The sequence below is a fragment of the Pseudomonas syringae genome (genome assembly GCF_002157375.1).
In the GTDB taxonomy this organism is placed as follows: Bacteria; Pseudomonadota; Gammaproteobacteria; order Pseudomonadales; family Pseudomonadaceae; genus Aquipseudomonas; species Aquipseudomonas syringae_T.
Genome location: NZ_MTSA01000025.1, coordinates 1 through 51,922, shown reverse-complemented (window position 1 = coordinate 51,922; position 51,922 = coordinate 1). Strand labels below are relative to the sequence as shown.

Sequence of the window (51,922 nt, the reverse complement as noted above, 5' to 3'; positions counted from 1 at the left end):
AACGAATGTGAGTGGCAGGCCGGGCCTCTTCGCGGACAAGTCCGCTCCCACGCACTCATCTACCTCCACAAGTCCGCTCCCGTGGGAGTGGACTTGTCCACGAAGGCTGATTATCAAACAACGAATGTGAGTGGCAGGCCGGGCCTCTTCGCGGACAAGTCCGCTCCCACGCACCCATCAACCTCAACTCATCCGCTGCCGTGGGAGTGGACTTGTCCACGAAGACTGATTATCAAACAACGAATGTGGGCGGCAGGCCGGGCCTCTTCGCGGACAAGTCCGCTCCCACGCACTCATCAACCTCCACTCATCTGCTGCCGTGGGAGTGGACTTATCCACGAAGGCTGATTATCAAACAACGAATGTGGGTGGCAGGCCGGGCCTCTTCGCGGACAAGTCCGCTCCCACGCACTCATCTACCTCCACTCATCCGTTCCCAAGCCCCCATAAACCTCCACTCATCCGCTGCCGTATTACATGCTGTAAATCATTCCTCCGTTGATCCCGATATCAAGCGCTAACGTTCAACGTTGAAATGACTTTGAGGGCAAGGGAATGCATGTTTACTCTGCGTCACGACGTTTGCGTACGGGCCGATATTCCGAAATAGGCCAGGTGTACATGGTGACTTCAGTGACGCGAGGACGCGAACCTGTATTCGCCGATTTTCATCTCGGGCGCTTGCTGGTGCGAGAGCTGAGACGATGCGAAGAGCAGGAACAGGTCAAGTCGCTTGCCTGGGTCGTAATGCCTGACCACGTTCACTGGCTTTTTGAGCTCAAAAAGAATGATCTACCCAAGTTGATGCAACAACTTAAAGCACGCAGTTCGATCGCCATCGGAAAAATCAGAGCGCAGCCCCACACCCTATGGCAGTCCGGGTATCACGACCAGGCTGTGCGCAATGAGCAGGACATGGTCGGTCTGGCTCGCTACATCGTCGCAAATCCGCTGCGTGCAGGGCTGGTGAGCAAGATAGGGGATTATCCCTTGTGGGATGCGGTCTGGATTTGAACCCACATCCACACGTTACGCCGTTTCAATGGCGCAACAGTTTGCGCAGTGGCACGCCATCTTTCATGACCGGGGATTTGATGACGATGTAGCTGAAGTACTTGGAGATGCCGATGTTCTTGTCCAGCAGTTCTTCGATCACTTCCTGGTAATGCTGAATGCTGCGGGTCATGAAGCGCACCAGGTAGTCGTAGCCGCCACTGATTAGATGGCATTCCAGCACTTCGTCCACATGGCGAATATTGGCTTCGAATTTGGCGAAGTCTTCACGCTTGTGGTCGCTCAGGGAGATTTCCGTGAACACGGTGACCGATTCAGTGATTTTTGCGAGATTCAGGTGCGCCTTGTAGCTGGAGATGTAACCCGCCGACTCAAGACGTTTGACACGTTGCAGGCAAGGGCTCGCGGAAAGCCCGACGGCGTCGGCCAGGCTGACGTTGGTCATGCGCCCGTCTTTCTGGAGTTCTACCAGGATATTGATATCAATCCGATCCAGTTTGACCAAGCCTTCCATTACCTACCTCATGCATTGCCATTCACGTTGCCTACCTTCTAGCAAAATCAGCGCCGTAAAGACAGCTGATGCTGAGCAACGAGATCCGCCATGCTGTTGATGCAGAGGTCAGCCGTGCATGGCTGATTGTGCTGTTCACGACCACGACGGATCAGGCACAGGCCGCCGGTCGCCAGCGCGGAGGCCGGAGGGCGGGACACGCGCAGGGTTTCTCCGGGAGCAAGATCCATGTCGGCGAGCCAGCGTGGATCGTCCAGTGGGTGCGTGGTCAACGACAGCAGGCTGTCAGGCTCAAGCCCCAACCGCTCGCACAAAATGCCGCGATCCTGCAAGTCGCGGTCGGCGTAGACCAGCAATCGGTAGAACTTGCGCAGGTAGAGCATCGCGCCCGGTGCGTCCTCGAACAGCGTCCAGTTCGGCACCGAGCGGGCGAAGGTCATGCCCTCTTCCCAACTGGCCTTGATGCCAAGGCGCTCGGCCAGCTGACGATGCGCAAAACACAGCAGACCGCTGAAACCCAGCTCGCCAAAGCGTGGATACAGCGTATCGATGACCTCGTTGAACTCGGTCATCATCCGGTCTTTGTCCGGTGTACCCACGCCGTTATCCAGCAAGGGCTGCAACGCCGACCAGATACCTGAATCACGATCCACCAGTACTTCATCGCAGTCGATCAACAGTGCGCGGTAATCAATAAGCCCCATGGCTGGCAACGTCTCCATTCAGTGATCCCAGCACCCGCAACCGCGGCGTCTGACGACAACCGCGATCACGCCTGTGCTTAGCTGGATTTCAATACTCGTGCCAAGGCGGCATCGAGAATGGTCAGCGCTTCATCGATCTGCTGCTCAGTGGTCACCAGAGGTGCCAGGAAGCGCAACACGTTGCGATAAACGCCACACTTGATCACCAACAGACCGCCGATGCGCGCCTGATCGATGACCTTCTGATTGAGGTCGGCGTCCGGGCTGCGCGCGGCGTCGTTCTTGACCATTTCCATGGCCAGCATGAAGCCGGTGCCGCGCACATCGCCGATGCAGCTGTAACGATGCTTGAGCTTGAGCAAACCTGCGCGCAAGTGCTCGCCCAATTGTTCGCCACGCGCCAGCAGGTTGTCCTGCTCATAGGTATCGATCACCGCCAGCGCAGCGGCGCAGGACAGCGCATTGCCGCCGTAAGTGCCCCCCAGGCCGCCCGGAAGCGGTGCGTCCATGATCTCGGCACGCCCGACCACGCCCGACAACGGCATCCCGCCCGCGAGGCTTTTGGCAACGGTGACCAGGTCAGGCTGGATGCCGGAGTGTTCGAAACCGAACCACTTGCCGGTACGACCGAAACCGGTCTGGATCTCATCGAGAATCAGCACGATGCCATGTTGTTCGGTCAGAGCACGCAAGGCTTTGAGGAATTCGACCGGCGCGGTCAGGAAGCCACCGTCGCCCTGCACAGGCTCGATCAGGATGGCTGCCACACGATCCGGTGCAACCTGAGTCGCCAGCAGCTCATGCAGCGCCGCCAGCGCCACCTCGGTGGTCACGCCGCGGTACTCGTTCGGGTAAGGCGTGTGGAACACTTCAGGCGCCATCGGGCCGAAGTTCTGCTTGTACGGCTGGCTCATGCCGGTCAGCGTCGTGCCCAGCAGCGTACGGCCGTGAAAGCCGCCGCGAAACGAGATGATCGCCGGGCGATTGGTGTGGGCGCGGGCGATTTTCACCGCGTTTTCCACCGCTTCGGCACCGGAGGTGAAGAACACCGCTTTGTGATCGATACCACTCTGACCGGCGATGATCAGGCTCAGGCGTTTGGCCAGGTCGACGTAGGGCTGATAGGACGCCACCTGAAAACAGGCGTGGGTGACCTTGGTCAGTTGGGCCTGGATCGCCTTGACCACGTTCGGATGGTTGTGACCAATGTTCAAGACGCCAATGCCGCCCACGAAATCCAGGTAGCGCTTGCCATCGACGTCCCACAATTCGGAACCCAGAGCGCGGTCGATGACCAACGGGTGGGCCGTGACAATGCCACGCGGCACAAACTGATCGCGCTGACGAAGCAGATGAGGGGTATCGTCGACTTTGCTGTTCATGGTTTTACCTATCATGGGCCAGGCAGCCGGCGGGGTGGCTGCGATGGTGTTCAGGTTAAGCGTTCAGCGAAATGATCTACGCCGAACTTCGCCCCTCAGAAGTCCATATCGACTGTTTTTCCCCTCACAAACGGCAGATTCCTTCATGCCCCGCGAGCACCACGCAATCTGCCGGGCAACGCTGCTTTTCAGGCGCTGCAACGCTCTGTAAACGGGCGTTTCGACAGATCCTGCTCCCGATTTGCGGCATGATGGGGCTCCACTTTCATGCTCAGGAAATGCCCATGCCCGCCCTGCTCTACAAAGCCGATCCCGCACGCGCCGAACGCTGGCGCGTCCTGTTTGCCGAGCACGCACCTGACATCGAATGGCGGGTATGGCCGGACATCGGCGACCCGGCCGACATCCACTACCTGGGCGCCTGGCTGGCACCTGACGATCTGCAGGAGTTGCTGCCGAACCTGAAAGTGCTGTTTGCCCTGTCAGCCGGTGTGGATCAACTGGACCTGAGCCGCATTCCAAAATCCCTGCCGGTGGTTCGCCTGCTGGACCCGGGCATCAGCCACGGGATGTGCGAGTACGCGACCTTTGCGGTGCTGAGCCTGCATAGGGAGATGTTGCGTTATCGACAGCAGCAGGTTGAAGGGCTCTGGAAAGCCCAGCCATTGATACCGGCGCACAAGCGTCGGGTCGGCGTGATGGGCCTGGGCTTGCAAGCGCAGCATATTCTGTCGAGTCTCAAACCGTTCGGTTTCGAGCTGTCAGGCTGGGCACGCAGCGCGCATCAGGTCGAAGGCGTGATGTGCTACGCGGGTGAAGAGCAGCTCGGTGAGTTTCTCGCCCAGTGCGACATTCTGCTGTGTGTATTGCCGCTGACCGGGCAGACCGAAGGCATCCTCAACCGTCAGCTGTTTGATCGATTGCCCAAAGGGGCTGCGTTGATCAACATGGGCCGTGGCGGACATCTGGTGGAGGCCGACCTGCTTGAAGCGCTGGACAGCGGCCAACTGAGCGCTGCCGTGCTGGATGTGCTGAAGCAGGAGCCAGCACCGGCCGACCATCCGTTCTGGAAACATCCGAAAATCCTGCTGACGCCGCACGTCGCGGCCATGACCCAACCGGAAAGCGCCTTCCCCGGGCTGCTCGACAATATCCGCCGCTTTGAGCGCGGTGAAGCGATGCAAGGCCAGGTGGATCGCGGGCAGGGTTATTAGCTGATTATCGTGCCGACGCGGAGCACTCATCGTTATACACACGTCCGCTTTTGATTCTGGCCGGAGGCCGTGGGAGCGAACGTGTTCGCGAAAGGGTTAGTGTGACCGCCGAAAATGCATCGACTGACACACCGTCTTCGCGAACAAGTTCGCTCCCACGCCCTTCGGGCAGAAGCCTTGAAGCCCTTTATTCCGGGCGCTCCAAGGCTTGTATAACGATGAGCCTGGAGCATGGGCACGAGAGTGAGCGAACACGTTTGCCCTCACGCCCTTCGGGCAGAAGCCTTGAAGCCCTTTATTTCGGGCGCTCCAGGGCTTGTGTATGACGATGTGCCTGGAGCATGGGCACGAGAGTCAGTTGTACTGCGCTGCTACAACCCACCCACATGAAACGCTTTCACTTCCAGGTATTCATCCAGGCCGTAGCTGGAGCCTTCGCGGCCCAGGCCGGATTGTTTGATGCCGCCGAACGGGGCGACTTCCATTGAGATGATGCCGGTGTTGAGGCCGACCATGCCAAACTCCAGCGCCTCGCCGAAACGCCATGAACGGCGCAGGTCCTGGGTGAAGTAATAAGCACCCAGACCGTAGGGTGTGGCGTTGGCCAGTGCGAGGGCCTCGGCTTCGTCGGTGAAGCGCATGAGCGGAGCGACCGGGCCGAACGTTTCTTCGTTGGCCAGCAGCATGCCCGCATGGGTATCGCCCAACACTGTCGGCTGGACAAACTGGCTGTCGCCTGTCGGACGCTCGCCATGCAGCAGCGTCGCGCCCTGGCTCAGCGCATCATCAATGTGCCGGGCCACTTTGCTGACGGCTGCCGGGTTGATCAGCGGGCCAATCGTCACGCCCTCTTCCAGACCGTTGCCGACCTTGAGTTTGGCGACTTCTTCCACCAGACGTGCAGCGAAACGATCATAAATGCCGTTCTGCACCAGAATCCGGTTGGCGCACACGCACGTCTGCCCGGCGTTGCGGAACTTGCTGAGCATGATGCCCGCCACCGCCTGCTCCAGATCGGCATCATCGAAGACGATAAACGGCGCGTTGCCGCCCAGTTCCAGGCTCAGGCGCTTGATGTGTTCGGCGCTCTGGCGCATCAGCAGACGGCCGACCGCGGTGGAACCGGTGAAGGAAATCTTGCGCACCACCGGGTTGCCGGTCAGCTCTTCGCCAATGCCAGCGGGCATGCCGGTGACCACGTTGAAGACGCCAGCCGGAATGCCCACACGCTCGGCCAGCACGGCCAGGGCCAAGGCCGACAACGGCGTGAGGTCCGAAGGTTTGACGATGATCGGGCAGCCCGCGGCCAGAGCCGGCGCGCATTTGCGGGTGATCATCGCGTTGGGGAAGTTCCACGGCGTGATTGCCGCGCAGACACCGACGGGCTGCTTGAGCGTCATCAAGCGACGATCCGCGCTGGGTGTCGGAATGGTTTCGCCGTAGGCACGACGCGCTTCTTCAGCGAACCATTTGACGAAGCTGGCGCCGTAGCGGATCTCGCCACGCGCCTCGTTCAGTGGCTTGCCCTGCTCGAGTGTCATGATCAATGCCAGGTCTTCGACGTTGTCGAGCATCGCCTGATGCCAACGCTCCAGCAGCGCCGCACGCTCGGCGGCAGGACGCGCACGCCACGCCGGCCAGGCGCGGTCGGCGGCTTCGACGGCACGACGGGTTTCTGGACCTTGCAGGGCCGGCACACGGGCGAGCGTTTCGCCGGTTGCCGGGTCGGTGATGGTCAACGCCGCACCGTCGTCGGCGCTGATCCACTGGCCATCCACATAGGCGCGTTCTACCAGCAGGCTGGGGTCTTTCAACTGATTCTTGAGCATGGTCGAGTCCTGTTTCGGGATACCTGCCAGTCTAGGCAGACGCCGCAGTCCAGGATGCTGAAAGCAGGATAACGGCAGCGTCCGATGCTGAAATTGACGCCCGGACGGCAGCCTCTACTGCTTCAGCGAGCCCAGCAGGCTTTGCAAAAACCGCTCGCCCGCGTCCATCTGGCTCTCGTCGATAAACTCGTCCGGCTTGTGCGCCTGCTCGATAGAACCTGGCCCGCAAACCACCACCGGCACGTTGAGCCGTCCGGCGAACAGCCCGCCTTCAGTGCCATAGGACACCTTGACGTGCTGCGTGCCGGGTTCGGCGAAGGCATGCAGCATGCGCACCGCTTCCACACTGGGGTGGGTCTCCAGCGCCGGGTACTCGTTCATGACTTCGATCTCGATGGCGGCCACGCCTGACAGCTGACGCGCCTCGCGGACCAGCACTTCGGCGCGCTCGCGCAATTGCTCCAGTAACCGTTCGGGATTGTCCCCGGGCAGGTTCCGGTATTCGAATTCCATCGTGCAAAGATTAGGCACAATGTTCAGCGCCTTGCCGCCATCGATACGTCCGATGTGTACCGTGCTGTAAGGGATGTCATAGCCCTCGTCGCGCGCGCCCTGCTGCTCGATCTGTTTCTGACTCTTGCGCAGTTCGGCAATGAAATCACTCGCCAGATGAATCGCATTGACCGCCCGGGGCGCCAGTGAAGAATGCGCTTCCTGCCCCCGGCAGAAGGTGCGGTACGAAGCTTTGCCTTTGTGCCCGACCGCGAACTGCATCAGGGTCGGCTCGCCCACCACGCACAGAAACGGACGCACTGGCGCCAGATGCAACACATCCAGCAGCCGTCGCACACCGACGCAGCCGATTTCTTCATCGTGGGATAAAGCCAGTTGCAGCGGACGGATCAGCGTCATGTCCGCCGCATCGAGCATGGCGTCGATGGCCAGGGCGATAAACCCTTTCATGTCGCAGGTGCCGCGCCCGTAGATACACCCGTCGCGCAGCGTCGCCTGAAACGGTGGCAGGGTCCACGCCTGGCCAGCAGCCGGCACCACATCGGTGTGTCCGGAAAGCAGCACGCCCGGCACGTCACGCGGGCCGGTGCTGGCGAACAGGTTGGCCTTCTTGCCGGTCTCGTCCTTGACGATCAACGACTCGATGCCCTTGCTGGCCAGCAGCTCACGGACGTATTCGATCAGCGCCATGTTCGGCTCCGACGACACGGTGTCGAAGGCAATCAACCGCTTGAGGATTTCCAGTACACGGGGGCTCATGAGGCTTTACTCGCTGGTGCTGTGACGAGGTCGAAACGGCGAATGTCGAACGGGCTGATCGAGGTGCTGGTGGTGCCGGTGCTGATCAGTTCGGCCATCACGTCGCCCACGCCCGGGCCGAGCTGAAAACCGTGACCGCAGAAACCGAACGCGTAAAAAAGACCATCGACCTTGCCGCTGCGGCCTATCACCGGCAGTGAATCCGGTGTGTAGCCTTCGATCCCGCTCCACACGCGGATGATGTTCAGATTACCGACGCCGGGCAGCAGGCGACGCATCTGCTGCACCTGATTGATGATGCTGCGCGGCTCGACATAGGCGCGGCGATTGACCATGTCCGGCTTGCTGCGAAAGCCACCCCCGATGATGATGTTGCCGCGCGCGATCTGCCGGAAATAGATCACTTCGTGAGGGATTTTGGTGAACACGCCGATCACCGTCGGCAGCGCGTAAGGCACCGGCTCGGTGACGGCCATCTGCGGGCCATTGGTCTCCAGCGGGACCGGTTCGCCGAATTGCGCAGAGAGCTTCTGGCCCCACGCGCCGGCAGTAATCAGCAGTTGGTCCGCGGTGAAAATGTGGCCTTGCGTGGTGGTGACTTCAAACACGCCACCGACTTTTTCAACGTGAGCCACCTCAGTGCGTTCTTCGATCCGCGCCCCGGCACGAATGGCAGCACGCGCAAAGGCTGGCGCCGCCAGACGCGGGTTCGCGTGACCGTCGTGCGGGGCATAGGAGCCGCCTTTCACGTCCGGGCCGAGAAACGGAAAGCGTTCGTGCAGTTCTTTGCCACGGTAGACTTTCAGGTCCAGTTCCCGCGCTTCCGGGGCCGCTGCATAGGCCTCCAGCTCGGGAATTTCGTCTTCACGATAGCAGACGCGCATGTGACCGCTGGGCAGGAATTCCAGGTCTTCACCGATCAGTTGCGGCAGCTTCTGCCACAACGCTCTGGAACGATTGGCGAGTTCCAGTTGCCCCAAGTGACGACCCTGACGCCGCACGTTGCCGAAGTTCACGCCACTGGCGTACTGGCCGATCACGTCGCGCTCCAGCAGCGTCACCGACTTGCCGTGCTGACGCAGAAAAAACGCCGACGCAGCGCCCATGAAACCACCACCGATAATCAGCACATCGACTTTAGGCTGTCTCATGACGTCACCTCGTCCACCAACATCGACAACGGTTTGACGGGCGCCTGACCCCGCTGACGACCGACCTGCTCGACCGGCACACCGGCTTCGGCTGCAATCACTTCGGCACCGGCCTGCGAGCAATAACGGCCCTGACAACGGCCCATGCCGACCCGACTGAACGCCTTGGCGCGGTTGACTTCACACGCGCCTTTTTCACGCACGACGCCACGCAGTTCGCCCGCGCTGATCATTTCACAGCGGCAGACAATCGCTTCGTCCGGCAGCGCAGCGGCCTGAGCGGCAGGCCACGGGAAGGCTTCGGCGAGCCCGACGCGAAAGCGGTCCATGACGACGAGATTCTTGCGCACGGCTTCGCGCCGCGTGTTATCCACAGGCCGGCCAAGGTCGTCCAGCAGCGCCATCGCCGCCAGCCGCCCCGCTTGCTCGGCGGCGTCGGCACCGCGAATCTTCGCGCCGTCGCCAGCGGCGTAAACACCTTTGACCGACGTGCGACCTTCTTCGTCGACCGCCAGCACCCACTGCCCGGACGCTTCATCGAAGCGCAGACCGCATCCGGCCAGATCGGCCAGTTGAGTTTCCGGACGCAGGTGATACCCCAGCGCCAGTGCATCGCAATCGACGGTCAGCGCATTGCCGTTGGCGAGTGTTACCCGAACGCCGGTCACGCCATCCTGTTCGCTGCCTAGAATTTCTTCGGGCTGCACGCCCAGATGCACCGGCACCTTGGCGCTGTACAACTGCGCCAGCAGCTTCATGCCGTTTAACAGCAGCCCAGGACGCGCCAGCAATTTGGGCATCGCGCCGAGGCGCTTGCTGAAGGGCGAGGTGTCGAGCACGGCAGCCACATCGGCACCGGCTTTGACGTACTGGCTGGCGACCAGATAGAGCAACGGGCCGCTGCCCATGAAGACCACGCGGCTGCCAATGGAAACCGACTGTGCCTTGAGCGCAATCTGCGAGCCGCCCAGGCTGTAGGTGCCTGCCAGCTGCCAGCCTTTGATCGGCATCAATCGGTCGGTAGCACCGGCGCACAGCATCAGCGCGTCGTATTCGACCACCGTGTGTACGCCCTGGCTGGCACAGCACAGCTCGCCTTGCGTCAGGTTCCAGGCCAGGGTGTCAGGACGATAGTCGATCTGCGTGCGCAGACGGTCGAAGCTTTCGTGCAGGTCGCGCGCCTTGGTCGCTTCGGTGCCGTACAGCGCCGAGTAATCACGCTTGAAGCCTTCCGGCTGGCGACGATAGATCTGCCCGCCGTCGCGCCGGTTCTCGTCGATCAGGATCGGTTTGATGCCCGCCGCCAGCAGGGTTTCCGCACAACGGGTGCCCGCCGGGCCAGCGCCGATGATGACGACTCTCGGGCTGGCAGGGTTCTGAACATCTAACCGTGAAGAAGTGGCCATTTCGCCTCCGGCTGGGTGGTGACGATGTCGAGTCCGTCGCGGACTTCGTTGGAGCAGGCGCGCAGCCGCTCGCCGCTGCGGGTCCAGACCCAGCAATCCTGACAGGCGCCCATCAGGCAGAAGCCGGCACGCCGTCCGGGGTCGAACTCGGACTGGCGCAGCGCGGCTTTGCGGGTCAGCAGCGCAACCATCAGGGTGTCGCCCTGCAAGGCTTCGATGGGCGCACCGTCGACCACCAGGCTCACGACCGGACGATCACGCTCGCCCAGCCTCACAAAACGGCCACTCATGCGTAGGCTCCTGCGGTCATAGGGTTCAGGTCTGCTTGCACGGCCTCAAGCTCGTCGCTGTTGCGATGGCAAAGGATTTCACTGCCGCCTGCAATCAGGCGACGATCCGGCGCAGTCTTGTTGCACACCCCTTCAACACGGGACGGGCAGCGATTGAGAAAGGTACACAGCTCCGGCGTGTTGGCCGGCGCGCTGATGGGCGGCAGCTTGCCGGTAGTCACGCCACAGCTCTCCAGCCAGCCTTGACGCAGCTCCGGCACCGAATGCACCAGCAGGTCGGTGTAAGGGTGGAACGGCACGCGACTGAACGCCTCACGGCTGCCCTCTTCGACCTTGTGGCCGCTGTACATCACCACGATGTCGTCGCACAGGGCGCGCACCGTGGAAATGTCGTGGCTGATAAACAGGTAAGACACACCCAGCTTGCGACGCAATTCACCGAGCAGTTCAAGGATGCAGGCACCGACCACGGTATCCAGCGCCGAGGTCACTTCATCACAGAGAATCAGGTCTGGCTTGGCCGCCAGGGCGCGGGCCAGGTTGACGCGTTGTTTCTGCCCGCCCGACAGTTCATTGGGACGCCGCTCGGCCAGTTCGCGAGGCAGACGCACCAGGTCCATCAGTTCGTCGATACGCTCGCGAAGCGCCTTGCCCTTGAGGCCGAAATACATTTTCAGCGGTCGGGCGAGAATCGCACTGACGCTGTGCATCGGGTTGAGCGCAGTGTCGGCATTCTGGAACACCATCTGAATGCGCCGGAACTGCTCTTCGGTGCGACCGGTCAGCGAGCCGGACAATTCGGCACCGTCGAACGTCAGGCTGCCGTGGGCCGGGTCCAGCAGACCGGCAACCACACGGGCCAGGGTCGACTTGCCCGAACCGGATTCGCCAATCACGCCCACGGCCTGGCCACGGCGGATGGTCAGGTCGATGTCTTCCAGCACGCGAATCATCGGCATGCCTTGCAGGTTCTTTTTGCCGTAGCCCGCGGTCAGGCCCTTGATGGTCAACAGCGTGGTGTCTTTGACCACCTCGCTGGCCGGGGTCAGTATCCTGTCCGGGCGCGCCGCCGCCAGCAGGCTGCGGCTATAGGCCTCTTCGGGACCGCTGAGCAGCGCGGCGGTGCTGCTGGTTTCGACAATCTGCCCACCGTTGAGCACGACAATCTGGTCGGCCATCTGCGCCACGACAGCCAGGTCGTGAGAAACATAGACCGCCGTCGCGCCACGCTCGCGGACCACCCGCTTGAACGCGCGCAGCACATCGATCTGCGTCGTGACGTCCAGCGCGGTGGTCGGTTCGTCGAGGATCACCAGCAACGGATCGCTGATCAGCGCCATCGCCGCCATGACCCGCTGCAATTGGCCGCCCGACACCTGGTGCGGGTAACGCCGACCGATGGTTTCAGGGTTGGGCAACGCCAGGTCGCGGAACAGTTCAACAGCCTTGGCTTCCAGCGCTGCACGCGTGCCAAGACCATGAATCAGCGCACCTTCGATCACCTGATCAATCAGTTTTTTCGCCGGGTTGAACGCCGCTGCCGCGCTTTGTGCGATATACGAAACACGGTTGCCGCGCAGGCCCTGCAACTGGCTTTCCGGCAGGCTGAGCATGTCGTGCTCGCCCACCTGAACCACGCCGCCGGCCAGTTTGCAGCCGCGCCGGGCATAACCCAGCAGCGCCAGCGCGATGGTGGTCTTGCCGGAGCCGGACTCGCCGATCAACGCCAGCACCTCGCCCTTTTCCAGCGAGAAGCTGACGCCTTTGACGATCTCCAGTTCGCCGTGATCGCCATCGGCGACCACACGCAGGTCCTGCACTCGAATCAACTGGCTCATCTCAATGCCCTCCCGAGCGGCGACCGCGCCGTGAGGCCAACCGGTCGATGAACAGGTTGACGCCGATGGTCAGCGTGCCGATCGCCAGCGCAGGGATCACGATGGCCGGGGCGCCCTGACTGAGGCCACCGATGTTCTCGCGCACCAATGAACCCAGGTCCGCATCGGGCGGTTGCACGCCCAGCCCGAGGAAGCTCATGCCGCTGAGCAGCAACACGATGAAACCGAACCGCAGGCCCAAGTCCGTCATGACCGGGTTGAGCATGTTCGGCAGGATCTCCCGACAGGCGATATACACGCGACCTTCACCCCGCGTACGCGCCACTTGCACGTATTCCAGCGCCTCGATATTCACCGCCATGCTGCGCGCGATACGGAAGGCGCCCGGCGTGTAACTGAGCACTGCCGTGCAGATCAGCAGCACTTCGGACGAGCCGAACGCCGACACCATGATCAGCGCCAGCATCTTGCTCGGGATCGAAATGAACGCGTCCATCAGACGGCTGATAATTTCGTCCAGCCATTTGGGCGCGACCACCGACAGCAGCGCACACAGCGTACCAATGCCGCTGGCCAGTACGGCAGAGATCAACGCCAGACCCACAGTGAAGCGCGCGCCGACCAACACTCGGCTGAGCATGTCGCGGCCCAAGTAGTCCGTGCCGAACGGGTACGCCGCGCTCATGTTTTCAAACATGTTGTCGGACACCACTTCACCCACGGGATGCGGCGCAAGCCAGGGGCCGAACAGCGCGACCATCAGCCAGATGAAGCACACCGTCGCGCCCAGCAGGCCCAGCCACGAGGTCGGGCGGGCTACTTTTTTGCGTGGCACCGGTTCCGGCGCAACAGGCATCGATTTCTCAATGAATTCAGTCATTGGGTTCTCAGCCTCGGGTTGGAAAGAATTGCACACAGGTCGGCCATCAGCACCAGACCCAGGTAAGCGGAACAGAACAGCATGGTGCAGCCTTGAACCAGCGCCATGTCGCGGTTGGTCACGGCGTCGACCATCAGGCTGGCAATGCCGGGGTAGTTGAAGATGGTTTCAACGATAACCACCCCGCCCAGCAGGTAAGACAGGCTCAGCGCCACCGCATTGACGATTGGCCCGATGGCATTCGGCAGGGCGTGACGCAAGACGATACGAACCGGCCCGACGCCCTTGAGGCGGGCCATTTCCACGTACGGGCTGTCCAGTTGATCGATGACCGCAGCGCGGGTCATGCGCGCCATCTGCGCCACGATCACGCAGCACAGGGTCATCACCGGCAACGCGTAAGTGCGCATGAACTGCCAGGGCGAGCTGACATCACCGCCATAGGACAAGGCCGACAGCCAGCCCAGGTTGACGGCAAAAATCAGCACGGCCAGCGTGGCCACCAGAAACTCGGGCACCGCCACCAGCGTCAGCGTAATGAAATTCAGCGCGCCATCGAGGCGGCTGCCGCGGTACATCGCGGCACCGATGCCCAGTGCCAGCGCGACCGGCACCGACACCAGCGCGGTGGTGGCCGACAGCATCAGGGTCTTCGGAAAGCGTCCGGCAATCAGGTCGGAAACCGGCATCGCGTTGGACACCGATTCACCGAAGTTGCCACCGAGCAGGTCGGTCAGCCAATGCAGATAACGCACCACGCCGGGTTGATCCAGGCCCAGTTTTGTACGCAATGCCGCGACCTGTTCAGGCGTCGCGAATTGCCCAAGAGCCTGTTGCGCCGCGTCCCCAGGCAGCACCGCCGTAATGGCGAAGACCACGATGGAAACGATCAACAACGTCACAATCGCCGCGCCGAAGCGCTGCACGATCAACCAGAGTGTGTTGCTATTCATCTGCATCCTCCCGCTCGATCCAGCGTTGCATTTACGCGTCCAGCCACACCTGCTCGCTGAACATGTAGCCCATGAAGCCGCCCAGCGGATTGCTGGAGTAGCCCTGGATACGCTTGTCCACGCCATCGATGTTGCTGATGAATACCGGAATGCCGATGCCGCAGTTCTGGCTGACCAGTGCCTGCATGTCGCCATACATTTTGCTGCGCTTGGCGTCGTCGGTTTCGCCACGGGCCAGCAGCAGCAACTGGTCGAACTGGTCATTCTTCCAGCCGGACTCGTTCCACGGTGCGGTGGACTGGAAGAACTGCGAGAAGATCACGTCGGCGTTCGGTCGCGGGTTGATGTTGCCGAAGCTCAGCGGGTGCTTCATCCAGTGGTTGGACCAGTAGCCATCGCTTGGCAGACGGTTGACGTTGAGGGTCAGACCGGCCTGTTTAGCGGACTGTTGCAGCAGCACGGCGATGTCCACCGAACCGGTCGCAGCCGGCGATGCCGCCACGGCCATAGTGATCTTTTCCATGCCGGCTTTCTTGAGCAGGAATTTGGCTTTTTCAGGATCGTAGGCACGCTGCGGCAGATCCGCGTTGAAGTAGCGCGAGCCGGGTGAGATCGGATGGTCATTGCCCACCCGGGCGTAGCCGCGGAACACCGCTGATTTGACCTGTTCACGGTCCAGCAGGTATTTCATGGCCTCGGTGAATTCCGGGCTCTTGCCGGGCATCTGGTCCTGACGAATGATCAGGTCGGTGTAGTTGCCGGACGGCGCGTCCACAACCCGGTGCGTGGCGCTCGCCGCGATACGCGACGTCGAACGCGGGTTGACCTCGTTGATCATGTGAACATCGCCGGACAGCAGCGCGTTGACCCGCGATGGCTCATCGGCAATGGCGATGAATTCGATCTCGTCGAGGTACGGCAGGCCCGGTTTCCAGTAATTGGGGTTACGCGCACTGACCGAACGCACGCCAGGGTTGAACTCCTTGACGGTGAACGGGCCGGTGCCGATGCCTTTGCTGAAGTCGGTGGTGCCTTCGGGCACGATCAGCAAATGCGAGACCGCGAGGATCGACGGCAGCTCGGCGTTCGGCGAGCTGAGGGTGATCTGCACTTCCAGCGGGCCAGTGGCTTTGATCTCGGAAAACTGCGCCATCAGTGGCAGCACTTTCGAGCCGGTGGCCGGGTCCTTGTGACGGGACAGGGAGAACACCACGTCGCCCGCGCTCAGCGCCTTGCCGTTGTGGAAAGTCACACCCTGACGCAGGGTCACGGTCCAGACCGTCGCGTTGTCGCTTTCGATCTTCTCGGCCAGTTCCATGTGCGGAACCAGATGGCTGTCGAAGCGGGTCAGACCGTTGTAGAACATGAAATGGCGAACGTAGTCGGTGGACAGCGCACCCTTGGCCGGGTCCAGCGTATCAGCCGTCGAGCTGGACATGCCGGCCACACGGATACGACCGCCTGGCTTGCCTTTTACCGGAGCGTCCGCGTCATCGGCAAACACCTTGCCCGCGGCGCTGAACAGGCTGCTGGAGCCTGCCGCAACCACACCTGCAACACCCAGCATGCGCAATGCATCGCGACGCGACAGACCGCGATTGAGCCCTTCGAAAACCCGCAGGCTGTCTTCACCTGTGATCAACGTGGAGTCGTTTTTCTTGTCAGTCATATCAGTTCTACCTGTCGAAAAGGGGAAATTCCGAGTTGCTCACGGTTGGCCGGAGCGTCCTTCATGCACACACGACGACGGTCAAACAAAAACTCAGTGGCGGCTGTCCTGATAGCGGTAATAAGCGCCGACCAGAGGCAGAAACCAGGGCTTGCCGAAATGGCCAGGAATGGCTGGCCAGCTCAGGTCTTTCCAGGGGTTGGCCTGCGCCTTGCCTTCCATGACCTCGGCCATCACCTGCCCCATGTGAACCGACATCTGCACGCCGTGACCGCTGTAGCCCATCGAGTAGAAGACGCCGTCGTGTTCGCCTGCACGCGGCAAACGGTCGGAGGTCATGTCCACCAGACCACCCCAGCAGTAATCGACTTTAATGTGGGCCAGTTGCGGAAACATCTGCACCATCGCCGCCTGCAGCACCTTGCCGCTTTTGGCATCGGAACTGCTGTTGGACATTGCAAAGCGCGCCCGCCCGCCAAACAGCAAACGGTTATCCGGGGTAAGACGGAAATAGTTGCCGATCAAGCGGCTGGTGACGTAGGAACGCTGGTGGGGGAACAACTGGTTGATCAGCGCCTGCGGCAGCACTTCGGTGACGATCACGAAGCTACCGACCGGGACGATGCGACGGCGATACCAGCCCAACCCGCCGTGCTGGCAGGCTCCGGTGGCGAGCAGCACCTGCCCGGCCTGAATAGAGCCTTTCGAGGTGTTGACCACGAAGCCACCTCGATTGGCCTTCCAGTCCTTGACCTTGGCGTCCTGATACATCCGCGCGCCATGACGCACGGCAGCGTCAGCCAGCCCCAGGCCAAACCGACCGACGTGCATCTGCACGCCGTTGCGCTGCAACAGGCCGCCGTGGAATTCGGCTGAATCGATCTCGGCGCGCACGTCCTGAGCCGACAGCAGCTCCACATCGGGATCGACTTCACGACGAATCAGCTCGCAGGTGCGCGCCAGCCCTTCGTAATGCCCTGGCTTGGCGGCCAGTTTGAGCTTGCCGTTACGCTTGATGTCGCAGGCAATGTTTTCCTGCTCGACCACCGTGACGACGCTCTGCACCGCGCTTTCGTAAGCCTTGTAATACTCACGCGCCTGATCGGCGCCCAGGGTCGCGCTCAACGACGCGTAGTCCTGGGCCACGCCGGTGTTGCACTGCCCGCCGTTGCGGCCAGACGCCTCACCGATCACCCGACCGGATTCCAGAACCACCACGCTGGCACCTTTCAAGGCCAATGCACGCGCTGCCGAGAGACCGGTAAAACCGCCACCGACCACCACCACGTCAGCCTGCCCCTCCACTGCGCCGTCCCGGGCACCGGTAAAGTCTGGAGCTGTGTCGAGCCAGTAGGACTCACTGCGCATTCTGTTCCCCTTGTCACTCATGGAAGAGCACCTTGAAAAATGCCGGTGTCGCCCGGTTTGCCCGCCTTAGAGGCCGACCAGCCCGGCCAGTCCGCCGATGTCCGGGATCTGGTGGTATTCGTAGAAACTGTTCGCCGGCTGTTCGTGACCGCGTGCCACGAAGGCCTTGTTCTTGATTTTCATGTCGTGCGCGGAGAACAGGTCGTAACGGAAGCTGGAAGACACATGCAAGATGTCTTCCGGGCCGCAACCCAGGTTGTCGAGCATGAATTCGAAAGCGGCCAGGCGCGGCTTGTAGACCTTGGCCTGATCAGCGGTGAAGACCTTGTGGAAAGGAGCGCCGAGCTTTTCGACGTTGGACATGATCTGGCTGTCGCTGGCGTTGGAAAAGATCACCAACGGGATCTTGTCGGCGATTTTCGACAGGCCGGCCGGTACATCTGCATGCGGACCCCAGGTCGGCACAGCGTCGTAATACAGCTGGCCTTCTTCGCGGTATTCAACGTTCCAGCGCTTGCACGTACGGGACAGTGCCACTTTCAGGATTTCGTCATAAGGCATCCAGTCACCCATGACCTGGTCCAGACGATACGCCGAGAAGTCCCGGACGAACTGGTCCATTTGTTCAGCCGGAACGCGGTCGGCGAAAAGCTCGCGCGTCATGGTGCCCATGTGGAAGTTGGTCAAGGTGCCGTAGCAGTCGAACGTAATGAATTTTGGTCGAAGAAAGCTCATTGTGTGCGGTCCTGAAGGTTCGTTGAGGTCATGGCATGACGAGCAGTCCGACCTCGTCTCAAGGGCGGTGATGCACGCTGCAGCACACCCTCATTACAACACCGTGAAATCAGCATATGGCGTTAAAAGTGATGGCTGCTTGATAGAAACCACCGTTTTAAGGTGCGCGCTCAGCAGACTTTGCGGGGCGCTCCAGCCTTGGGCAAGCCCCCGTTTTTAGCGCTTTTTTGACCCTTTTCAGGGCGCTCAGGCTCAAAATCGGGGGTTTGCGCCGCAGAAACTGCGCCCGTACGCTGATCCGCCAGGAAGCGAAATCCCGCTGCTATATAAAGAGCTTTATCCGCGCAGAAAACCACAAGCATTTGCTGCCGGGCCTGCGACTGATTTAAGCAGTAACTGTGGTCTGGCGAACGCCGGTTTGCGGAATCTGCCGAATGCTCGCTCGCCTCTTGTCACCTCTCGCCGCAGGTGGGATACAGCAGCTCTGCAGTATCTTTTTATTGCCTGTGCATTCTTCTGGACGGAGACACGTCATGCTCGCTCAGCAACGCCTCGACTTTGAATATCGCCCCATGACCGCAGCCGATGTCGGCAATGCTCATGAGCTGTCCATTGCCTTGAAGTGGCCACATCGACTTGAAGACTGGGCCATGCTGCAACGTGTCGCTCAGGGCTTCGTCGCCGTGCATAACGGTCGCGTGATCGGCAGTGCATTTGCCTGCCATCAGGGCGCGTTTTCCACCATCGGTCTGGTGATCGTCAGCGACGACTATCAAGGCAAAGGCATCGGCCGCAAATTGATGGAACTGGCGTTGGGCAGTGTTCCGCCACGCACGGCCATTCTCAATGCCACGCTGGCCGGTGCGCCGCTGTACGAGAAAATGGGGTTTGTCCGTTTTGGCGAGATCCAGCAGCGTCAGGGCCAGGCGCAACAGCTGACATCCACCGAGCTGAAGGTCGATGAAAGCTGCCGCCCTCTCAACGAAGCCGACCATCCTCGTGTAGTGGAACTGGGCAGCGCCGGCACGGGTATGGATCGGTCGGTCACGCTGGGCGATGTGCTGAACAACCTCGAACACGCCGTCGGTATCGAACGCGATGGCCAGTTGCAGGCCTTCGCCTTGCTGCGCCCGTTCGGGCGAGGCCTGTGCATCGGCCCGGTGGTTGCGCAGTCGGTCGAGCAGGCCAAACACATGATCGAACAACTGCTGGCCAAAGTGCCTTATGCCTTTGTACGCATCGACATTCCGACCGACTGCGGCCTGGCCGACTGGCTGGAAGAAGCCGGCCTCAAGCGCGTGGACAGCGTGACGTGCATGAGCATGGGCGCCATTCCGCAACCCGGCCAGGGCGTGCGCCAGTTTGCGCTGATTACCCAGGCAATCGGTTAAGCGCCCTCAAGAACATCATCGTGCCAATGCCCCGCGTTGGCATGCAGTGCTGGACGCTCTGCGTCCGGTCTTGAACAGGTGACGCAGCGCGTCACGAGAGGCATTACCACGCGGAGCGTGGGAACGATCATCAACTCTTCGAATGCAGGAGCCCAACCCAATGTCCCAACCCACCGTACTGTTCCTCGCCCGCGCTGACCTCAGCCCGGTAAACACCGAATTCACCACGGGCCCGCTCGACGCCCACGACCCGTTCGATGAAGGCCGTCGCACAGCATTCCTCGATGATCAGGGCATCGCGGCAGGCGTGGTTCGTTTCGGCACATCGCTGCCGGTAGAAGCCTATCCCTACACCGAGATGCTGGTGATACATCGCGGCACTGTCACCCTGACCTCTGGCACTGACAGCATCACCGTCAGCACAGGCGAAAGCGCGGTGATCGGTCGCGGCACTCAGGTGCGCATCGACGCAGCGCCGGACAGCCTGTGGGCGTTCTGCGCCGCCACTCAGGCCAGCGGGCCAGACAAACCCGGCATCGTTCCGCTCGACCGCCTGGCCCTGCTGACACCGTCCTCACCGCCAGACCCGAGCATCATGATCAGTGCGCTGCCGCAATGCCGCAGCAACAACCTGTTCGAAGACACGGCAAGCACCTTGCGTATCGGCGTCTGGGACTCAACGCCCTACGAACGCATTTCGCGCCCGCACAAGATTCACGAACTGATGAGCCTGATCGAAGGCAGTGTAGAGCTGAGCCTCGAAAACGGTCCGACCCTCGTCGTGAAACCCGGCGACACCGTTTTCGTCGCCCAGGGAGCACCGTGCAAATGGACCAGTACAGGGTACGTGCGCAAGTTCTATGCGGTGACTTAACCCTGTGAAGTGCCCTTCGGCGGATGCCGAGGGCACGCCTGAAAATCATCAACACAGATCACGCTGCCGAGCTAAAAAAGAGCCAGCTCTTATTATTTTATTTTTTGGGCAAAGCGGTTAAATGCACTACCGCGCTCTGTATTCAGCATGATACAAAGCGGCACGACGGATTGTACTCAAGCCTGACGCCGGTCAGGCTTATTATCATGGACGTAAGCATGCGAAATGACCTGCCAGCATCGCCCTCCCTGTATGCCCCCTCTGACGAGCCACTGATTCGACTATCCGATTAATTACCGTATCGGCTGTTTCAGTACCCCTGTGCCTGCATGATCGGTTCCCTGTTTCAGGCGCAACCGCCGTCGCCCTCTGTTTTTCACGCTGTACCCAACATGAAGTTGATCGTTAACCCAAGGAGTGTCACCCATGAAATCCCCCAAGCTCTTACTGTCTTCCCTTGCACTGGCCGCAATGACTGCAGCCGCAACGGCTCAGGCGGGTCCTCCCGTCGTAGTAACCTTCAAAAACCTGAGCACCGAGGCGGCTGTCTACAAGGTCGTCACGAGCAATGAGACCTCGACACAGTTGAATGCGAAACCGTCGATTGATGCATCAGTCCCTGCGGGCAAGGACGATGTTTACACCGTTCAGAGCAATATCTCCCCGGATGCCAATTACGCCAGTGTTCGATACACCATCGGCACCAAGGTCTGCGTATTTTCGACCACGTTCACCAACACGTTTGGTGCGGGTGGCGTCAAGACCCCTAAATGGACTCGCACAGCCACGCCAAGCGGTGGTGCGATCTGTACCGCGACCTCCGGCGTTACCAACCTCTCCACCTATGCCTGGGCTGCCGAATTCACAATGAAGTAAGTCTGCCGCGTGCGCGCCTTTTGGCGGCGCACGCTTCACCGCCTCCCTGATCAAAACTCAAGTTTGCTCGCTCCACGCCGATACGCACATATAGAACTGCCATGGACGTGGCCCACGCTGCGAGGACGCAATCATGATCGACAACAACTCAATCTCCAGCTTTCTCGCCAGTAACACGATCAAGACGGTCGCTAAAACCGCTTCCGTGGCAGCCGGGAATACAACTGTCAAAGAGCTGGCCCCAACGACAGCCAACTCAGACACCGCAACGCTTTCGACGCTCGCCAAGCAACTGAATGACAGTGCCGCCCGCGCTGACGCCCGTGATAGCGGCCTCGGCTTCAAAGAGCTGGGTACGCTGGCGAAAGACATCATCGACAAGGTTGGGGGCACCAGCTACTACGCCAATCGAAAACTGCATGACGCCGAGGTTCCAAAGACCGACGACCCTGCGCTTATCGAACGAGCCAGACAAGCGACCGAATTTGCCAACGGAACAGGGAAAAACCCGTTCGCCGGTTTGTCCCAGGATCAACTACGCCTGGTGATATACGACGAAGGGGGCGACTACACGGTTAACGAAAGAAACGCAGCCTATTTGGAAAACCACGACCTTGAACAGGCGTGGAAAAGAGACGTGACAAAGCGCTACGTCGACGAATACAACGAAACCGGAAAAAGCACCGACACCTTGCTCATGATACTGGCCCACTACGATGAGCTTCCGCCCATCGAAAAAGCGCAATACCCCAACAACTACGCAGCCAATCTGGCCTCTGGCGACAGCTCAGTGTTGGAGGCCCTGAAGACCTCAAGCAGTTCAGTGGTCAGCTAAGGCTTCAACGCCCGGTATTCGTGTCATGGACGTGGCCCATGCTGCAAGGACGCAATCGTGATCGACAACAACTCTATTTCCGGTTTTCTAGCCAGCAACACGATCAAGACGGTCGCCAAAACCGTCTCCGTGGCCGCTGCGAGCACTGACGCCAAAGAGCTTTCATCAGCAACGAAAAATGCTGATAGCGCGACGTTGTCAACATTAGCGCTGCAATTGAACGATACCGCAGCGCGTGCCGAAGCCCGCGACAGCCGCCTTGATTCAAAACAGCTCGCTTCGCTGGCGAAGGACGTCATCGCCAAATTGACTGACAGCAGCTATTACGGAGGCAAAGCTGTTCACGATGCCGAAGTGCCTGACACTCAAGATCCCGAACTTCTCGAAAGAGCCAAACAAGCGACCCGGTTTACCAATGGCTCAGGAACGAACCCGTTCGCAGGCCTATCCCAGGATAAGCTCAGTTTGATTGTGTATGACGAGGGGGGTAGCTATACGTTGAATGAACGAAAAGCTGCTTATTCGGAGAAGTACGATCAGCAAGAGGTCTGGAACAGGGCAATGTCTAAACGCTACGTCGACGAATACAACGAAACCGGAAAAAGCACCGACACCTTGCTCATGATACTGGCCCACTACGATGAGCTTCCGCCCATCGAAAAAGCGCAATACCCCAACAACTACGCAGCCAATCTGGCCTCTGGCGACAGCTCAGTGCTGGAGGCCCTGAAGACCTCAAGCAGTTCAGTGGTCAGCTAAGGCGTCAACGCGCCAGCGCTAGCGCGTAAAACTTGCTGTCCACCGAAATCAACGGGAAGCTTGCGGGCAGATCCGCCTTCGTTATCTCCCTGAAACCATGCTTCTCGTAAAAACGGTGCGCGGCGAGAAACTTGTCGGTCGTGCCCAGAAACACGTCGGTGACGCCCTTGCCTGTGGACTCTTCGACCAGGCGACTCAACAGCCTTGCCGCCACCGAAAACTCGCGCCCTCTGAACGGAGCGGCGACAAACATTTTGCGCAACGCGGCCTGCCCTGAACCAATGTCCTTGAGCGCAATGCTCCCGATCACTCGCTCGCCCTGCACGGCCACCCAAAAGTCGCCTGTGCCGGTCTGGTAAAACGCCGGGATCGCTTTCAGATCAGGCTGATCCTCGGCGGTGATAGCGATGTCGAACTCTTCACGCTGGATCGGCAGGATCAGTGCCGACACGCCCTGCTCATCGCTCGGTACAAAACGTCGTATCTCGATGCTGTTCGCGCTCACAACCACCTCCTTGTCATCACCAGAAACAGAAAACCAGTATTCCAGACAAGCCAACGCCCCGACAAGTCGAGGCGCTGGCCTGAGCATTTTCGCAGGTCACACGGGCGGGAGACCTCGAAGATGTTTAATTACAACATGGGCCGAAAGCATGGCCAACGTACCGCTCGCGCAACGGTCAGTTCCAGAGCGCTATTCTTGACACTCCAGATGCGGTCGGATTTCGACGCTTGCCAGTGATCGCTCGACCAATGCATGAGCCATATCAAGCAAATAGATGACCGTTGATGTCAGATCACGCGTCTGTCCACTGAGCTGGTCACTGGCTTCATGCGCTGTCGCCGACGCACAACGCAATAGATCGGAGATGCGCAGCAGCGTTTCCTCAAGAGTAATGGGTGGGTCTGGCGTGAGTTTGACCATGGCTTTGCTCCTACTGTCGTGAACGCCATCCTTTGCCGTTCTCACACAACAAAAGGTGGCAGCGGTGTACAGGGTGAGAAACCGAACAGTAGGCATCCGGCCAGACCGAAGTCTGCCTGCACACAGCCGCCATGAAGCATGCATCGATAAAGATCGACGGCAACTGACAGAGTGATGCGCCTACTAAGATCGGGTTCTCACGCCCGGTCACTGAATTTGCAGTGACGAAGCGCAGGCTAGATCCCAGAGAAACCAGACGCAAGCGGGTTGGATGATCTAGGAAATTTCACACAAGAGATAGAGAGATGCCCTTCGGATTTGTGACATTTTTACAGCTGCGCTAGCTGACTCCGTCAACTTATAAGATCCACATCTCACTTGCTCTCCACAAAACGCACTGATATTTTTTGATATTAATCCGGTCAGCGCTGTAAAGAAGACAAAATCATTTTTTGGAGCCTGAGCTAATGAAATGCACTCTTGCGATAGGCGTATTATTTTCATGCCTGGCGCTCGCAGCGCTCGCAGCACCTTCGACCTCATCCCCCCAAGGAATGGAGCGGACGTATGAGCAAAACTACAAAGACATGGTGTTGGCCACTTGCATAGCGAATGCTTACACGGGTGATAAAAGCACCGCGATGGATGCAGGAAGCAGTGTCACTGCGTTACGCGAGTGGGCTTATTACGACCTCGAGAAAAGCCCTGACGCTGTCAAAGCGCTCATTGATCAGTATCTGGCCAGACGCTACACAAACCCGCTGGTCGAATCTGAAGTAAAAGGGGTCAAGTTTGATTTATTGAAGTGCCTGGACCTCTACCACAGTAAAGAGCTCAACGCCCTGGTAAAGGAAGTTGTGATACAACCTGGCCACACGTATATTCAAGACAATAAATGACAGGTCCTGAAATGCGTAAAACGAGGGCAAAAAAAACCGCCTGATAAAGGCGGTTTTTTCAGGCAGCGCTGATTACAACTTCGGACCCGCAGCCTTGATGGCGTCGCTCACGTCGAACTTCTTGAAGTTCTCCACGAACAGGCCGGCCAATGCCTTGGCGGCTTCGTCGTAGGCCGCTTTATCAGCCCAGGTGTTGCGCGGGTTGAGCAGGCCGGTGTCTACGCCGGGAACCACTTTCGGCACGTCGAGATTGATGATGTCGAGGTGTTCGGTTTCTGCACCGATCAACGCGCCGCTCTGGATGGCTGCGATCACGCCACGGGTGGTCGGGATGTTGAAGCGTTGGCCGACGCCGTAACCACCGCCTGTCCAGCCCGTGTTGACCAGGTAAACCTTGGAGCCAAAGCCGCGGATGCGCTTGATCAGCAGGTTTGCATATTCGCCAGCCGGACGCGGGAAGAACGGTGCGCCGAAGCAGGTGGAGAACGTGGACTTGATGCCCGAACCCGAACCCATTTCGGTGGAACCGACCAGTGCGGTGTAACCCGACAGGAAGTGGTAAGCCGCTTGTTCTTCAGTGAGGATCGACACGGGTGGCAGCACGCCGGTCAGGTCGCAGGTCAGGAAGATCACAGCGTTTGGCTCGCCACCGAGGTTTTTCGGTGCGCGCTTTTCGATCAGTTCGCGCGGGTAAGCGGCACGGCTGTTCTGGGTCAGGCTGCTGTCGGCGTAATCGGCTTTCTTGGTGACCGGATCGAGTACGACGTTTTCCAGTACGGCGCCGTGCTGGATGGCTTTCCAGATGACCGGCTCGTTCTTCTCGGACAGGTCGATGCATTTGGCGTAGCAACCGCCTTCGATGTTGAATACCACGCCTTCGCCCCAGCCGTGTTCGTCGTCACCGATCAGGTAACGGCTTTCGTCGGCGGACAGGGTGGTTTTACCGGTACCGGACAGGCCGAAGAACAGGGTCACATCGCCCTCTTCGCCCATGTTGGCGGCACAGTGCATGGGCAGCACGTCAGCGGCCGGCAGCAGGAAGTTCTGCACCGAGAACATGGCTTTCTTCATTTCGCCGGCATAACGCATGCCTGCGATCAGCACCTTGCGGGCGGCGAAGTTGATGATGACGGTGCCGTCGGAGTTGGTGCCGTCACGCTCAGGGTCACAGACGAACCATGGCGCGTTCTGGATTTCCCACTCGTCCTTGCCAGCCGGGTTGTACTGTTCAGGGTTGATGAACAGGCAACGACCGAACAGATTGTGCCACGCCGTCTCGGTGGTCATCTTGACAGGCAGGTAGTGCGCAGGATCAGAACCTACATGAACATGGGAAACGAAACGCTCACGTTCTGCCAGGTAGGCGCCGACACGGTTCCACAGGGCATCGAATTTCTCGGCCGGGAACTTGCGGTTGATCGGTCCCCAGGCGATGGCGTCCTGTGTGCTCGGTTCTTCCACGATGAAGCGATCGGCCGGCGAACGGCCAGTACGATGGCCTGTTTCCACAACCAGTGCGCCAGTGTCAGAAAGTACGCCTTCTTTGCGGGCAAGGGCTTCCTTGACCAGTTCGTCGGTGCTCAGATCGGTGTACACAGCGTTGTTGGTTTGCGTCATGAGGTTCCCCGTCGGCTTGTAGCCGAGTGCTCCAAACGGTTTTGTAGTAAAAAAACAACCACTACTACAGCGTAAAAGTGGGCCGGATTATGCCAGAAAAGCCCAGAAATGGTAGGACCCTCCTGTCAGAACAGCATTAGAGGCGCCCACACCGTATTCTGAGGCTCTTTACGCGTTGATTAATGGCGCGTGTCAGATGGCGAATCGACACCGCCGCCAGCAAACAGCTGTGCGACGTCAGTGGCATCGAACAGGTAGCGCTCGTTGCAGAACTGGCAATCGATCTCGATATGGCCGTTGTGCTCGATCACCAACTGCTGCGCGTCCTCCAGCCCAAGACTGACCAGCGCATTGGCGGAGCGTTCGCGAGAACAGCTGCAGCGGAAGCAGATAGGCTGCACGTCAAACAGGCGAACCGGGTCCTGGTGATACAGGCGATGAAGGATGGTCTCGTTGTCCAGACTCAGCATTTCCTCGGCCGACAGGGTGTCGGCGAGCGTGATGACATGCTCCCAGCTGGCAGCGCGCTCCTCGGGGTCGGCGATCTGCGCGACGGGCAATTGTTGCAGCAGCAAGCCGCGGGCACGATGACCGTCCGCCTTGAGCCAGAAACGCGTGCCAAGCTGCTCGGACATCACGAAGTAGTTGGAGAGGCTTTCCGAGAGGTCGACACCGTCCAGGGCAACGATCCCCTGATAACGCTTGCCCTTGCTCGGATCAACGGTCAGCGCCAGCGAACCGTCGGGCATCAGGTCCTGAAGCCCGGCACCCGCCGTTATCAGCGATTCTTCATAACGGGCAATGCCACGCAGCTCACGCTCGCTGGAGCATTCGACCATCAACAGCGGGACGGCGCCGCTGGAGCGCGCCTGCAGAATCAGCAAGCCGTCGAACTTGAGCGTGCCGACCAGCAACGCCGCAGCCGCCATCAGTTCGCCAAGCAATTGCGCGACCGGCTCCGGGTAGGGATGTTTGGCCAGCACTTCGGCGTAGCTGCGCTCCAGGGCGACCAGCTCTCCACGAACGTCGCTTTCGTCGAAGATGAAACGCTGGGTGAAATCGATGTCCGGAAAATCATGCATAGGGAGAGGGTATCTGAGGTAATGACAATGAATGGTCGGCAGCGGTGAGGCACGCCGTCCGGCACTCGAAAGTGCTTTGCACCATAAGGTTTGACGCACATTTTAGGAGCTATCCGGCGCGCTTCCAAGCCGGATGGCTTTTCGGGCACCCGTCAGGCCTGCCATTCGGCGGTTTTTTCAGTCGCTGCCCCGGGCGCCAAGAAAATCAAACAGCTGACGCCGCTGTTTTTTGGTCGGCTTTCCATCGGTGGTGACGCCCAGATTGCCAGCCTTGCGCTGAGCCGCCGCATTTTCCCGCTTGGCGATGCTCTCCGGGGTCTCGCGATAGAGCGTCTGTGCTTCCGGCGCGCCACGCCGCACGACCGATAACGCCTCGACGACCACCGTGCGCTCATCGAAGCCCATACGAATCTGAAACTCATCGCCAAGACGCGGCTCCTTGCCGGGCTTGCAACGTTCGCCGCGACAATGCACCTTGCCGCTTTCGATGGCGGCTTTTGCCAGCGCGCGCGTTTTGAAGAATCGCGCCGCCCACAGCCATTTATCCAGACGAACTTTTTCGTCTTCTTCCAGCTTTTGCGCCATTTGAATTCCTCATCAGTGTGGCAGTCTGAACGTTATCAGGCCCATCGGGAAACGCGACCGCCCCATGAACCTTCCACGAACATGAAGTAACCGATCCTTGCTTGTCAAAATCAGCCATTCATCATTTTATTGCCCCGACCTCACATGGAGTGCGATGTGACAGAATTTCCAACTTCGTTGACCGCCCCCCGGAAGGGGTGTGAGGGCTGCACCGGCAGTCCGGAACTGGGCTTTTCGTTTGATTACGCCTATCAACCCATCGTGAACCTGCAGGATCAATCGATCTTTGCTCACGAAGCGTTGGTCCGCGGCCCCAATGGTGAAGGTGCGATGTCGGTGCTGAGTCAGGTGACTGACAAGAACCGCTATCGCTTTGATCAGACCTGCCGGACCACCGCCATTGCCGGTGCTGCACGTTTGGGCATGACCGAGCGTTTATCCATCAACTTTTTGCCGAATGCCGTGTATCGTCCCGAGCTGTGCATCCGCAGCACGCTGGAAGCGGCCAGGCAGCATGACTTTCCCGTCGAACGGTTGATTTTCGAGACCATCGAAAGCGAGCATGTGTGCAGTAAAGGCCATTTGAGCAATATTCTGCGCGAATACCGAGAGTTCGGCTTCATGACGGCAATCGACGACTTCGGTGCCGGGTATTCCGGCCTGACGCTGCTCGCTGACTTTCAACCCGATCTGATCAAGCTCGACATGCACCTGATCCGCGACATTCATCGTGATCGCGCGCGTCAGGCGATTGTTCGTGGCGTTGTCACAATGTGTTCGGACTTGGGGATTAAGCTCATTGCCGAGGGGATCGAGCACATTGAGGAGCGGGATTTTCTGGCCGATTGCGGCATTTTCCTGATGCAGGGCTATCTGTTCGCCAAGCCTGCATTCAAAGCCCTGGCTGAGGTAGCACCCGAAGCCTGGAAGACGTCTTGAGAAATACGGAATCGCATTGAAGACATTTGATCACCTGACCGTTATCGGCCTGCGCGAGTGGGTGGCGCTGCCCGACCTGGGGGTGGCTGGCCTGCGGGCAAAAATCGATACCGGCGCCAGCACTTCAAGCCTGCACGCCACGGAAATCGAGCCTTTCGAACGTGACGGGCAGAAATGGGTGCGCTTCAACGCCCACCTGGGGACCGTGGTTCAGCTGCGGCATCGTCGCTGTGAAGCGCAACTGGTTGCCTTGAAAACCATAAAAAGCTCCAACGGCCACGCGCAGGTGCGTTACGTCATTCGCACCACGCTGGCACTGGGTGATCGTATCTGGCCAGTGGAATTCACACTGGCATGCCGCAAGTCGATGCGCTATCGACTGCTGCTGGGTTCCAAGGCTCTGATCGATGGCCAACTGGTCGTCAATCCGGGCATAACGTATGTACAAGACAAGCCGGTGTTCCCGGCCTCTACTTCCTCAGGTGTTGCATGAAGATCGCTGTGCTTTCGCGTAATCCGCGTCTGTATTCCACCCGTCGTCTGGTTGAAGCCGGTATCGAGCGAGGCCATGAGATGGTGGTGATCGACACCCTGCGCGCCTATATGAACATCGCCAGCCACAAGCCGCAGATCCACTATCGCGGCAAACCGCTGGAAGGCTTCGATGCGGTGATTCCGCGCATCGGCGCTTCGGTGACTTTTTATGGCTGCGCGGTGTTGCGTCAGTTTGAAATGATGGGTGTGTTCCCGCTCAATGAATCGGTCGCCATCGCCCGCTCGCGGGACAAACTGCGCTCGCTGCAATTGCTGTCACGTCGCGGTATCGGCTTGCCGGTTACAGGGTTTGCCCACTCCCCGGATGACATTCCCGACCTGATCCAGATGGTCAACGGCGCGCCGCTGGTCATCAAGGTGCTGGAAGGCACTCAAGGCATCGGCGTGGTGCTGTGCGAGACCGCCACCGCCGCCGAATCGGTGATCGAAGCCTTCATGGGCCTCAAGCAGGACATCATGGTTCAGGAATACATCAAGGAAGCGGGCGGTGCGGATATTCGCTGCTTTGTGGTCGGTGACAAGGTCATTGCTTCGATGAAGCGTCAGGCCAAGCCAGGCGAGTTCCGCTCCAACCTGCACCGCGGCGGCAGCGCCAGCCTGATCAAGATCACGCCGGAAGAGCGCATGACGGCATTGCGCGCAGCCAAGGTTATGGGGTTGAGCGTGGCGGGCGTGGACATCCTGCGTTCCAATCACGGCCCGCTGGTCATGGAAGTGAACTCGTCGCCCGGCCTGGAAGGCATTGAGGTGACCACCAGCAAGGACGTCGCCGGGATGATCATCGAGTACCTGGAAAAAAACAGCGGCCCGCACATGACACGCACAAAGGGTAAAGGCTGACCGTTCAGAACATTGTCGAGCGCCTGGGCCACCTGCCGCCTTCGGATAAGCAGGTCCGGGCGCCTCGATTACCGTACATCCGTTAAATCCCCTCAGTAATCGATTCAGCAACGCAATGTTCGCCCTTCCCCACACTTCCCTCTATCAGGCCGAAGACGACGTTTTAGCCACCTTTACGCCAAATCGCCTTCTTCTCGGCGGTCATAAATCAACACATATTTGCGCATTCGTATGCCGATTCGGCATGAGGTAGCCGTTTACGGCATTAGACGTCGGCGCGTGCCGTGGGAATAGTTGCGACTTTTTTCGCCTGCTACAGAGCCAGGACGCTCGCCTGCGGTGACCTTCTCGGGACATTTCCAAAGGGATCCCCTGCCCTGAAAATGCTGGAAAAAGCACGCTCGGCGCATCGGTTTTGGACTTGCCCAAGCCACTTTGAACAAGGGTAATAATATGAAGAAGGCAAAGCTGAGTCTGGCCTGGCAGATTCTGATCGGACTGGCACTGGGCATCGCCGTCGGCGCGTTGCTCAACCATTTCAGTGCCGAAAAGGCATGGTGGATCAGCAATATCCTGCAACCCGCGGGCGACATTTTCATCCGCCTGATCAAAATGATCGTCATCCCTATCGTTGTTGCGTCGCTGATCGTCGGCATCGCGGGCGTAGGCGATGCGAAAAAACTGGGGCGTATCGGCCTCAAGACCATTCTTTACTTTGAAGTTGTGACCACCATCGCCATTCTGGTGGGCCTGATTCTGGCCAACGTGTTCCACCCGGGCACCGGCATCGACATGAGCACGCTGGGCACGGTCGACATTTCCAAATATCAGCAGACTACTGCCGAAGTTCAACACGATCATGCCTTTATCCAGACCATTCTCAACCTGATCCCGTCCAACATCTTTGCCGCAATGGCACGCGGCGAAATGCTGCCGATCATCTTCTTTTCGGTGCTGTTCGGCCTGGGGCTTTCCAGCCTGCAAGCCGAGGTTCGCGAGCCGCTGGTGAAGCTGTTTCAGGGTGTCTCGGAAACCATGTTCAAGGTCACTCACATGATCATGAACTACGCGCCCATCGGCGTGTTCGCGTTGATCGCGGTGACCGTCGCCAACTTCGGTTTCGCGTCGCTTTTGCCACTCGCCAAGCTGGTGATTCTGGTTTACGCGGCCATTGCCTTCTTCGCCTTCGTGGTGCTGGGCCTGATCGCCAAGGCGTTCGGTTTTTCGGTCATCAAGCTGATGCGCATCTTCAAGGACGAGCTGATTCTGTCCTACTCCACCGCCAGTTCGGAAACCGTTCTGCCGCGTGTGATCCAGAAGATGGAAGCCTACGGCGCGCCGAAAGCGATCTGCAGCTTCGTGGTGCCCACCGGCTACTCATTCAACCTCGACGGCTCGACGCTGTATCAGAGCATTGCGGCGATGTTCATTGCTCAGCTGTACGGGATCGACCTGTCGATTGGCGCGCAACTGATGCTGGTGCTGACCCTGATGGTCACCTCCAAAGGCATTGCGGGCGTACCGGGCGTTTCCTTTGTCGTGTTGCTGGCAACCCTCGGCAGCGCAGGCATCCCGCTGGAAGGCCTGGCCTTCATTGCCGGCGTCGACCGCATCATGGACATGGCGCGCACAGCCCTGAACGTGATCGGCAATGCGCTGGCGGTGCTGGTCATCTCGCGCTGGGAAGGCATGTACGACGACGCCAAGGGTGAGCGTTACTGGAACTCTCTGCCGCATTGGCGCAGCAAGGAACCTGTGCCGCTGGGCCAACCGACAGCGGATTGACTCTCCAGCCGTTGTGCTCACAAACCCCGGAATGCCGGGGTTTGTTGTTTTCAGGCCCCCGGTTAGACTGCCCGCCTTATCAGAGGATTTAACATGACCGACGCAATCGACAACGACGAAGAAGAATTTGCCGCCTCGACCCTGATCGAAGCCATTGAAAACCAGATCGAATCCGGTAACCCGCCAGCGGCCAAAGCCGTGTTCAACATGCTTACCCTGGTCAACTACGAGCGCGAAGACATTCTTGAAATGATGGCACACGTTCTGGCCATCGAGATCGATGCCCTGCTCGAGCAAAACCGCGCGTTCGACACGCAATGGTACGAAGCCGCGCTGCGCGCCCTGCCTGAGTTGCCGCCCGAGAAATAATCGGTCCGCCGGCCATACCGGCAATATATATGCTGCAAACACTTAAGACGCTGACTACACTGCAAATGCCCCGCTGCCGCTGAATCCTCCGGGGCTATCTCGCCAAACCGGCTTTGACGGTCACTCAGAACCGACGAGCGCAGAACGGACACGTCGATTCCAGAGCACTGCCCGCCAGCCGGCGAGGTCGTCTTACTACAAAAAGTCTGGAGTACCTATGTCGTATACCCCTGAGCTGGTTGCCGAACTGGAAATCCTTGCACTGTTCAATCTGGGAAACACCCAGGAAGGCCTCAAAGTCCACCACGTAGCGGCCCCCACTGCCGTTGCAGCAGCACAAAGACTCTTCGAAAAAGGGCTGACGACCCAGGTCGATGGCGGTTATCTGACCAGCCTCGGGCTTGAAGCGGCGCAACATGCGCAATCCCTGCTGACCATCCTCAGCGTGTCAAAACAGGCCGCCTGAACGAGGCAGGGCCTGCGCACAAATAACCGTGGCAGGCCCTTCACTTATCTGACTGCCGGTCGATAACGAAGACTGGCGCCAGAATAACAACCCGACCGAACCCACTTTCTCTCGGCTGCAAACCTTCTTCGCCATCTTGCTCAGTAATTCCACGCCTGCACAGGCCAGATGCCTTGAGTTGCGATGACGCGTAATCCTGAAATTCGCCCCGACCTGGATGAGGGCATCGACCGCAAGGTTCTCAGCCAGCTGCGCACCCGTTTCCTGTCCCTCAATGACGGGCGATACGCGCGCGCGCTCGAAGGCCTGTCAACTCGCCAGCAAAGTGTTCTGACGCTGCTGCCGCTGTTCTTTCACGTCAATCACCCGCTGTTGCCCGGCTACGTTTCCGGCAGCACGCCGGCTGGCGTTTCACATTATGAGCCTGACCCACTGGCACTGGCCGAAGCACAGCGCCTGACGCGCTCTTTCTCGTACAAAGCGCGCCACGGCAATCCGCCACGACCGATTCACGGCCTGTTCCTGATGGGCAGCCTCGGCACGCTGGCACAGGCTGAACAAAGCGACATGGACGTGTGGGTCTGCCATGACAGCGAACTGGACGCAGACGCTGTCGCCGAACTGCGCAAGAAGTGCCAGGCACTCGAAGCGTGGGCCGCGACCATGGGCGCGGAAGCGCATTTTTTCCTGATCGACCCGCAGCGCTTCAGGAACGGTGATCGCGACTCGCAGCTCAGCTCCGATGACTGTGGCACGACCCAGCATTATCTGCTGCTGGACGAGTTTTATCGCACCGCGATCTGGCTCGCCGGGCGCACCCCGATGTGGTGGATGGTGCCGGTCTACGAAGAGCAGAATTACGAGGAATACACCCATACCCTGCTGAACAAACGGTTCATTCGGGCCAGTGAAGTGCTCGATCTCGGCCCGATGTCGCATATTCCGCCAGCAGAATTCGTCGGCGCCGGGCTGTGGCAACTGTTCAAAGGCATTGAATCCCCCTACAAGTCAGTGCTCAAGCTGCTGTTGATCGAGGTGTATTCCAGCGAACACCCACGCGTTCAGTGCCTGAGCCTGCGCTTCAAGCAAGCGGTGTTCGCCAATCAACTGGACCTGGACGAGCTGGACCCGTATGTGGTCGTTTACCGACGCATCGAAGAGCACCTGCAAGCGCGCAAAGAGCCAGAGCGCCTGGAACTGGTGCGGCGCAGCCTGTACCTGAAGGTCAACAAGAAGCTCAGCGGCCCTACGCGTCAACGCGGGATCGGCTGGCAGCGCCAGTTGCTGGAGCGGCTGACCGCAGAATGGGGATGGGATGAGCGCCACCTGGCGCTGCTCGACAGCCGCAGCCAGTGGAAAGTACGTCAGGTGGCGAATGAGCGCCGCTCGCTGGTCAACGAGCTGAATTACAGTTATCGCTTTCAGACCCAGTTCGCCAGAACGCAAAGCACCGCCGACATGCTCAGCGCCCGCGACCTGACCATCCTCGGACGCCGCCTTTACGCGGCCTTCGAGCGCAAGGCGGGCAAGGTCGAGAACATCAATCCGGGAATTGCCCCGGACCTGGCCGAAGACACGCTGACGCTGGTGCATTCGCCCAACAAGCGCGAGCCGGGCAAGCACCAATGGGCGCTGTACAACGGTAATTTAAGCATTCATGAATGGCCGAACTTTACGCCCGTCAAGCGCAGTCGGGAATTGCTGGAGCTGTTGACCTGGTGCCACCGAAACACCGTGATCGACGCCACGACCCGCGTGGCGCTGCATCCGGGCACCAGCGATTTGAGTGAGCTCGAGCTGTTCAACCTGATGGGCGCCTTGCAGCAGAGCATCGAATTGCCGCTGCCCGAGGTCAGCGACGACGCACTGCTCAAACCGAGCGTGCCCAGCGAAATACTGCTGCTGGTCAATGTCGGCGTCGATCCGCTCAGGCATCACCGGGACCTCAACATTCTGATGACCACGGAGCGCACCGACGCCCTCAGTTACGCTGGGGTTCGGGAAAACCTGGTGCTGACGCTGGACCAGATCACGCTCAATAGCTGGAACGAAACGCTGGTCAACCGCTATGACGGCCCGCACGCCCTGCTCGATTGCATGAGCGAACTGCTGGGCAGCTTGCCGGAGAACGGTGATCAGCCGCAGATTCGCGTGCGTTGTTTCTGTCATAACCGCGCACCGGCCATCGCCCAGCGCGTTGAAGAACTGATCAGCACTGCGCAACGGTTACTCGCCAGACGGCTCAACCACCGCTACCTGATTCAGGTGCAGCAGCAGTATCACGTTCTGGAGATCAGGCCGGGACAGGTCGGCCATGTGGTGGTCAACAGCCTGCCGGGGCTGTTCAAGTACCTGGGTGAGGAACTGCCGCGCTACAGCCCTCTGCACCTCGACCCCCAGGCGCTGGACGGCCACGACCTGGCGCTGATTCTGCCGCTCGGGCAACCGGAATGCATTCAGGTGTTTTACCGGATCAACGAACCGGATGCCGACCTGTACGTGCTGGACGAACACAATTCGCTCTGGCACCAGCGCGTGCCTTACCACGACGAACAAAGCCTGCTGCTGCCGCTGCAGCGCTTTTTTCACTCGCTGGTCTATCGACGGGGCGCCTCGTTGCCGCTGGACAACCCGTCCGAGCCGCTTTCCCTGGAGACCCTTTATTACCAGGTGCAGCCTTCAGGCCCAGGGTTTGCCAAACGTGTCGAACAGCGCCTGGCACCGACCGCGACGGACAAACCGTTTTACGACGTGCAGGCAATCATCGAAGAAGCCTCGCCGGGGCAGTTGAACACCACCCTGTACTGCGACAACTGCGAGTTTTCCGAGCTGGAGTATGGCGATCAGCTGTACGCGGCCGTTGCACAACAAATCCTCGGCAAACGCCTGGAGCCTCAGCGCTATCGCTGCTACATCACCGACCTGGACATCTCCGGCCTGCTGGATGAGCGACACGGGCAAAGCATCCTCTTCCTGCGCCACAAGGCCGAGCTGGAAAAGTTGCTGAACGAGGCGATGGATCAGGCCTGACGGGCACCTCTCATTCCTCACGCTCCCGCATGGGAATGCAGCTCTGGACGCCCTGCGTCTGATCCTGGATGTGCGGCGCGACGTGGGTTACTCGTAGTCGCCCGCCGCTTCCGGCTGATATTCGACCGCCAGCAAGGTGAGTTTGAGGGTCTTGCCACCTGGCGCGGGCCAGTCGATGTGCTGGCCGACCTGCAGGCCGAGCAGGGCCGAGCCCATTGGCGCCAGGACCGAAACCGTGCCTTCTGCACCGGCATCTTCCGGGTAGACCAGCGTGAGGTGGTAATCCTTGCCACTGACTTCTTCGCGGCAATGCACACGCGAATTCATGGTCACAACGCCCGCAGGCACTTCATCGTGGCCAACCACCTGGTCAGCGCGGTCCAGTTCAGCCTGTAACGCCTGGATGCCCGGCAAGTCTTCGTCCTGGCTGGCGATAAAGCGCTCAAGACGCTGTACGTCGAGTCGGGTGAGGATGATCGAAGGTGCTGTGGTCATGGTCTGGGCAGACTCCTTTATTCTCCGTGAATAAAACAAAACCCCGCCGGGTGGGCGGGGTTTGACGGGCTTCTCTGTCTGAAGAAGCTGCCTTCGACACTAACACAGCGCAATAAATACACAACCCGGCAAGGTCTCAGCCCGCAGCCTGGCCAGTCTCGACGTCAGCGCGCCGTTGATCGGCGTCACGGCGAATCTGCCGACGACGGTCGTCATCGGCCGAGCGCCATTCGCGGATATCTTCGACATGTCGAAAACACCCCAGGCAGACCTTCTGTTCATCAAGCCGACACAGGCTGATACAAGGTGATGCCACTGCCGGGCTGACGTTGCTGAAAAGCGATTTGGGCGGGCGAACGGGTGTCTGGCTCACGATCAGATCTCGTCGAAGTCCAGCTCGACGCCAGCCTGCTCGAGGGTAAAACGCTTAAGCATCTCGCTGAGCAGCTCATCACTGGAATCGCACACCCAACGGCTCTCGACTTCGTCGTAGTCGAAATGAAAGCCACCGGATTTGGCAGCCAGCCAAAGCTGACGCAAAGGCTCCTGACGGCTGAAAATAAGCTGCGAGCCGCCTTCGAACCTGACGGTCAGTACACCGGCCGAGTTTTCCAGATCCACGTCCAGGCCACTGTCATCGAAAACGTCTTCGATATTCTGCTGAGTCGCATCGACCAGGTCGTGAAAGCGCGCTTCGGTCAAACTCATTACGGGAACCTCGATAAGTGTCTGCTGATGGCGCAAACGGGCAAGATACGGACGCCGTCGGGCAAATGCAAAGCCTAACCGTCAGTTGTTGTGACAGAAACGCATTAATCTCCCGGGCCTGCCAGACGGGAAGCCCCTCGCATAGGCAAGCTGCCGGGTGGTCGGTATACTCGGGCGCAATTAATGCTTTTACAAAGGATTTCGCCATGAAGCGCCTGATCTCTTCGCTTGCTGCGCTTGTCGCGGTCGCTTGTCTTGTTACCGCCTGTGGCCAGAAAGGCCCGCTGTATCTGCCGGATGACACCAAAACCCCGGAAGAACAAGCCAAATCGCAATCGCACAAGCACCTTTAAGGGAATCCAATGGACGCCTTCAACTACCGCGACGGTGAGCTGTTCGCGGAAGGGGTAGCATTGTCTGCCATTGCCGAACGCTTCGGCACGCCGACGTATGTCTACTCACGCGCTCACATCGAAGCGCAATACCGTGCCTACGCCGATGCGCTGAGCGGTATGCCGCATATGGTCTGCTTCGCCGTCAAAGCCAACTCCAACCTGGGCGTACTCAATGTCCTGGCGCGCCTTGGCGCCGGTTTTGACATTGTGTCGCGTGGCGAGCTCGAGCGTGTGCTGGCCGCTGGCGGCAAGGCGGAGAAGATCGTGTTTTCCGGTGTCGGCAAGACCCGTGAAGACATGCGTCGCGCCCTTGAAGTCGGCGTCCATTGCTTCAACGTCGAATCCACCGACGAGCTGGAGCGCCTGCAGGAAGTGGCCGCTGAACTGAACGTTCGTGCGCCGATTTCGCTGCGCGTCAATCCGGACGTGGACGCCGGCACTCACCCGTACATCTCCACGGGCCTGAAAGAAAACAAGTTCGGCATTGCCATCGCGGCGGCTGAAGACGTTTACATTCGCGCCTCGCAGTTGCCGAATCTGGAAGTGATCGGCGTCGACTGCCACATCGGTTCACAACTGACCACGCTTGAGCCGTTCATCGATGCGCTGGACCGCCTGCTGGACCTGGTTGATCGTCTGGGCGATTGCGGCATTCACTTGCACCACATCGACCTGGGCGGCGGTCTTGGTGTGCGTTACCGCGATGAAGAGCCGCCGCTGGCAGCCGACTACATCAAAGCCGTGCGCGAGCGTCTTGCCGGTCGTGATCTGGGCCTGTTGTTCGAACCGGGGCGTTTCATCGTGGCCAATGCGGGCGTGCTGCTGACCCGTGTCGAATACCTCAAGCACACCGAACACAAGGATTTCGCCATCGTCGATGCGGCGATGAACGACCTGATCCGTCCGGCCCTGTATCAGGCCTGGATGGACGTCACGGCGGTGCGTCCGCGTGACAGCGAAGCCCGCGCCTACGACATCGTAGGGCCGATCTGCGAAACCGGCGATTTCCTGGCCAAGGGCCGCGAACTGGCGCTGGCCGAGGGCGACCTGCTGGCGGTGCATTCAGCCGGCGCTTACGGTTTTGTCATGAGTTCGAACTACAACACCCGTGGCCGTGCTGCCGAGGTACTGGTCGACGGTTCCCAGGCTTTTGAAGTGCGTCGTCGCGAAACCGTGGCCGAGCTGTTCGCTGGCGAAAGCCTGCTGCCGGAGTAATCCCATGCTGCTGCGTTTTACCAAGATGCACGGGCTGGGTAATGACTTCATGGTCCTGGACCTGGTGAGTCAGCACGCGCATATTTTGCCCAAGCACGCCAAACAGTGGGGCGACCGCCACACCGGTATCGGTTTCGATCAGCTACTGCTGGTCGAGGCGCCCAACAATCCGGACGTGGACTTTCGCTATCGGATCTTCAACTCGGACGGGTCTGAAGTCGAACAATGCGGCAACGGCGCACGCTGTTTCGCCCGTTTCGTGCTCGACAAGCGCCTGACCGCCAAGAAGCAGATACGCGTCGAGACCAAAGGCGGCATCATCGAGCTGGATATCCGCAGCGACGGACAGATCAGCGTCGATATGGGGCCGCCCCGCTTCGTTCCGGAAGAGATACCCTTCCAGGCACCGGAGCAAGCCACCTGCTACTCCGTCGAAGTGGACGGAAAGACCATTGAAATGGCCGCCGTGTCGATGGGCAACCCTCACGCCGTGTTGCGGGTCAACGACATCAACAATGCGCCCGTGCATGAACTGGGGCCGAAGATCGAGCATCACCCGCGCTTTCCGGCACGGGTCAACGTCGGCTTCCTGCACGTTGTGGATCGCCAGCGCGCGCAGTTGCGCGTCTGGGAGCGCGGCGCAGGGGAAACCCAGGCGTGCGGCACCGGCGCCTGCGCGGCAGCGGTTGCCGCCATCAGCCAGGGCTGGATGGATTCGCCCTTGCTGATCGACCTGCCCGGAGGTCGCCTGTCCATCGAATGGGCTGGCCCGGGACATTCCGTGATGATGACCGGCCCTGCAACACGGGTCTACGAAGGCCAAGTTCGTCTTTAAGCGAGTAAATACGATGACCGATCAGCCTCCCGCTTCAACCGGCACACCCGGCGAATCGCCCGTCGATACCGCAGCGCCAGACCTTGAAGCAGAGGCGGTCATCGCTTTTCTGCTCGAACACCCCGACTTCTTTGCCGAGCATGACGAACTGCTGGTGTCGATGCGTATTCCGCACCAGCGCGGCGACACGGTCTCGCTGGTCGAGCGCCAGCTCAAACTGTTGCGCGAACGAAACATCGAGATGCGCCATCGCCTGTCACAGTTGATGGACGTCGCCCGCGACAACGACCGCCTGTTCGAGAAAACCCGTCGCCTGAACCTCGCCCTGATGGACGCCACCAGCCTGGACGAGTTGGTCATCGCGGTGGAAGACAGCCTGCGTCAGGACTTTCAGGTGCCCTTTGTCAGTCTGATCCTGTTCAGCGACACGCCGATGCAGGTAGGTCGCTGGGTAAGCGGCGCCGAGGCGCAGAAAGCCATCGGCGGCCTGATCGGCGAGAAGATTATCTGCGGCGCCCTGCGCGAGCATGAGCTGGCCTTTCTGTTCGGCGAAGAACAAGGCAAGGAAGTCGGTTCGACCGCCATTGCCAGCCTCAATCATCTGGGCCTGCATGGCGTTCTGGCCATCGGCAGCCGCGATCCGCAGCATTACAAAAGCTCCGTCGGCACGCTGTTTCTCAGTTATATCGCTGACGTGCTGAGCCGCCTGCTGCCCCGCTTCGCCCACTCGTTACGCTCGGTCCGCTAGCCGTGGATCAGCATCTGGACGCCTACTGCATGCACCTGCGCGGTGAGCGCCAGGTGTCGCCCCACACCCTCGAAGCGTACCGACGCGATCTGGGCAAGGTTCTGGCGTATTGCCAGAAGGCTCAACTGTCGAGCTGGAATGATCTTGATATCCAGCACCTGCGCAGTTTCACGGCCCGTCAGCATCAACAAGGCCAGTCTTCCCGCAGCCTGGCGCGAATGCTGTCGGCAGTGCGTGGTTTCTACAAATACCTGAACCGTGAGGGCATTTGTCAGCACGACCCTGCGAACGGGCTCTCTCCGCCTAAAGGCGAACGGCGCCTGCCCAAGACGCTGGACACCGACCGTACCGCTCAACTGCTGGACGGTGGCGTGGAGGATGATTTTCTGGCTCAACGCGATCAGGCCATTCTGGAGCTGTTCTACTCATCAGGCTTGCGATTGTCGGAGCTGACCGGCCTGAACCTCGACCAACTGGACCTGAGCGATGGCTTGGTGCAGGTGCTGGGCAAAGGCAGTAAGACCCGCGTATTGCCTGTCGGCAGCAAGGCACGCCGGGCGCTGGAAACCTGGCTGCCGTTGCGCGCGCTGGCCAACCCGCAGGACGACGCGGTGTTCGTGACCCGGCAAGGCAAACGCCTCGGCCCACGGGCGGTTCAGGTCCGGCTCAAGGCGGCTGGCGAGCGAGAGTTGGGGCAGAACCTGCACCCGCACATGCTTCGCCACTCTTTCGCCAGTCATCTGCTGGAATCGTCTCAGGACCTGCGTGCGGTGCAGGAGCTGTTGGGTCACGCGGATATCAAAACGACGCAGATCTACACGCACCTGGACTTTCAGCACCTGGCGACGGTCTATGACAACGCACACCCGCGCGCGAAACGTAAAGGATCTGCAGATGATTAAGCTGGTGACGTTCGATCTCGACGACACGCTGTGGGACACAGCACCTGCCATTGCCGGCGCAGAGGCGACGCTGCGCGACTGGCTGGCGGAGCATGCGCCCGAGCTGGGCGCGATCCCCGTTGAACACCTGTGGGAAATCCGCTCGCGGCTGGTGATCGCAGACCCCTCCCTGAAACACCGGATCAGTGCGCTGCGTCGGCGCGTGCTGTTTCACGCCCTTGAAGACGCCGGCTACGATTCCGACGAGGCTCAGAACCTCGCCGATGAGGGTTTTGAAGTGTTTCTGCATGGACGTCATCAGGTACAGATTTTCCCGGAGGTGCAGCCCACCCTGGAAATTCTCGCCAAGACCTTCATGCTGGGCGTTATCACCAATGGCAATGCCGATGTGCGGCGCCTTGGGCTGGCGGACTACTTCGCCTTTGCCCTGTGCGCTGAAGACCTCGGTATCGGCAAGCCGGACCCGGCGTTGTTTCACGAGGCGCTACGGCGCGCCAACGTTGATGGCTCCGTGGCCGTGCATGTGGGCGACCACCCCAGCGACGATATTGCGGGCGCGCAACAGGCAGGCATGCGTGCCATCTGGTACAACCCGCAGAACAAAGCCTGGGACGCCGACCGCCTGCCGGACGCAGAGATTCACAACCTGTCGCAGCTGCCGGATGTGCTGGCGCGCTGGTCCTGAAAAACGTACCGATATGCGCCCAATAGAAAAAGCCCGCAGCGACGGCGGGCTTTTTCTCACACGGCTTTTTGACCTTAGATAGGTCGGCTGCCGTACTTGTTGTCAGGCTTCTTGGGCGGATCGGCGACCACATTGGCCTCCACTTCCTGCACCTTCCCGCCTTTCGCCAGGAATTCTTCCATGGCACGCGCCAGCGCATCACGCTCTTTGTTCTTGGCTTCTACGCTAGGCAATTCCTCGACCGACACTGCGGCCTTGGCCTTGCCTTTGGTAGGTGCCGCCGGAACGTCGGAGTCGTCTGGTTCGGCTGTATCGTCTTCCGGGGAAGCCGCTGCCAGCTCCTCACCGTCTTCTTCGCCTTCCAGGTCGTCTACCAGATCGTCGTTAGTATCATCGTCGTCGCTCATGTTCTACCTCATGACTTGCGAAAGCTGATTAGTTATAGCCCAACCGCCGAGAACTGCTAAGGCGATCGGAAAAATTCAACAACCGCTGACCCCAGCGGTTATGTCTATTCACCCTGAAGGGTGGCCAGGACGTTACGAGACCCACCAGCGTCTCGATGCTCGCCCAGGTAAATACCTTGCCAGGTGCCCAGCGCCAGTCGTCCTGCCGTGACCGGCAACACTAACTGGCAGCCCAGCAAACTGGCCTTGAAATGCGCTGGCAAGTCATCAGGGCCTTCGTCGTCATGTTCGTAGCCGTCCACGCCCTGAGGCACCAGACGGTTGAAGAAACGCTCAAAGTCACGACGTACTGCCGGGTCGGCATTTTCGTTGACGGTCAACGAAGCCGAGGTATGTTGCAGCCATACATGCAGCAGCCCGACACGACACTCCCGCAGCTGGGGCAAGCCTGCGACTATTTCGTCAGTCACCAGATGGAACCCGCGGGGCCTCGCCCGCAAGGCAATCCTGGATTGATGCCACATACCGTTCTCCGCACCTTCGGCGCGCATTCTAACTCGACTGAGAAAAAAGCAAAGCGCGCAATAAACCGGCTTCCCTGCAAGTTAACGAAGACTGCTGCAGCATCGTTACCTGCGTTGCGTCATGGCGCCGAAATCATTGACACAGGCAAGATCAATGACAGCAGAAAGGCGCGGTTTATCCGCAAACATCAGACAAAAAAAATGCCCGGAGACCGGGCATTCTTTTTTGCGTCGGCGACTGATTACAAGTTGTAGCCACGCTCGTTGTGTTGCGCAAGGTCCAGACCGACAGACTCTTCCTCGTCGGTGACACGCAGCCCCATCACCGCATCCAGTACCTTGAGGATGATGAAGGTCACGATAGCGGTGTAAACGACGGTGAACGCGACGCCCTTGAATTGAATCCAGACCTGAGCACCGATGTCAGTCACGGTGCCGAAACCGCCCAGCGCTGGCGCTGCAAACACGCCCGTCAGGATGGCGCCGACGATGCCGCCGATACCGTGTACACCGAAGGCGTCCAGGGAGTCGTCGTAGCCGAGTTTGCGTTTCAGGCTGGTGGCGCAGAAGAAGCAGATCACACCCGCAGCCAGACCGATGATCAGAGCGCCCATCGGGCCAACTGTACCGGCAGCCGGGGTAATGGCAACCAGACCGGCAACCACACCCGATGCGATGCCCAGGGCACTTGGCTTACCGTGAGTCAGCCACTCGGCGAACATCCAGCCCAGTGCGGCAGCGGCGGTCGCGATTTGAGTGACCAGCATGGCCATGCCGGCAGTGCCGTTGGCTGCTGCGGCAGAACCGGCGTTGAAGCCGAACCAGCCCACCCAGAGCATTGCTGCGCCGATCAGGGTGTAACCCAGATTGTGCGGAGCCATCGGGGTGGTCGGGAAGCCTTTGCGCTTGCCCAGAACCAGGCAGGCCACCAGACCGGCTACACCGGCGTTGATATGCACCACCGTGCCGCCAGCGAAGTCCAGAACGCCCCAGTCCCACATCAGACCACCGACGCCACCCCAGACCATGTGGGCGATAGGTGCGTAGACCAGCGTGAACCAGATACCCATGAAGATCAGCATCGCGGAGAACTTCATGCGCTCTGCGAAGGCACCGACGATCAGCGCCGGGGTGATGATTGCAAAGGTCATCTGGAAGGTGACGAACACCGCCTCAGGGAACAATGCAGCAGGACCGGTAAGGCTCGCAGGCGTGATACCCGCCAGGAACGCTTTACCCATACCGCCAAAGAAGGAGTTGAAGTTGACGACGCCCGCTTCCATACCGGTTGTGTCAAACGCAATGCTGTAGCCGTAAACGACCCACAGGATGCTGATCAGACCGGTAATCGCGAAACACTGCATCATCACCGACAGGATGTTCTTCGAGCGAACCATGCCGCCGTAGAACAGAGCCAGGCCGGGAATGGTCATGAACAGGACCAGCGCGGTCGCCGTCAGCATCCATGCGGTGTCGCCAGAGTTCAGTACCGGCTCGGCCACTGGATCAGCCGCCAGGGCAAGACCAGGTAATGCGAGGGACAACAGGGCACCTAGCCCTGCGAATTGACGCAGAGTCATATTGTTTTCTCCTGGGGCGTTGGGGTTTGGCGGCTTAAATAGCGTCTGTATCGGTCTCGCCGGTACGGATGCGAATGGCCTGTTCCAGATTGACCACGAAAATCTTGCCGTCACCGATCTTGCCGGTGTTGGCGGCCTTGGTTATCGCTTCGATGACCCGATCCAGATCCTTGTCATCGATGGCAACGTCGATCTTCACTTTTGGAAGGAAGTCGACAACGTATTCAGCACCGCGGTACAGCTCAGTGTGACCCTTCTGACGCCCGAAGCCTTTGACTTCAGTGACGGTGATGCCCTGCACGCCGATCTCGGACAACGACTCGCGCACGTCATCCAGTTTGAACGGCTTGATGATGGCAGTGACTAGCTTCATGAAAACTTTCTCCCGAATTTGGTGGACTTGCCCCAGGAAAACAAACCCGACTCAAGTCTAAGCGCAGTGCCTGGCTTTGTAACGTGTCGGCCGCCTGATCAGGCCAGACCAACGCCAGAAAAACCGCGTATGACGAAACACATCCCCGCTCCGCCTGCCGCACTGCATTCGTCACAGCGACTGCATCAGTGCATGGGTCATAAGCCACTAAGCAGAAAGCTTGCCATCTCGTGAATATTCATTGAATACAGGTTCTTGGGCGCATTTGGCGCCGTGAGACCCGCCACCCGGCCAACGTTATGCACGGTAATGGTGCCAGGACGCACACCGCCTCGCCCCATAAGCGTGCAGCCTGTCGCGCCTGAATTGACTATAGACGCTGCGTGTTACACTGCTGGCCATCAGATTCAGGAAAATCATCATGCTCGCGCCCAAAGCTTTTCTCGACGCCCTCAGCGGCCACGCCTCCCGCCTGTTCAACGGCGAAACGCCCATACCCCGCAGCGAATTCGAAACCCAGTTCAAGGCGCTGCTGCAAAGCGGCTTCAGCAAACTGGATCTGGTGAGCCGGGAAGAGTTCGACAGCCAGATGGCCGTCCTTGCCCGCACCCGCGCACGCCTTGAGGCGCTGGAAGCCAAAATGGCCGAGATGGAAGAAAAGATCGGCGGCGCCGAGAAGGCTGAGTAAGCGGCTCAGCCATCAAGAACAAGGGTTAGAAGCACTGCGGTCAGACGACCTCACTTCGTATCGCCTGTATCACGATGCTCGACAACCGTTCGGTCAGAGGATTTGGATTTGCCTCTCGCCTGTGCAATGTCAGTGCAATAGAGGGTAGAGGCGGTAAGCCTCGCTCTTCGGTATCAAGCAGTTCAGTGCCTGCCTGAAGCCCGAGGGATGTTCTGATGGTGTACCCCAGACCGGCTTCAGTGGCTGCAGACAGGCCATTGAGGCTGGAGCTGGTAAACGAAAGAAGCCAAGGGATCCCTGCAAGGTCCAGTGCGTCAGTGGCCTTTGAATGAAAGGGGCACGGCGCATCGAACGCAATGATAGGCAGCGGGTTGCCTGATTCGACACGCCAGTCGAGATACTGGTGAGACGATCCGATCCACTGCATGGGCAGGTTCACTATCGTCTCCTGATACCCGTTCTTCTTCACTCCGCCCCACGCCACCGCGAGATCGAGAGAACCGTTTTCTATACGGTTGAGCAGGTCGGCATTGCGGGCAATACGCGCCTCGACTCGCACGTCCGGATGGGCTCTGGCGAACCGTCCGAGCACCGTCGGCAAGAAACTCCCCAGGTCTTCCTGCAACCCGAGACGCACCCACCCTTTGAGCTTCAGCTCGGACACCGCCGTCATCGTCTCATCGTTAAGGCTCAAGAGCCGCCTGGAGTAATTGAGCAATACCTCTCCGGTGTCCGTCAGCGCCAACTTGCGACCTGCTTTCTTGAACAGGGGTGAACCTGCCTGAGCTTCCAGCTTCTTCAATTGAGCGCTGATAGCAGAAGTAGAGCGTGCAAGCTTTTGTGCAGCCTTGGCAAAACTGCCCAGTTCGACCCCTGTTACGAAGCTACGCATGACATCTAAATCAAAATTTACCGGTCTCATGACAATCCTGCTTTTCGGGACGAACACGCAAAATAATTTGATATTCGAGACGATACTCTCATGCGATTCTGACGGCCAACAACTAATTGAATAGTGGGATTCTTATGACTGTCGATAACGGTCACCGATGGAAAGTGCTCGGTGTTGGCGTGGCCGCCAACGCGAGCTTTTCCAGCGTCGTCGGGGGGCTGCCTGCCACGGCAGTTTATATGCGAGCCACTTATCAGCTGGACAACAGCGAGTTGGGGCTTGTACTCGGCGTCTTGGGCTTGGGTATCGCGGTCAGCGAAATCCCGTGGGGCTTGCTGACCGATCGCTGGGGTGATCGTCCTGTATTGCTGACCGGACTGCTCAGCTCGGGCATTGCCCTGCTGATATTGGCAATGCTGGCCTCTTTCGCACCCACGGTGGTGTTGCTGGCGGTAGGCCTGTTCGTCGTAGGCTTGCTCGGCAGCAGCGTCAACGGCGCCAGCGGACGAGCCATCATGGCCTGGTTCAAGGAAGGTGAACGAGGGCTGGCCATGAGCATCCGGCAAACGGCCGTTCCAGGGGGGTACGCCTTGGGTGCAGTCGTGCTGCCTTATCTGGCTTACACGTACGGCTTTGTCGAGGTGTTCACGGTATCGGCCTTGTTCTGCCTGATAGCCGCCTTGTTCGCCTGGTTCTGGCTCTACGAACCCGACTTCTCCAGCAGTGCGGCAAAAAAACAGAGCATGGCAACCAACGCGAGCCCGTTGAAGGACCTGAGGGTCTGGCGGATCGTATTGGCCATCGGCCTGCTGTGCGCGCCACAATTCGCCATCCTGACTTATGCGGCCGTGTTCTTCCATGACTTCAGCAAGATCGACATCACACTGATTTCAGCGACGCTGGCCGTTATCCAGATTGGCGCCATTGTCAGCAGAATCTGGAGTGGACGCTGGACCGACAAAAACAAAAATCGACGTGCCTACCTCAAAACCTGTGCCTGGCTGAGCACCCTGACCTTTCTGGCCTTGGGCACAGTGGTATCGGCAGCCGGCTTCTACGGCATGAACGAAACCGCGCTGGCCAGCGGCCTGATCATCGCCGTCATGGTGGTTGCCGGCATCAGCGTGTCCGCCTGGCACGGTGTTGCCTACACCGAACTGGCCACCTTGGCAGGGGCGAGCCGTGCAGGCACAGCCCTGGCAATGGGCAACACCTGCGTGTTTGTAGTGCTGTTCGCCACCCCCATCGCGGCCTCCACCCTCATGACGCATTTTTCCTGGGGCGTGGTCTGGCTGGCAGCAGCGTTCTGCGCACTGTTAACAGCGCCATTGTTCCCCCGCGTCGAAAAAAATTATGCGCTTGACCTGAGCTCGACGTAAGACGCTCGACGCAAGACTGTTTACCTCCTGATAACTGTTGTGTCCCGTGTTGCCACCCCCTCTGTGGCAACACGTACCTCGTACTGCCCATACACGCCGATCGCCTGACGCCTTCGCTTAATCGACCTGAACTCTTTCCATGGAGGAGACGCATGATCCCGCTATTTATCTTTGGGTGCATGTCGATATCGCTTACGGCGGCTCCTGCACTGCCGGCAAGCGGGATGATTTCGATCACTACTTCGAAGTGATCAACTGGGCGCTCGAAAATCAACGAACGCTCCACCCCGACGTAAAGCTTTATCTGCAGTTCGGTACGGTGGACGTACGCGATTACTGTGAGCAAAAAGGGTATCTTTCGGCATTCGAAACTTTTGGCGCAGAACTCCTGCAACCGGCATGCGGTGCGTGCGCGAACTGCGGTCCTGGCTCATCGACCCGCAAGGATCAGGTCACCGTCAGCGCCATCAATCGTAACTTCCCGGGCCGTTCCGGACCTGGACAAGTATGGCTGGCAAGCCCGCCGACAGTCGTCGCCAGCGCCATTGCAGGGTATATCACGTCATTTTCGGAGTTGCAGATCAGTAGCCCTCACGGGTAATCGCAACAAGTGTCTGGAGCCGAAAGGTGATGGACACTTTAGGCTTCACGAGCGGGTCAATTCGACCGCTTTGCGCCCGCTCAGGAAAATGCCTTTTCATTCAACCATTCAGTAAGATGCCCACCAGGAAGCTGTCGGTTTCGATGGAACATCTTACTCACAACGGAATGAAAACATGACGCGCAAACGCTCCATTCTCCAGTGGCTAATGACGGGCGCATTGTCGCTCTGTGCCGGCGCACCCGCCTTCGCCCAGGACACGGCTTTGCATTCCGGCAAGTACGAGCAGTTGATGCTGGCCGTGACGCCCGAGCATCAAGTCGAAGGCTACTACGCGGAAGAACGAGGCGAAGATCCGCCCTTCAGTTGCGCGTTCTATCTAAAAGGCAATGTCGAGGCTGGCAAAGACGTGGCGGTGTTCTCCTGGTCCGACGGCGCCTATCCGGGAACACTAAAGCCCTCGCCTGACGGGGTAACGCTGACCATCGAACAAGGCCAGCAACACTCAGGCTGCCTGAATGTGCTGATACCAGATATCGCCACCGGCCTGGACCTGACCCGTACGGCCAGCAAGCCGTGGATAGGCCTGGTGAAGGTCAGGGCTGACAAGGCGTGGTTACAGAAGACGCCGAATGCCAAGGCCACTCGTGGCGCCTACATCGTCAAAGGTGACGTCGTCGGGGTTCTGGCATTCAAGGATGGCGCGGCTCAGGTCGAGTTCATCAACGCGGATGACCGCTCGTTCACTGGCTGGATCAGTCAGGATCAATATGCGCGGCTGACGGCACCTCAGCGCTGATTCCATGCAGCGGCGTCAGACGGTTTGGCGAACCCGGCTCACGTCCGTTGAAGGCGGGCAACCAAATTGGCGGCTGTATTCCCTGCTGAATTGCGAAGGGCTTTCATAGCCGACGCGATAGCAGGCGCTGGATACATCCAGGCCTTCATTGATCATCAGCCGTCGGGCTTCTTGCAGACGCCGTTGTTTCTGGTACTGCAACGGGCTCATGGCGGTCAGCGCCTTGAATCGGTGGTGCAACGTCGAACTGCCAAGATTGGCCAGACGCGCCAGCTCATCAATGCGTAGCGGCTCGGTGTAATGGCTGTTCAACCAGTCGAGCGCACGTGCAACGCGGTGCGTCTGCGAATCGCCGACTGCAATTTCGTAAAGCCTGCGTCCGTTGTTGCCACGCAGCAGCCGGTAATAAAGCTCCCGAAGTGCCAAAGGCGCAAGCATGCCGATATCCCGAGGGGTGTCGAGCAGGCGCACCAGCCGCAGAACCGTTTCCAGCAGCGGCTGGTCAATGTGGTCCAGAAACAGGCCGCGCTGCGGCTCATCCGGCACCCCGCTGAGCGGCGCATCGGCGATGAGCTGAGCGATTTGCACCGGATCGAAATCCAGGCGAATACACAGATAAGGTGCGTCGGAACTTGCTTCGATCACCCGCCCGGACACGGGCACGGTCACCGCAACCACAAGGTAGCTGAGCGAGTCGTACACATACTGCTCATCACTTAGCCCAATTTCTTTACGCCCCTGAACGATCAAGCAAAGGGCCGGCCGATGGACAGCGTGAATCAATTCGGACGGCGCGTCGCAACGGATCACATACAGCGGCGCGATAGCCGTTTCGTAGACACCGGGCACCGTAAACCTCTGTGTGATCAACCGAATGATTTCAGCACGGTAAACACTGTTGCCCTGAAGACTGGCGGCCTCATTTGTATCCACAAATAACTCCATCCGAAGGTTGCTGTACGCCTTCCCTTGCCTCGCGCTCATCATAGCGGCCATTGGGCAGTAGCTCAGTACCCGCCAGACGATCAGACAGAAACAGGCAAGCTTGGCGCAGGTATCGGCAAGCGTGCGGCCATGACCGACTCGTAGCATCCCTCTCACTCAGTTGGAGCATCACGCCGCAACTGGGCACTTTACGAGGGGATAAGCTCATGTCGAACATTCAAGACAAGGTTGTACTGATCACTGGTGCCAGCAGCGGCATCGGCGAAGCCGCCGCCAGACTTATCGCCGCCAAAGGCGCACATGTCGTGCTGGGAGCGCGGCGTATTGATCGCTTGAAGACGCTGACAGCAGACATCGAGTCGCACGGTGGCTCGGCACGTTACCGCGCGCTGGATGTGACCGACGCAGCCGACGTGCTGGCCTTTGCCGACTTCGCCAAACGTGAATTCGGCAAGATCGACGTCATCATCAACAACGCCGGCGTCATGCCCTTGTCCCCACTCGCCTCGCTGAAAATAGCGGAATGGAACCAGATGCTCGACGTCAACGTTCGCGGCGTGCTGCACGGTATCGCCGCCGTGTTACCGACGATGGAAGCGCAAGGGCATGGTCAGGTCATCAACATCTCATCCATCGGCGGCCTTTCGGTCTCCCCGACCGCTGCGGTGTACTGCGCTACCAAGTTTGCTGTCCGGGCGATATCCGATGGCCTGCGGCAAGAGACCGACAAAATCCGCGTGACCGTCGTCTGCCCCGGCGTGGTCGAGTCAGAACTGGCCGACTGGATTTCCGATGAAACGGCACGTGAGGCGATGAAAGCCTTTCGAAAAGTGGCACTGGAGGCGGATGCGATTGCACGCGCGCTTGTGTATGCGATCGATCAGCCTGATGGGGTGGACGTGAGTGAGATTGTGGTCAGGCCTACGGGGAGTGCTTATTGAGGGGCAGGCTTGGCGGCGCCGTCAAGAGACTTTCCAGCTTGATCTCGACCAGCCTGGCGCCGCCCCGTTCGATAACTCTGGTTTTTATAGGCGCGTCTGCGAAACCTCGCTGACGGTAGAAATCAAGGGCAGGCGCATTTCTCTCCAGCACCCAAAGTACGACCCGACTGCGGCCAGCGGATTGGAAGCGTGGGATTACGTAGTAGAACAACTCATGCCCAATGCCTCGGCGGGTGTGCAGGGGGCTGACATACACGGCGTGTACTTCTGCGACGCTACGGTCTTCGGGATGTTCCCTGTCGGAACCCGTGGCTACCCAGCCCAGAACCCGATCAAACGCGTCTACTTTGACGTAAACCTCCGAGTCGCCTGACATGATCTCCTGCGTCCAGTGAGACAACCTCGCCTCAAGGGTGATCCGATCAATATAGGCAGAGGGAATAATGCCCTGATAGGCACTTTTCCATGACTCCAGATGAATCGTCGCTATCTGCAACGAATCCTTGGGAATGGCAATGCGGATAGTCATATCAGCGTTCCTGAACGATAGTCGGCTGTCGGGTGCGAGGTGGCGAGTTACGTCAGCGAGAGCGAGGGTGGCTCAAGCCTGAATCTCATCAGCCCTAATACCAGTTCGTGGCTTTTTCGGTGTATTCAACATTGGCTGGAAGTACCTCGCGCAGGAATGCGAGGTACTTGCTCATCAATACCTGACTGGGAAATCGTGCGGCGAAACCTGTGGTGACGTCGCTGCAGTGGATGAT

At 59.5% G+C, this 51,922-nt stretch carries 55 protein-coding genes and 1 pseudogene; 26 read left to right on the top strand and 30 right to left on the bottom strand.

Annotated elements, in window-relative coordinates:
• Positions 1 to 555 precede the first annotated feature (555 nt).
• The gene (locus tag BW686_RS24170; RefSeq protein ID WP_084920253.1) at positions 556 to 1,014 is read left to right on the top strand and encodes an REP-associated tyrosine transposase; all 459 of its coding nucleotides are present in this window, start codon (positions 556 to 558) and stop codon (positions 1,012 to 1,014) included.
• A gap of 25 nt (positions 1,015 to 1,039) precedes the next feature.
• Here BW686_RS24170 and BW686_RS24165 read toward each other — a convergent pair whose 3' ends face one another.
• From BW686_RS24165 to gabT, 3 genes are all read right to left on the bottom strand, one after another.
• Entirely contained in the window at positions 1,040 to 1,528 is a 489-nt protein-coding gene (locus BW686_RS24165) for an Lrp/AsnC family transcriptional regulator (RefSeq protein WP_002555947.1), read from the bottom strand.
• A gap of 47 nt (positions 1,529 to 1,575) precedes the next feature.
• Positions 1,576 to 2,232, bottom strand: a complete 657-nt coding sequence (locus BW686_RS24160; RefSeq protein WP_179149369.1) for an HAD family hydrolase — start codon at positions 2,230 to 2,232, stop codon at positions 1,576 to 1,578.
• A 77-nt stretch (positions 2,233 to 2,309) separates the two neighbouring features.
• Positions 2,310 to 3,614 (bottom strand): 4-aminobutyrate--2-oxoglutarate transaminase, encoded by a 1,305-nt coding sequence (gabT, locus tag BW686_RS24155; RefSeq protein ID WP_084920248.1) that lies wholly within the window; start codon positions 3,612 to 3,614, stop codon positions 2,310 to 2,312.
• 284 nt (positions 3,615 to 3,898) lie between these two features.
• Here gabT and BW686_RS24150 point away from each other — a divergent pair, with 284 nt between their 5' ends.
• The gene (locus tag BW686_RS24150; RefSeq protein WP_179149367.1) at positions 3,899 to 4,828 is read left to right on the top strand and encodes a 2-hydroxyacid dehydrogenase; all 930 of its coding nucleotides are present in this window, start codon (positions 3,899 to 3,901) and stop codon (positions 4,826 to 4,828) included.
• A 371-nt stretch (positions 4,829 to 5,199) separates the two neighbouring features.
• Here the strand turns inward: BW686_RS24150 and BW686_RS24140 are convergent, their stop codons facing one another.
• From BW686_RS24140 to BW686_RS24090, 11 genes are all read right to left on the bottom strand, one after another.
• Positions 5,200 to 6,657: an NAD-dependent succinate-semialdehyde dehydrogenase gene (locus BW686_RS24140; RefSeq protein ID WP_084920239.1), complete on the bottom strand. Its 1,458-nt coding sequence runs from the start codon at positions 6,655 to 6,657 to the stop codon at positions 5,200 to 5,202.
• 114 nt (positions 6,658 to 6,771) lie between these two features.
• On the bottom strand, positions 6,772 to 7,929 hold the full coding sequence (gene argE, locus BW686_RS24135; protein ID WP_084920236.1) for an acetylornithine deacetylase: 1,158 nt from the start codon (positions 7,927 to 7,929) through the stop codon (positions 6,772 to 6,774).
• Positions 7,926 to 9,080, bottom strand: a complete 1,155-nt coding sequence (locus BW686_RS24130) for an NAD(P)/FAD-dependent oxidoreductase (protein ID WP_084920233.1) — start codon at positions 9,078 to 9,080, stop codon at positions 7,926 to 7,928. The genes argE and BW686_RS24130 overlap by 4 nt, the downstream gene beginning before the upstream one ends.
• Positions 9,077 to 10,486, bottom strand: a complete 1,410-nt coding sequence (locus BW686_RS24125) for an FAD/NAD(P)-dependent oxidoreductase (protein WP_084920230.1) — start codon at positions 10,484 to 10,486, stop codon at positions 9,077 to 9,079. Before BW686_RS24125 ends, BW686_RS24130 begins: the two co-directional genes overlap by 4 nt.
• Complete coding sequence (locus BW686_RS24120; RefSeq protein WP_084920228.1) at positions 10,465 to 10,776, bottom strand: (2Fe-2S)-binding protein; 312 nt, start codon at positions 10,774 to 10,776, stop codon at positions 10,465 to 10,467. The genes BW686_RS24125 and BW686_RS24120 overlap by 22 nt, the downstream gene beginning before the upstream one ends.
• Complete coding sequence (locus BW686_RS24115) at positions 10,773 to 12,614, bottom strand: ABC transporter ATP-binding protein (RefSeq protein ID WP_084920225.1); 1,842 nt, start codon at positions 12,612 to 12,614, stop codon at positions 10,773 to 10,775. The genes BW686_RS24120 and BW686_RS24115 overlap by 4 nt, the downstream gene beginning before the upstream one ends.
• A 1-nt stretch (position 12,615) precedes the next feature.
• Positions 12,616 to 13,494 carry an ABC transporter permease gene (locus tag BW686_RS24110; protein ID WP_084920223.1) on the bottom strand — a complete coding sequence of 293 codons (879 nt, stop codon included), beginning with the start codon at positions 13,492 to 13,494 and terminating at the stop codon, positions 12,616 to 12,618.
• Complete coding sequence (locus BW686_RS24105; RefSeq protein ID WP_084920220.1) at positions 13,491 to 14,447, bottom strand: ABC transporter permease; 957 nt, start codon at positions 14,445 to 14,447, stop codon at positions 13,491 to 13,493. The genes BW686_RS24110 and BW686_RS24105 overlap by 4 nt, the downstream gene beginning before the upstream one ends.
• Before the next feature lie 31 nt (positions 14,448 to 14,478).
• Positions 14,479 to 16,116, bottom strand: coding sequence for an ABC transporter substrate-binding protein (locus BW686_RS24100; protein ID WP_084920218.1), 1,638 nt, complete (start codon positions 16,114 to 16,116; stop codon positions 14,479 to 14,481).
• A 93-nt stretch (positions 16,117 to 16,209) separates the two neighbouring features.
• Positions 16,210 to 17,484, bottom strand: a complete 1,275-nt coding sequence (locus BW686_RS24095; protein ID WP_084920215.1) for an NAD(P)/FAD-dependent oxidoreductase — start codon at positions 17,482 to 17,484, stop codon at positions 16,210 to 16,212.
• Between the two features lie 66 nt (positions 17,485 to 17,550).
• On the bottom strand, positions 17,551 to 18,219 hold the full coding sequence (locus BW686_RS24090; RefSeq protein WP_084920212.1) for a haloacid dehalogenase type II: 669 nt from the start codon (positions 18,217 to 18,219) through the stop codon (positions 17,551 to 17,553).
• 533 nt (positions 18,220 to 18,752) lie between these two features.
• Here BW686_RS24090 and BW686_RS24080 point away from each other — a divergent pair.
• The 5 genes from BW686_RS24080 to BW686_RS24060 all read left to right on the top strand — a co-directional run bounded on the left by BW686_RS24080 (position 18,753) and on the right by BW686_RS24060 (position 22,954).
• A complete protein-coding gene (locus BW686_RS24080; RefSeq protein ID WP_084920210.1) occupies positions 18,753 to 19,610 on the top strand; it encodes a GNAT family N-acetyltransferase in 858 nt (285 codons plus the stop codon).
• Positions 19,611 to 19,770: 160 nt separating this feature from the next.
• On the top strand, positions 19,771 to 20,484 hold the full coding sequence (locus BW686_RS24075) for a cupin domain-containing protein (RefSeq protein ID WP_084920207.1): 714 nt from the start codon (positions 19,771 to 19,773) through the stop codon (positions 20,482 to 20,484).
• A gap of 426 nt (positions 20,485 to 20,910) precedes the next feature.
• Positions 20,911 to 21,360, top strand: coding sequence for a hypothetical protein (locus BW686_RS24070; RefSeq protein WP_084920204.1), 450 nt, complete (start codon positions 20,911 to 20,913; stop codon positions 21,358 to 21,360).
• 133 nt (positions 21,361 to 21,493) lie between these two features.
• Entirely contained in the window at positions 21,494 to 22,195 is a 702-nt protein-coding gene (locus BW686_RS24065; RefSeq protein ID WP_084920201.1) for a hypothetical protein, read from the top strand.
• 57 nt (positions 22,196 to 22,252) lie between these two features.
• Positions 22,253 to 22,954, top strand: a complete 702-nt coding sequence (locus BW686_RS24060) for a hypothetical protein (RefSeq protein WP_084920198.1) — start codon at positions 22,253 to 22,255, stop codon at positions 22,952 to 22,954.
• Between the two features lie 4 nt (positions 22,955 to 22,958).
• On the opposite strand, the gene BW686_RS24055 is transcribed toward BW686_RS24060, so the two are convergent.
• Both BW686_RS24055 and BW686_RS24050 read right to left on the bottom strand, forming a co-directional pair.
• Positions 22,959 to 23,459, bottom strand: coding sequence for a GNAT family N-acetyltransferase (locus BW686_RS24055; RefSeq protein ID WP_179149366.1), 501 nt, complete (start codon positions 23,457 to 23,459; stop codon positions 22,959 to 22,961).
• Positions 23,460 to 23,648: 189 nt separating this feature from the next.
• A complete protein-coding gene (locus tag BW686_RS24050) occupies positions 23,649 to 23,879 on the bottom strand; it encodes a DUF6124 family protein (RefSeq protein WP_084920195.1) in 231 nt (76 codons plus the stop codon).
• A gap of 467 nt (positions 23,880 to 24,346) precedes the next feature.
• Between BW686_RS24050 and BW686_RS24045 the strand changes: the two genes are divergently transcribed.
• Positions 24,347 to 24,778 (top strand): type VI secretion system amidase immunity protein Tai4, encoded by a 432-nt coding sequence (locus tag BW686_RS24045; RefSeq protein ID WP_084920192.1) that lies wholly within the window; start codon positions 24,347 to 24,349, stop codon positions 24,776 to 24,778.
• Positions 24,779 to 24,850: 72 nt separating this feature from the next.
• On the opposite strand, the gene BW686_RS24040 is transcribed toward BW686_RS24045, so the two are convergent.
• The 3 genes from BW686_RS24040 to BW686_RS24030 all read right to left on the bottom strand — a co-directional run bounded on the left by BW686_RS24040 (position 24,851) and on the right by BW686_RS24030 (position 28,062).
• A complete protein-coding gene (locus BW686_RS24040; protein ID WP_084920189.1) occupies positions 24,851 to 26,395 on the bottom strand; it encodes a phosphoenolpyruvate carboxykinase in 1,545 nt (514 codons plus the stop codon).
• Between the two features lie 179 nt (positions 26,396 to 26,574).
• Positions 26,575 to 27,477 (bottom strand): Hsp33 family molecular chaperone HslO, encoded by a 903-nt coding sequence (gene hslO, locus BW686_RS24035; RefSeq protein ID WP_084920186.1) that lies wholly within the window; start codon positions 27,475 to 27,477, stop codon positions 26,575 to 26,577.
• 177 nt (positions 27,478 to 27,654) lie between these two features.
• A complete protein-coding gene (locus BW686_RS24030) occupies positions 27,655 to 28,062 on the bottom strand; it encodes an RNA-binding S4 domain-containing protein (RefSeq protein WP_084920183.1) in 408 nt (135 codons plus the stop codon).
• Positions 28,063 to 28,218: 156 nt separating this feature from the next.
• On the opposite strand from BW686_RS24030, the gene rimA reads away from it, so the two are divergent.
• The 7 genes from rimA (at position 28,219) to BW686_RS23995 (ending at position 36,046) form a co-directional block, all read left to right on the top strand.
• On the top strand, positions 28,219 to 29,001 hold the full coding sequence (gene rimA, locus BW686_RS24025) for a S6 modification regulatory phosphodiesterase RimA (RefSeq protein WP_084920180.1): 783 nt from the start codon (positions 28,219 to 28,221) through the stop codon (positions 28,999 to 29,001).
• Between the two features lie 16 nt (positions 29,002 to 29,017).
• The gene (rimB, locus tag BW686_RS24020; RefSeq protein ID WP_084920177.1) at positions 29,018 to 29,494 is read left to right on the top strand and encodes a retropepsin-like aspartic endopeptidase RimB; all 477 of its coding nucleotides are present in this window, start codon (positions 29,018 to 29,020) and stop codon (positions 29,492 to 29,494) included.
• Complete coding sequence (gene rimK / locus BW686_RS24015; RefSeq protein WP_003318100.1) at positions 29,491 to 30,396, top strand: 30S ribosomal protein S6--L-glutamate ligase; 906 nt, start codon at positions 29,491 to 29,493, stop codon at positions 30,394 to 30,396. The genes rimB and rimK overlap by 4 nt, the downstream gene beginning before the upstream one ends.
• Before the next feature lie 453 nt (positions 30,397 to 30,849).
• Entirely contained in the window at positions 30,850 to 32,181 is a 1,332-nt protein-coding gene (gene gltP, locus BW686_RS24010; RefSeq protein ID WP_084920174.1) for a glutamate/aspartate:proton symporter GltP, read from the top strand.
• A gap of 93 nt (positions 32,182 to 32,274) precedes the next feature.
• Positions 32,275 to 32,550 carry a hypothetical protein gene (locus BW686_RS24005; RefSeq protein ID WP_084920171.1) on the top strand — a complete coding sequence of 92 codons (276 nt, stop codon included), beginning with the start codon at positions 32,275 to 32,277 and terminating at the stop codon, positions 32,548 to 32,550.
• Positions 32,551 to 32,767: 217 nt separating this feature from the next.
• Positions 32,768 to 33,016: a TIGR02647 family protein gene (locus BW686_RS24000; RefSeq protein ID WP_007253178.1), complete on the top strand. Its 249-nt coding sequence runs from the start codon at positions 32,768 to 32,770 to the stop codon at positions 33,014 to 33,016.
• A 183-nt stretch (positions 33,017 to 33,199) separates the two neighbouring features.
• Positions 33,200 to 36,046, top strand: a complete 2,847-nt coding sequence (locus BW686_RS23995) for a class I adenylate cyclase (protein ID WP_084920168.1) — start codon at positions 33,200 to 33,202, stop codon at positions 36,044 to 36,046.
• Between the two features lie 87 nt (positions 36,047 to 36,133).
• Here BW686_RS23995 and rnk read toward each other — a convergent pair whose 3' ends face one another.
• From rnk to cyaY, 3 genes are all read right to left on the bottom strand, one after another.
• A complete protein-coding gene (rnk, locus tag BW686_RS23990; RefSeq protein ID WP_084920165.1) occupies positions 36,134 to 36,541 on the bottom strand; it encodes a nucleoside diphosphate kinase regulator in 408 nt (135 codons plus the stop codon).
• A gap of 136 nt (positions 36,542 to 36,677) precedes the next feature.
• On the bottom strand, positions 36,678 to 36,914 hold the full coding sequence (locus BW686_RS23985) for a DUF1289 domain-containing protein (RefSeq protein ID WP_084920162.1): 237 nt from the start codon (positions 36,912 to 36,914) through the stop codon (positions 36,678 to 36,680).
• 2 nt (positions 36,915 to 36,916) lie between these two features.
• On the bottom strand, positions 36,917 to 37,249 hold the full coding sequence (gene cyaY / locus BW686_RS23980; protein WP_084920159.1) for an iron donor protein CyaY: 333 nt from the start codon (positions 37,247 to 37,249) through the stop codon (positions 36,917 to 36,919).
• 206 nt (positions 37,250 to 37,455) lie between these two features.
• Here cyaY and lptM point away from each other — a divergent pair, with 206 nt between their 5' ends.
• From lptM to BW686_RS23950, 6 genes are read left to right on the top strand one after another with little or no spacing between them, the layout of a single operon-like run.
• The gene (gene lptM / locus BW686_RS23975; RefSeq protein WP_003377923.1) at positions 37,456 to 37,602 is read left to right on the top strand and encodes an LPS translocon maturation chaperone LptM; all 147 of its coding nucleotides are present in this window, start codon (positions 37,456 to 37,458) and stop codon (positions 37,600 to 37,602) included.
• Positions 37,603 to 37,611: 9 nt separating this feature from the next.
• Positions 37,612 to 38,859 carry a diaminopimelate decarboxylase gene (gene lysA, locus BW686_RS23970; RefSeq protein ID WP_084920156.1) on the top strand — a complete coding sequence of 416 codons (1,248 nt, stop codon included), beginning with the start codon at positions 37,612 to 37,614 and terminating at the stop codon, positions 38,857 to 38,859.
• Positions 38,860 to 38,863: 4 nt separating this feature from the next.
• Entirely contained in the window at positions 38,864 to 39,694 is an 831-nt protein-coding gene (dapF, locus tag BW686_RS23965) for a diaminopimelate epimerase (protein ID WP_084920153.1), read from the top strand.
• Between the two features lie 13 nt (positions 39,695 to 39,707).
• Positions 39,708 to 40,442, top strand: coding sequence for a DUF484 family protein (locus BW686_RS23960; RefSeq protein WP_084920151.1), 735 nt, complete (start codon positions 39,708 to 39,710; stop codon positions 40,440 to 40,442).
• Between the two features lie 2 nt (positions 40,443 to 40,444).
• Positions 40,445 to 41,344, top strand: coding sequence for a tyrosine recombinase XerC (xerC, locus tag BW686_RS23955; RefSeq protein ID WP_084920148.1), 900 nt, complete (start codon positions 40,445 to 40,447; stop codon positions 41,342 to 41,344).
• Positions 41,337 to 42,029: an HAD family hydrolase gene (locus BW686_RS23950; protein WP_084920145.1), complete on the top strand. Its 693-nt coding sequence runs from the start codon at positions 41,337 to 41,339 to the stop codon at positions 42,027 to 42,029. Before xerC ends, BW686_RS23950 begins: the two co-directional genes overlap by 8 nt.
• A gap of 74 nt (positions 42,030 to 42,103) precedes the next feature.
• Here BW686_RS23950 and sutA read toward each other — a convergent pair whose 3' ends face one another.
• From sutA to glnK, 4 genes are all read right to left on the bottom strand, one after another.
• Positions 42,104 to 42,436 (bottom strand): transcriptional regulator SutA, encoded by a 333-nt coding sequence (gene sutA / locus BW686_RS23945; protein ID WP_084920142.1) that lies wholly within the window; start codon positions 42,434 to 42,436, stop codon positions 42,104 to 42,106.
• 104 nt (positions 42,437 to 42,540) lie between these two features.
• Positions 42,541 to 42,960, bottom strand: a complete 420-nt coding sequence (locus BW686_RS23940; RefSeq protein WP_084920140.1) for a secondary thiamine-phosphate synthase enzyme YjbQ — start codon at positions 42,958 to 42,960, stop codon at positions 42,541 to 42,543.
• 242 nt (positions 42,961 to 43,202) lie between these two features.
• Complete coding sequence (locus BW686_RS23930) at positions 43,203 to 44,540, bottom strand: ammonium transporter (RefSeq protein WP_054986748.1); 1,338 nt, start codon at positions 44,538 to 44,540, stop codon at positions 43,203 to 43,205.
• Between the two features lie 34 nt (positions 44,541 to 44,574).
• On the bottom strand, positions 44,575 to 44,913 hold the full coding sequence (gene glnK / locus BW686_RS23925) for a P-II family nitrogen regulator (protein ID WP_002555808.1): 339 nt from the start codon (positions 44,911 to 44,913) through the stop codon (positions 44,575 to 44,577).
• Between the two features lie 421 nt (positions 44,914 to 45,334).
• Here glnK and BW686_RS23915 point away from each other — a divergent pair, with 421 nt between their 5' ends.
• Complete coding sequence (locus tag BW686_RS23915) at positions 45,335 to 45,601, top strand: accessory factor UbiK family protein (RefSeq protein ID WP_084920133.1); 267 nt, start codon at positions 45,335 to 45,337, stop codon at positions 45,599 to 45,601.
• Between the two features lie 40 nt (positions 45,602 to 45,641).
• On the opposite strand, the gene BW686_RS23910 is transcribed toward BW686_RS23915, so the two are convergent.
• Entirely contained in the window at positions 45,642 to 46,523 is an 882-nt protein-coding gene (locus tag BW686_RS23910) for a LysR family transcriptional regulator (RefSeq protein ID WP_084920131.1), read from the bottom strand.
• A gap of 104 nt (positions 46,524 to 46,627) precedes the next feature.
• Here BW686_RS23910 and BW686_RS23905 point away from each other — a divergent pair, with 104 nt between their 5' ends.
• The 3 genes from BW686_RS23905 (at position 46,628) to BW686_RS23895 (ending at position 49,272) form a co-directional block, all read left to right on the top strand.
• Positions 46,628 to 47,872, top strand: coding sequence for an MFS transporter (locus BW686_RS23905; RefSeq protein WP_084920128.1), 1,245 nt, complete (start codon positions 46,628 to 46,630; stop codon positions 47,870 to 47,872).
• 139 nt (positions 47,873 to 48,011) lie between these two features.
• Positions 48,012 to 48,473 carry an aconitase family protein gene (locus BW686_RS23900; RefSeq protein ID WP_084920125.1) on the top strand — a complete coding sequence of 154 codons (462 nt, stop codon included), beginning with the start codon at positions 48,012 to 48,014 and terminating at the stop codon, positions 48,471 to 48,473.
• Between the two features lie 175 nt (positions 48,474 to 48,648).
• Positions 48,649 to 49,272 carry a hypothetical protein gene (locus tag BW686_RS23895; protein ID WP_084920123.1) on the top strand — a complete coding sequence of 208 codons (624 nt, stop codon included), beginning with the start codon at positions 48,649 to 48,651 and terminating at the stop codon, positions 49,270 to 49,272.
• Positions 49,273 to 49,287: 15 nt separating this feature from the next.
• Here the strand turns inward: BW686_RS23895 and BW686_RS23890 are convergent, their stop codons facing one another.
• Positions 49,288 to 50,205: an AraC family transcriptional regulator gene (locus tag BW686_RS23890; RefSeq protein ID WP_084920256.1), complete on the bottom strand. Its 918-nt coding sequence runs from the start codon at positions 50,203 to 50,205 to the stop codon at positions 49,288 to 49,290.
• 218 nt (positions 50,206 to 50,423) lie between these two features.
• On the opposite strand from BW686_RS23890, the gene BW686_RS23885 reads away from it, so the two are divergent.
• Positions 50,424 to 51,158, top strand: a complete 735-nt coding sequence (locus BW686_RS23885; RefSeq protein ID WP_084920122.1) for an SDR family oxidoreductase — start codon at positions 50,424 to 50,426, stop codon at positions 51,156 to 51,158.
• On the opposite strand, the gene BW686_RS23880 is transcribed toward BW686_RS23885, so the two are convergent.
• Together BW686_RS23880 and BW686_RS27260 are read right to left on the bottom strand one after the other, a co-directional pair.
• Positions 51,139 to 51,687, bottom strand: coding sequence for a GNAT family N-acetyltransferase (locus BW686_RS23880; RefSeq protein ID WP_084920120.1), 549 nt, complete (start codon positions 51,685 to 51,687; stop codon positions 51,139 to 51,141). The two genes, BW686_RS23885 and BW686_RS23880, sit on opposite strands and share 20 nt — an antisense overlap.
• Positions 51,688 to 51,781: 94 nt before the next feature.
• A pseudogene (locus BW686_RS27260) lies at positions 51,782 to 51,922 on the bottom strand (permease); the annotation flags it as partial.

Excerpts from the sequence above, each read along its gene's own strand:
- BW686_RS24170 (WP_084920253.1), top strand. The coding sequence starts at position 556 with ATGCATGTTTACTCTGCGTCACGACGTTTGCGTACGGGCCGATATTCC.
- BW686_RS24165 (WP_002555947.1), bottom strand. The coding sequence starts at position 1,528 with ATGGAAGGCTTGGTCAAACTGGATCGGATTGATATCAATATCCTGGTA.
- BW686_RS24160 (WP_179149369.1), bottom strand. The coding sequence starts at position 2,232 with ATGGGGCTTATTGATTACCGCGCACTGTTGATCGACTGCGATGAAGTA.
- gabT (WP_084920248.1), bottom strand. The coding sequence starts at position 3,614 with ATGAACAGCAAAGTCGACGATACCCCTCATCTGCTTCGTCAGCGCGAT.
- BW686_RS24150 (WP_179149367.1), top strand. The coding sequence starts at position 3,899 with ATGCCCGCCCTGCTCTACAAAGCCGATCCCGCACGCGCCGAACGCTGG.
- BW686_RS24140 (WP_084920239.1), bottom strand. The coding sequence starts at position 6,657 with ATGCTCAAGAATCAGTTGAAAGACCCCAGCCTGCTGGTAGAACGCGCC.
- argE (WP_084920236.1), bottom strand. The coding sequence starts at position 7,929 with ATGAGCCCCCGTGTACTGGAAATCCTCAAGCGGTTGATTGCCTTCGAC.
- BW686_RS24130 (WP_084920233.1), bottom strand. The coding sequence starts at position 9,080 with ATGAGACAGCCTAAAGTCGATGTGCTGATTATCGGTGGTGGTTTCATG.
- BW686_RS24125 (WP_084920230.1), bottom strand. The coding sequence starts at position 10,486 with ATGGCCACTTCTTCACGGTTAGATGTTCAGAACCCTGCCAGCCCGAGA.
- BW686_RS24120 (WP_084920228.1), bottom strand. The coding sequence starts at position 10,776 with ATGAGTGGCCGTTTTGTGAGGCTGGGCGAGCGTGATCGTCCGGTCGTG.
- BW686_RS24115 (WP_084920225.1), bottom strand. The coding sequence starts at position 12,614 with ATGAGCCAGTTGATTCGAGTGCAGGACCTGCGTGTGGTCGCCGATGGC.
- BW686_RS24110 (WP_084920223.1), bottom strand. The coding sequence starts at position 13,494 with ATGACTGAATTCATTGAGAAATCGATGCCTGTTGCGCCGGAACCGGTG.
- BW686_RS24105 (WP_084920220.1), bottom strand. The coding sequence starts at position 14,447 with ATGAATAGCAACACACTCTGGTTGATCGTGCAGCGCTTCGGCGCGGCG.
- BW686_RS24100 (WP_084920218.1), bottom strand. The coding sequence starts at position 16,116 with ATGACTGACAAGAAAAACGACTCCACGTTGATCACAGGTGAAGACAGC.
- BW686_RS24095 (WP_084920215.1), bottom strand. The coding sequence starts at position 17,484 with ATGCGCAGTGAGTCCTACTGGCTCGACACAGCTCCAGACTTTACCGGT.
- BW686_RS24090 (WP_084920212.1), bottom strand. The coding sequence starts at position 18,219 with ATGAGCTTTCTTCGACCAAAATTCATTACGTTCGACTGCTACGGCACC.
- BW686_RS24080 (WP_084920210.1), top strand. The coding sequence starts at position 18,753 with ATGCTCGCTCAGCAACGCCTCGACTTTGAATATCGCCCCATGACCGCA.
- BW686_RS24075 (WP_084920207.1), top strand. The coding sequence starts at position 19,771 with ATGTCCCAACCCACCGTACTGTTCCTCGCCCGCGCTGACCTCAGCCCG.
- BW686_RS24070 (WP_084920204.1), top strand. The coding sequence starts at position 20,911 with ATGAAATCCCCCAAGCTCTTACTGTCTTCCCTTGCACTGGCCGCAATG.
- BW686_RS24065 (WP_084920201.1), top strand. The coding sequence starts at position 21,494 with ATGATCGACAACAACTCAATCTCCAGCTTTCTCGCCAGTAACACGATC.
- BW686_RS24050 (WP_084920195.1), bottom strand. The coding sequence starts at position 23,879 with ATGGTCAAACTCACGCCAGACCCACCCATTACTCTTGAGGAAACGCTG.
- BW686_RS24045 (WP_084920192.1), top strand. The coding sequence starts at position 24,347 with ATGAAATGCACTCTTGCGATAGGCGTATTATTTTCATGCCTGGCGCTC.
- BW686_RS24040 (WP_084920189.1), bottom strand. The coding sequence starts at position 26,395 with ATGACGCAAACCAACAACGCTGTGTACACCGATCTGAGCACCGACGAA.
- hslO (WP_084920186.1), bottom strand. The coding sequence starts at position 27,477 with ATGCATGATTTTCCGGACATCGATTTCACCCAGCGTTTCATCTTCGAC.
- BW686_RS24030 (WP_084920183.1), bottom strand. The coding sequence starts at position 28,062 with ATGGCGCAAAAGCTGGAAGAAGACGAAAAAGTTCGTCTGGATAAATGG.
- rimK (WP_003318100.1), top strand. The coding sequence starts at position 29,491 with ATGAAGATCGCTGTGCTTTCGCGTAATCCGCGTCTGTATTCCACCCGT.
- gltP (WP_084920174.1), top strand. The coding sequence starts at position 30,850 with ATGAAGAAGGCAAAGCTGAGTCTGGCCTGGCAGATTCTGATCGGACTG.
- BW686_RS24005 (WP_084920171.1), top strand. The coding sequence starts at position 32,275 with ATGACCGACGCAATCGACAACGACGAAGAAGAATTTGCCGCCTCGACC.
- BW686_RS24000 (WP_007253178.1), top strand. The coding sequence starts at position 32,768 with ATGTCGTATACCCCTGAGCTGGTTGCCGAACTGGAAATCCTTGCACTG.
- BW686_RS23995 (WP_084920168.1), top strand. The coding sequence starts at position 33,200 with ATGACGCGTAATCCTGAAATTCGCCCCGACCTGGATGAGGGCATCGAC.
- rnk (WP_084920165.1), bottom strand. The coding sequence starts at position 36,541 with ATGACCACAGCACCTTCGATCATCCTCACCCGACTCGACGTACAGCGT.
- cyaY (WP_084920159.1), bottom strand. The coding sequence starts at position 37,249 with ATGAGTTTGACCGAAGCGCGCTTTCACGACCTGGTCGATGCGACTCAG.
- lptM (WP_003377923.1), top strand. The coding sequence starts at position 37,456 with ATGAAGCGCCTGATCTCTTCGCTTGCTGCGCTTGTCGCGGTCGCTTGT.
- lysA (WP_084920156.1), top strand. The coding sequence starts at position 37,612 with ATGGACGCCTTCAACTACCGCGACGGTGAGCTGTTCGCGGAAGGGGTA.
- dapF (WP_084920153.1), top strand. The coding sequence starts at position 38,864 with ATGCTGCTGCGTTTTACCAAGATGCACGGGCTGGGTAATGACTTCATG.
- BW686_RS23960 (WP_084920151.1), top strand. The coding sequence starts at position 39,708 with ATGACCGATCAGCCTCCCGCTTCAACCGGCACACCCGGCGAATCGCCC.
- BW686_RS23950 (WP_084920145.1), top strand. The coding sequence starts at position 41,337 with ATGATTAAGCTGGTGACGTTCGATCTCGACGACACGCTGTGGGACACA.
- sutA (WP_084920142.1), bottom strand. The coding sequence starts at position 42,436 with ATGAGCGACGACGATGATACTAACGACGATCTGGTAGACGACCTGGAA.
- BW686_RS23940 (WP_084920140.1), bottom strand. The coding sequence starts at position 42,960 with ATGTGGCATCAATCCAGGATTGCCTTGCGGGCGAGGCCCCGCGGGTTC.
- BW686_RS23930 (WP_054986748.1), bottom strand. The coding sequence starts at position 44,540 with ATGACTCTGCGTCAATTCGCAGGGCTAGGTGCCCTGTTGTCCCTCGCA.
- glnK (WP_002555808.1), bottom strand. The coding sequence starts at position 44,913 with ATGAAGCTAGTCACTGCCATCATCAAGCCGTTCAAACTGGATGACGTG.
- BW686_RS23915 (WP_084920133.1), top strand. The coding sequence starts at position 45,335 with ATGCTCGCGCCCAAAGCTTTTCTCGACGCCCTCAGCGGCCACGCCTCC.
- BW686_RS23910 (WP_084920131.1), bottom strand. The coding sequence starts at position 46,523 with ATGAGACCGGTAAATTTTGATTTAGATGTCATGCGTAGCTTCGTAACA.
- BW686_RS23905 (WP_084920128.1), top strand. The coding sequence starts at position 46,628 with ATGACTGTCGATAACGGTCACCGATGGAAAGTGCTCGGTGTTGGCGTG.
- BW686_RS23900 (WP_084920125.1), top strand. The coding sequence starts at position 48,012 with ATGGAGGAGACGCATGATCCCGCTATTTATCTTTGGGTGCATGTCGAT.
- BW686_RS23895 (WP_084920123.1), top strand. The coding sequence starts at position 48,649 with ATGACGCGCAAACGCTCCATTCTCCAGTGGCTAATGACGGGCGCATTG.
- BW686_RS23885 (WP_084920122.1), top strand. The coding sequence starts at position 50,424 with ATGTCGAACATTCAAGACAAGGTTGTACTGATCACTGGTGCCAGCAGC.
- BW686_RS23880 (WP_084920120.1), bottom strand. The coding sequence starts at position 51,687 with ATGACTATCCGCATTGCCATTCCCAAGGATTCGTTGCAGATAGCGACG.